The 57671-nt window shown below is 62.0% G+C and carries 55 protein-coding genes and 1 pseudogene (1 of these 56 running past the window's edge); 26 read left to right on the top strand and 30 right to left on the bottom strand.

What is annotated here, in order from left to right:
* The 3 genes in view from GY725_14615 to dusB are tightly spaced (at most 27 nt apart) and all read left to right on the top strand, a layout consistent with a single transcriptional unit that may run on beyond the window.
* A protein-coding gene (locus GY725_14615) for an ATP-dependent DNA helicase (protein MCP4005422.1) crosses the window boundary here: on the top strand, positions 1-1531 show its 3' portion. 914 nt of this gene lie to the left of the window's left edge; the window shows 1531 of its 2445 coding nt (coding positions 915-2445); the start codon falls outside the window, past its left edge; its stop codon occupies positions 1529-1531.
* A 27-nt stretch (positions 1532-1558) separates the two neighbouring features.
* Entirely contained in the window at positions 1559-2311 is a 753-nt protein-coding gene (locus GY725_14610) for a PIG-L family deacetylase (GenBank protein ID MCP4005421.1), read from the top strand.
* Positions 2215-3489, top strand: a complete 1275-nt coding sequence (gene dusB / locus GY725_14605) for a tRNA dihydrouridine synthase DusB (GenBank protein ID MCP4005420.1) — start codon at positions 2215-2217, stop codon at positions 3487-3489. The genes GY725_14610 and dusB overlap by 97 nt, the downstream gene beginning before the upstream one ends.
* Positions 3490-3567: 78 nt before the next feature.
* Here the strand turns inward: dusB and GY725_14600 are convergent, their stop codons facing one another.
* Positions 3568-3789 carry a helix-turn-helix domain-containing protein gene (locus GY725_14600; protein MCP4005419.1) on the bottom strand — a complete coding sequence of 74 codons (222 nt, stop codon included), beginning with the start codon at positions 3787-3789 and terminating at the stop codon, positions 3568-3570.
* A 231-nt stretch (positions 3790-4020) separates the two neighbouring features.
* Here GY725_14600 and GY725_14595 point away from each other — a divergent pair, with 231 nt between their 5' ends.
* The 4 genes from GY725_14595 to GY725_14580 all read left to right on the top strand — a co-directional run bounded on the left by GY725_14595 (position 4021) and on the right by GY725_14580 (position 6707).
* Positions 4021-4581 (top strand): class I SAM-dependent methyltransferase, encoded by a 561-nt coding sequence (locus tag GY725_14595; GenBank protein MCP4005418.1) that lies wholly within the window; start codon positions 4021-4023, stop codon positions 4579-4581.
* Between the two features lie 58 nt (positions 4582-4639).
* Complete coding sequence (locus GY725_14590) at positions 4640-5353, top strand: TVP38/TMEM64 family protein (protein MCP4005417.1); 714 nt, start codon at positions 4640-4642, stop codon at positions 5351-5353.
* Positions 5354-5487: 134 nt separating this feature from the next.
* The gene (locus tag GY725_14585; protein ID MCP4005416.1) at positions 5488-5802 is read left to right on the top strand and encodes a hypothetical protein; all 315 of its coding nucleotides are present in this window, start codon (positions 5488-5490) and stop codon (positions 5800-5802) included.
* Between the two features lie 122 nt (positions 5803-5924).
* Positions 5925-6707 carry a hypothetical protein gene (locus tag GY725_14580; protein MCP4005415.1) on the top strand — a complete coding sequence of 261 codons (783 nt, stop codon included), beginning with the start codon at positions 5925-5927 and terminating at the stop codon, positions 6705-6707.
* A 243-nt stretch (positions 6708-6950) separates the two neighbouring features.
* On the opposite strand, the gene GY725_14575 is transcribed toward GY725_14580, so the two are convergent.
* Positions 6951-7895: an alpha/beta hydrolase gene (locus GY725_14575; protein ID MCP4005414.1), complete on the bottom strand. Its 945-nt coding sequence runs from the start codon at positions 7893-7895 to the stop codon at positions 6951-6953.
* 363 nt (positions 7896-8258) lie between these two features.
* On the opposite strand from GY725_14575, the gene GY725_14570 reads away from it, so the two are divergent.
* Positions 8259-8873 carry a YfiR family protein gene (locus GY725_14570; protein MCP4005413.1) on the top strand — a complete coding sequence of 205 codons (615 nt, stop codon included), beginning with the start codon at positions 8259-8261 and terminating at the stop codon, positions 8871-8873.
* On the opposite strand, the gene GY725_14565 is transcribed toward GY725_14570, so the two are convergent.
* Genes GY725_14565 through GY725_14555 form a run of 3 tightly spaced genes read right to left on the bottom strand, consistent with a single transcriptional unit; the run spans position 8838 to position 11031 of the window.
* A complete protein-coding gene (locus tag GY725_14565; GenBank protein MCP4005412.1) occupies positions 8838-9320 on the bottom strand; it encodes a DUF420 domain-containing protein in 483 nt (160 codons plus the stop codon). The genes GY725_14570 and GY725_14565 overlap by 36 nt on opposite strands.
* 11 nt (positions 9321-9331) lie before the next feature.
* Positions 9332-10177, bottom strand: coding sequence for an SDR family NAD(P)-dependent oxidoreductase (locus GY725_14560; protein ID MCP4005411.1), 846 nt, complete (start codon positions 10175-10177; stop codon positions 9332-9334).
* A gap of 11 nt (positions 10178-10188) precedes the next feature.
* Entirely contained in the window at positions 10189-11031 is an 843-nt protein-coding gene (locus GY725_14555; protein MCP4005410.1) for an SMP-30/gluconolactonase/LRE family protein, read from the bottom strand.
* Positions 11032-11273: 242 nt separating this feature from the next.
* On the opposite strand from GY725_14555, the gene GY725_14550 reads away from it, so the two are divergent.
* The 6 genes from GY725_14550 (at position 11274) to GY725_14525 (ending at position 17909) form a co-directional block, all read left to right on the top strand.
* Positions 11274-12146: a DUF3179 domain-containing protein gene (locus tag GY725_14550; GenBank protein ID MCP4005409.1), complete on the top strand. Its 873-nt coding sequence runs from the start codon at positions 11274-11276 to the stop codon at positions 12144-12146.
* A gap of 17 nt (positions 12147-12163) precedes the next feature.
* Positions 12164-12799 (top strand): hypothetical protein, encoded by a 636-nt coding sequence (locus GY725_14545; GenBank protein MCP4005408.1) that lies wholly within the window; start codon positions 12164-12166, stop codon positions 12797-12799.
* A 243-nt stretch (positions 12800-13042) separates the two neighbouring features.
* Complete coding sequence (locus GY725_14540; GenBank protein MCP4005407.1) at positions 13043-14830, top strand: response regulator; 1788 nt, start codon at positions 13043-13045, stop codon at positions 14828-14830.
* A gap of 87 nt (positions 14831-14917) precedes the next feature.
* Entirely contained in the window at positions 14918-16138 is a 1221-nt protein-coding gene (locus tag GY725_14535) for a hypothetical protein (GenBank protein ID MCP4005406.1), read from the top strand.
* A gap of 8 nt (positions 16139-16146) precedes the next feature.
* On the top strand, positions 16147-16698 hold the full coding sequence (locus tag GY725_14530) for a hypothetical protein (protein MCP4005405.1): 552 nt from the start codon (positions 16147-16149) through the stop codon (positions 16696-16698).
* Positions 16699-16766: 68 nt separating this feature from the next.
* Entirely contained in the window at positions 16767-17909 is a 1143-nt protein-coding gene (locus GY725_14525) for a pyridoxal phosphate-dependent aminotransferase (protein MCP4005404.1), read from the top strand.
* On the opposite strand, the gene GY725_14520 is transcribed toward GY725_14525, so the two are convergent.
* From GY725_14520 to GY725_14505, 4 genes are all read right to left on the bottom strand, one after another.
* Positions 17898-18647: a glycosyltransferase gene (locus tag GY725_14520; GenBank protein MCP4005403.1), complete on the bottom strand. Its 750-nt coding sequence runs from the start codon at positions 18645-18647 to the stop codon at positions 17898-17900. The genes GY725_14525 and GY725_14520 overlap by 12 nt on opposite strands.
* A gap of 54 nt (positions 18648-18701) precedes the next feature.
* The gene (locus tag GY725_14515) at positions 18702-19868 is read right to left on the bottom strand and encodes a serine/threonine protein kinase (protein ID MCP4005402.1); all 1167 of its coding nucleotides are present in this window, start codon (positions 19866-19868) and stop codon (positions 18702-18704) included.
* A gap of 26 nt (positions 19869-19894) precedes the next feature.
* A complete protein-coding gene (locus GY725_14510; protein ID MCP4005401.1) occupies positions 19895-20293 on the bottom strand; it encodes an FHA domain-containing protein in 399 nt (132 codons plus the stop codon).
* A 113-nt stretch (positions 20294-20406) separates the two neighbouring features.
* Positions 20407-21681 carry a threonine ammonia-lyase gene (locus GY725_14505; protein ID MCP4005400.1) on the bottom strand — a complete coding sequence of 425 codons (1275 nt, stop codon included), beginning with the start codon at positions 21679-21681 and terminating at the stop codon, positions 20407-20409.
* Here GY725_14505 and GY725_14500 point away from each other — a divergent pair.
* Both GY725_14500 and GY725_14495 read left to right on the top strand, forming a co-directional pair.
* Positions 21680-22522 (top strand): LLM class F420-dependent oxidoreductase, encoded by an 843-nt coding sequence (locus GY725_14500; GenBank protein MCP4005399.1) that lies wholly within the window; start codon positions 21680-21682, stop codon positions 22520-22522. The two genes, GY725_14505 and GY725_14500, sit on opposite strands and share 2 nt — an antisense overlap.
* Positions 22523-22665: 143 nt before the next feature.
* A complete protein-coding gene (locus GY725_14495; protein MCP4005398.1) occupies positions 22666-22881 on the top strand; it encodes a hypothetical protein in 216 nt (71 codons plus the stop codon).
* Between the two features lie 24 nt (positions 22882-22905).
* On the opposite strand, the gene GY725_14490 is transcribed toward GY725_14495, so the two are convergent.
* From GY725_14490 to modA, 11 genes are all read right to left on the bottom strand, one after another.
* Positions 22906-23487 carry a DUF697 domain-containing protein gene (locus GY725_14490; protein MCP4005397.1) on the bottom strand — a complete coding sequence of 194 codons (582 nt, stop codon included), beginning with the start codon at positions 23485-23487 and terminating at the stop codon, positions 22906-22908.
* A gap of 184 nt (positions 23488-23671) precedes the next feature.
* Complete coding sequence (locus GY725_14485; GenBank protein MCP4005396.1) at positions 23672-24565, bottom strand: hypothetical protein; 894 nt, start codon at positions 24563-24565, stop codon at positions 23672-23674.
* 66 nt (positions 24566-24631) lie between these two features.
* Positions 24632-26110, bottom strand: coding sequence for a xylulokinase (gene xylB, locus GY725_14480; GenBank protein ID MCP4005395.1), 1479 nt, complete (start codon positions 26108-26110; stop codon positions 24632-24634).
* A gap of 8 nt (positions 26111-26118) precedes the next feature.
* Positions 26119-28476, bottom strand: coding sequence for a beta-glucosidase (locus tag GY725_14475; protein ID MCP4005394.1), 2358 nt, complete (start codon positions 28474-28476; stop codon positions 26119-26121).
* Positions 28476-28868 carry a RidA family protein gene (locus tag GY725_14470; GenBank protein MCP4005393.1) on the bottom strand — a complete coding sequence of 131 codons (393 nt, stop codon included), beginning with the start codon at positions 28866-28868 and terminating at the stop codon, positions 28476-28478. The genes GY725_14475 and GY725_14470 overlap by 1 nt, the downstream gene beginning before the upstream one ends.
* Before the next feature lie 44 nt (positions 28869-28912).
* Positions 28913-29653 (bottom strand): hypothetical protein, encoded by a 741-nt coding sequence (locus tag GY725_14465; protein ID MCP4005392.1) that lies wholly within the window; start codon positions 29651-29653, stop codon positions 28913-28915.
* The gene (locus tag GY725_14460) at positions 29650-31032 is read right to left on the bottom strand and encodes an iron-sulfur cluster-binding protein (GenBank protein ID MCP4005391.1); all 1383 of its coding nucleotides are present in this window, start codon (positions 31030-31032) and stop codon (positions 29650-29652) included. Before GY725_14460 ends, GY725_14465 begins: the two co-directional genes overlap by 4 nt.
* A 41-nt stretch (positions 31033-31073) precedes the next feature.
* The gene (locus tag GY725_14455; GenBank protein MCP4005390.1) at positions 31074-31823 is read right to left on the bottom strand and encodes a (Fe-S)-binding protein; all 750 of its coding nucleotides are present in this window, start codon (positions 31821-31823) and stop codon (positions 31074-31076) included.
* Positions 31824-31896: 73 nt separating this feature from the next.
* A complete protein-coding gene (locus GY725_14450) occupies positions 31897-32772 on the bottom strand; it encodes an ATP-binding cassette domain-containing protein (protein MCP4005389.1) in 876 nt (291 codons plus the stop codon).
* Positions 32769-33434 carry a molybdate ABC transporter permease subunit gene (gene modB, locus GY725_14445; GenBank protein MCP4005388.1) on the bottom strand — a complete coding sequence of 222 codons (666 nt, stop codon included), beginning with the start codon at positions 33432-33434 and terminating at the stop codon, positions 32769-32771. The genes GY725_14450 and modB overlap by 4 nt, the downstream gene beginning before the upstream one ends.
* A gap of 2 nt (positions 33435-33436) precedes the next feature.
* A complete protein-coding gene (gene modA / locus GY725_14440) occupies positions 33437-34102 on the bottom strand; it encodes a molybdate ABC transporter substrate-binding protein (GenBank protein MCP4005387.1) in 666 nt (221 codons plus the stop codon).
* A 161-nt stretch (positions 34103-34263) separates the two neighbouring features.
* Between modA and GY725_14435 the strand changes: the two genes are divergently transcribed.
* The 3 genes from GY725_14435 to GY725_14425 all read left to right on the top strand — a co-directional run bounded on the left by GY725_14435 (position 34264) and on the right by GY725_14425 (position 38466).
* Entirely contained in the window at positions 34264-35703 is a 1440-nt protein-coding gene (locus GY725_14435; protein ID MCP4005386.1) for a hypothetical protein, read from the top strand.
* Between the two features lie 63 nt (positions 35704-35766).
* Positions 35767-37194, top strand: coding sequence for an amidase (locus tag GY725_14430; GenBank protein ID MCP4005385.1), 1428 nt, complete (start codon positions 35767-35769; stop codon positions 37192-37194).
* A gap of 30 nt (positions 37195-37224) precedes the next feature.
* The gene (locus GY725_14425) at positions 37225-38466 is read left to right on the top strand and encodes an alpha-L-fucosidase (GenBank protein ID MCP4005384.1); all 1242 of its coding nucleotides are present in this window, start codon (positions 37225-37227) and stop codon (positions 38464-38466) included.
* Positions 38467-38475: 9 nt separating this feature from the next.
* Here the strand turns inward: GY725_14425 and GY725_14420 are convergent, their stop codons facing one another.
* Positions 38476-39882 carry an amidase gene (locus tag GY725_14420; GenBank protein ID MCP4005383.1) on the bottom strand — a complete coding sequence of 469 codons (1407 nt, stop codon included), beginning with the start codon at positions 39880-39882 and terminating at the stop codon, positions 38476-38478.
* A gap of 42 nt (positions 39883-39924) precedes the next feature.
* The gene (locus GY725_14415; GenBank protein ID MCP4005382.1) at positions 39925-41658 is read right to left on the bottom strand and encodes a hypothetical protein; all 1734 of its coding nucleotides are present in this window, start codon (positions 41656-41658) and stop codon (positions 39925-39927) included.
* A gap of 133 nt (positions 41659-41791) precedes the next feature.
* Between GY725_14415 and GY725_14410 the strand changes: the two genes are divergently transcribed.
* Entirely contained in the window at positions 41792-43369 is a 1578-nt protein-coding gene (locus tag GY725_14410; protein MCP4005381.1) for a hypothetical protein, read from the top strand.
* On the opposite strand, the gene GY725_14405 is transcribed toward GY725_14410, so the two are convergent.
* Positions 43366-44397: an alpha/beta hydrolase gene (locus GY725_14405; GenBank protein MCP4005380.1), complete on the bottom strand. Its 1032-nt coding sequence runs from the start codon at positions 44395-44397 to the stop codon at positions 43366-43368. The two genes, GY725_14410 and GY725_14405, sit on opposite strands and share 4 nt — an antisense overlap.
* A 62-nt stretch (positions 44398-44459) precedes the next feature.
* Positions 44460-45737 (bottom strand): phosphodiesterase, encoded by a 1278-nt coding sequence (locus GY725_14400; protein ID MCP4005379.1) that lies wholly within the window; start codon positions 45735-45737, stop codon positions 44460-44462.
* 63 nt (positions 45738-45800) lie between these two features.
* On the opposite strand from GY725_14400, the gene GY725_14395 reads away from it, so the two are divergent.
* Both GY725_14395 and GY725_14390 read left to right on the top strand, forming a co-directional pair.
* The gene (locus GY725_14395) at positions 45801-46415 is read left to right on the top strand and encodes a TetR/AcrR family transcriptional regulator (protein MCP4005378.1); all 615 of its coding nucleotides are present in this window, start codon (positions 45801-45803) and stop codon (positions 46413-46415) included.
* Positions 46412-47242: a hypothetical protein gene (locus tag GY725_14390; GenBank protein ID MCP4005377.1), complete on the top strand. Its 831-nt coding sequence runs from the start codon at positions 46412-46414 to the stop codon at positions 47240-47242. Before GY725_14395 ends, GY725_14390 begins: the two co-directional genes overlap by 4 nt.
* Before the next feature lie 611 nt (positions 47243-47853).
* On the opposite strand, the pseudogene GY725_14385 reads toward GY725_14390, so the two are convergent.
* Both GY725_14385 and GY725_14380 read right to left on the bottom strand, forming a co-directional pair.
* A pseudogene (locus GY725_14385) lies at positions 47854-48195 on the bottom strand (hypothetical protein).
* A 113-nt stretch (positions 48196-48308) separates the two neighbouring features.
* Complete coding sequence (locus tag GY725_14380; protein ID MCP4005376.1) at positions 48309-49997, bottom strand: hypothetical protein; 1689 nt, start codon at positions 49995-49997, stop codon at positions 48309-48311.
* A gap of 342 nt (positions 49998-50339) precedes the next feature.
* On the opposite strand from GY725_14380, the gene GY725_14375 reads away from it, so the two are divergent.
* The gene (locus GY725_14375; GenBank protein MCP4005375.1) at positions 50340-51209 is read left to right on the top strand and encodes a 3'-5' exonuclease; all 870 of its coding nucleotides are present in this window, start codon (positions 50340-50342) and stop codon (positions 51207-51209) included.
* Positions 51206-52672 carry a M48 family metalloprotease gene (locus GY725_14370; GenBank protein MCP4005374.1) on the top strand — a complete coding sequence of 489 codons (1467 nt, stop codon included), beginning with the start codon at positions 51206-51208 and terminating at the stop codon, positions 52670-52672. The genes GY725_14375 and GY725_14370 overlap by 4 nt, the downstream gene beginning before the upstream one ends.
* A gap of 417 nt (positions 52673-53089) precedes the next feature.
* Here GY725_14370 and GY725_14365 read toward each other — a convergent pair whose 3' ends face one another.
* From GY725_14365 to GY725_14350, 4 genes are all read right to left on the bottom strand, one after another.
* Complete coding sequence (locus tag GY725_14365) at positions 53090-53542, bottom strand: hypothetical protein (GenBank protein MCP4005373.1); 453 nt, start codon at positions 53540-53542, stop codon at positions 53090-53092.
* A gap of 369 nt (positions 53543-53911) precedes the next feature.
* A complete protein-coding gene (locus GY725_14360) occupies positions 53912-54265 on the bottom strand; it encodes a helix-turn-helix transcriptional regulator (GenBank protein ID MCP4005372.1) in 354 nt (117 codons plus the stop codon).
* A gap of 108 nt (positions 54266-54373) precedes the next feature.
* Positions 54374-54493 carry a hypothetical protein gene (locus GY725_14355; protein MCP4005371.1) on the bottom strand — a complete coding sequence of 40 codons (120 nt, stop codon included), beginning with the start codon at positions 54491-54493 and terminating at the stop codon, positions 54374-54376.
* Between the two features lie 12 nt (positions 54494-54505).
* Positions 54506-54922 (bottom strand): VOC family protein, encoded by a 417-nt coding sequence (locus tag GY725_14350; protein ID MCP4005370.1) that lies wholly within the window; start codon positions 54920-54922, stop codon positions 54506-54508.
* A 569-nt stretch (positions 54923-55491) separates the two neighbouring features.
* Here GY725_14350 and GY725_14345 point away from each other — a divergent pair.
* Complete coding sequence (locus GY725_14345; GenBank protein MCP4005369.1) at positions 55492-56550, top strand: methyltransferase domain-containing protein; 1059 nt, start codon at positions 55492-55494, stop codon at positions 56548-56550.
* A 22-nt stretch (positions 56551-56572) separates the two neighbouring features.
* Positions 56573-57514 carry a hypothetical protein gene (locus tag GY725_14340; protein ID MCP4005368.1) on the top strand — a complete coding sequence of 314 codons (942 nt, stop codon included), beginning with the start codon at positions 56573-56575 and terminating at the stop codon, positions 57512-57514.
* Positions 57515-57671: the final 157 nt, after the last annotated feature.

The raw sequence follows: 57671 nt of genomic DNA, 5'->3' as shown, positions 1-57671 counted from the left end.
CTTGCACGACCTGGCGGAACTGGGCGTCGCGGATGCGGACGCGATCTCACATCACTCGAACCTGGCCGATCTCTGCCCCTTCGAAGTCGGGCTGGAACTCACCCTCGATGCGAGCGTGGTCATCGGTGACTTCAACTACGTCTTCGATCCCAATGTGTACCTGCGTCGTTTCTTCGACGAGAGCTACGCGCAGCACCTGCTCGTCGTTGACGAAGCCCACAATCTCCCCGCGCGCGCGCAGGACTACTACTCTCCGCAACTCGACCTCGGCACTCTTTCTGCACTTGCACAACGCTGCGAGACTCTGCGCGCACACGCGTACCGAGGTATCGCCCAACTCTTACGCGATGTCGTAGCCCACTGCACAATATTCGCGGAGACTCTTGCGGCGGTTCGCGGTGATGCCGCACCCTGGGTCGAAGCTCCTGAACGGGAATTCTGGGAATCCCTGAGCACTCGCGTCGCCGGCGCAGCACTCGACTACCACGCGCAGATCGCGACCGACGGCCGACCCGAGTCACTCGCGCCGGGCTTCGCTGCGCAGAATCGCTTCGCTCGCTCGAATACGCTTCCGGGCGCTACTGGGGAGCCTCGCCCGCGCGATCCGATCCGCACAGCTCTCGGTGCAATTCGCGATTTTTGCCGATTCTCTCAGGGAGACCCGGAGCGCACGGCTGCACTCTGGACAGCGACCAGCGCACGACTGCTGTGTCTGGATCCAGCGCCGCGCATCGCCGAGCGCCTGCAGGGATTTCACGCGGCGGTCTGCATGAGCGCCACGCTTCATCCAGCGGACTTCTACACGCGCGCACTGGGCATCCAGGGGCCCGAAACGGTGCAACTCGACCTCCCTTCGCCATTCCCCGCCTCGAATCGCCTGCTACTGAGCGTTCCTGACATCGACACGACCTATCGAAGGCGCTCCGAAGATGCTCCGCGGGTCGCCGAAATACTGGAGCGCTGCATGTCGAAGCGGCGGGGTAATTACCTGGCGTTCTTCAGCAGCTTCGCCTATCGCGACGAAGTCATGCAGCACCTGACTCGCAGCGTGGCGCGAGTGCTCGTACAGATTCCGGGCATGCCCACCGCCCCTTTCCTGAACCAACTCGAAAAGAACGAGGACGAGACCCTTTTGCTGTGTGCGGTACATGGGGGTGTGTTCTCGGAAGGGGTCGATTACCCCGCGCACATGGCCATCGGCGTTTTCGTAATCGGCCCCGGACTTCCGGCCGTGAGTCTCGAGCGCGAACTGATTCGCGAATACTACGAGCACGAGCGCGGCTCGGGCTTCGAACACGCCTATGTCGCTCCGGGTATGAATCGCGTGGTACAGGCCGGGGGTCGTGCGGTGCGCACGCCGACCGACCGCGCAGTCATCGTCCTGATGGGGAGGCGTTTTGGCGAACCGGCCTATCGCGAGCGCATGCCGGCCTGGTGGCAGCAGGAGATCATCGTTGCCGACGACCCTGCGGCCGAGATCGAGGCGTTCTGGCAGCGAGGTCGGAAGACTGAAGACCGTGCTGGCGGCTGAGCCAACCGCCTCGTACCCTCCCCGCCCATGCTGATTCCGATTCCAGATCTGAGCCGGGCCCGTCGCCTGCTTTGTATCCAACCGCACTACGATGACAATGACATCGGCGCCGGAGGCACGATCGCGCGACTCGCTTCCGAAGGCGCGGAGGTTTTCTACGTTACCGCCACTGACGACCTCGTCGGCGTACTGGACCAGAGCCTCTCGGAGGCTGCAGCCACCGAGCAGTTACGCGCGGAACAACACGAGGCCGGCGAAGCGATCGGCGTGTGTGAACAAACCTGGTTGGAATATCCCGATGCGGGTGTCTACGATTACTTCGAAATCCGCGCGCGACTGATCGGACAGATTCGCCGGGTGAAACCCGACTTTGTTTTCAGCGTGGATCCCTGGGTGCCCTACGAGGCCCACGGAGATCACACGCGGGTCGGACGCGCAACGGCGGAAGCCTGTCTGCTTCACGCGCACAAACGTCTGCCGTCGTCGGATCCGGAAGTAGATCGAGCTTACGAACCCTACTCTCTTGCAGGCGTCGCTTTCTACTTCACTGCGCGACCAAATCTCGTCTTCGACATCAGTAATACCCGGGAGTCCAAACACCGGGCGATCGATGCGTACCGCGCTCAGTTCACGGCGGAATCACTGGCAGTCGTTCACGCCGGACTCGATGTGAAGGAGCGCCAATGGGCGGCGCAAGAATCGTTTTCCCACGGCGAAGCGCTCAAGGTACTGCATCCGGCTCATCTGCACGTGAACCCCGACGCGGACGAGATGTTTTGACCAGCTACGCGACCAGTGATCTGAACCGAAACATCGCGGTCGCTGCACCCGGGGAGTTTTCACCGGTCGCAATCGGAGGACTGTCGGTATGGCCTCCGGTCGTACTTGCGCCCATGGCCGGCGTGACCAACGCGCCCTTTCGCCTGCTGTGTGGCCGTTTCGGTGCAGGCCTGTACGTAAGCGAAATGATCACCGCACGCGCGCTGGTCGAAGGACACTCTCGGACTCTGAAACTGGCGGGCTTCAGCCCCGAAGAAAAGCCGCGCAGCCTACAACTCTACGGCGTCGATCCGCACTACACAGGCAAGGCGGTCGCCAGGCTGGTCGGTGAAGGCCTGGTCGACCACATCGACATGAATTTCGGCTGTCCGGTGCGCAAGGTCACCCGACGCGGCGGTGGCGCGGCCCTGCCCGTGAAGCGGGGACTGTTGCGCAGCATCGTACGCGCGGCGGTACAGGCGGCGGGGACGGTGCCGGTCACGATCAAGTTCCGCCTCGGCATCGACGACGAACACCCGACCTTCCTCGAGGCCGGGCGCATCGCCGAAGGCGAAGGCTGCGCAGCCGTTGCCCTGCACGCGCGCACGGCTGCCCAACTCTACGATGGCGAAGCTCGCTGGGCCGCGATCGCCGAACTCAAGCAACACGTGACGCGGATTCCGGTCCTGGGCAATGGCGATGTATGGGAGGCACGAGATGCCCTGCGCATGATGCGCCAGACCGGTTGCGATGGCGTGGTGGTCGGCCGGGGCTGCCTGGGCCGACCCTGGCTATTCCGCGATCTGGCCGATGTGTTCGAAGGTCGTGAGCCGCAAACACCTCCGACGCAGGGGCAGGTCGCGGATATCATGCTCGAGCACGCGCGCTTGCTCGCGAAATGGTTCGACGAAGACTACGCGATGCGCGGTTTCCGCAAACACGCCGCCTGGTACACGAAGGGCTTTCCCCAGTCGAAACCGTTGCGTCGGGACCTGATGCGGATCAGCTCACTCGAGAATCTGGTGAGCGTCCTGGGCGACATCGAGCGCGAGACACCATTCCCGCCCAGCGCGGTGCGCGTTCCTCGTGGAAAATCGGCGGGTACCCAGCGTGTGGTCCTGCCCGAGGGTTGGCTCGACGACCCGAACGATATGACACCGCTACCCGAAGACGCCGGAGATGCGGTCTCGGGTGGGTGACCTGCGAAGACCCGCAAATCCGCAGGGAACGGGGCGCCGGTCCCCGCCGGGACCGGTCCCCATACCCCTGAGTGAGCCTCAGACGTTGATCGTCGGGCTGGGCTGGGCTGGTGTGGAAGCGGCCGAGGTCGTCCCCAACTCGCCCAGAGCCACGCCGGGAAGGTCGCTAGACGGGATGCGCCACTGCTTGCCGATGCGAACGGCGCCGATCTGGCCCGACTCGATCAGCCGGTAGACGGTACGTGCCGAAATTCGCAGGAAATCCGCTGCTTCACGAACGGTGATCAGATTGTCCGACATTTGAAACCCCCTCCTATTACCGACTCTGTGGCCGGAAGCCGTCAACTGGTGCCGTAACCCCGCTCTGGGTATCAGAGCCGGTCAGCACCGCCCGGCATGCAATCTCTTCGACAGCTTCGCCACTTGCTTGAGCCCTATTTCGATTCATTTGCGACTGGTTGATTTGAATCATGCCTTTGGTATGCCTCTCTGCACTACGATCAGGACCGCCGAACAGTGGCGGGGGAGCAGATGGATCGGGAGTACTTCCAGAATTACTGCGGACATGGCGCCTACGCGGAGAACTACCTGTTCCACAGCGGAATCGAGCACTGCATCTCGATTTTCAGGCGATTGGATATCCGCGTGAAATCAGTCGTCGTTCTGGGCGCTGCGACTGGCGAGATCCTGAGCCACTTCGAGGACAGCTGGGGTGTGAAGCCATACGGTTGCGAGATCAGCCGCTGGGCCCACGAGCGCATTGCGACGCGCTTCCGGGCGCGGGTGAAGTGCTCGGACATGCGCGATTTCGTGCCCTCACTGCTGGACTCCCGAAAGAGCTTCGACCTGATCTTCTCGAACTCTCTGGTGTACCTGGAAGCCGCTGAGATTCCGGGCTTCCTCGAGGATTGCAGCCGCATCGCGGGTCATTTCCACTTCTTCAGCAGCACGCGCGAGGATTACGAACCCGGGGACCGCTACCGAGTCACACTCAAATCCTCGGCCTGGTGGAAGGCGGCTTTTCGGAAGGCGGGGTTCTCGCCAACACGCAGTCCCTACGTGTTTCGTTCTGAGCGCCGCGGCTGCTGGTAATCCGGAAACCCTTGGAGCCCCCGGAACGTATCAAGGGTGAACTGAGACAAAGGCAAGCATGACGCAGAGTGATACCCCAGAGACTCCAGCCAAGAATTCTGCCCTCCACTGGGTCCTGGTAGGAATCGCCAGCATCGCGGCGATCCTCGTGATGCGCAGATTTGCCGGTGCCTATCTAGAGGACTTCAAGATCTGGGTACAGACCCTCGAAGCCTGGGGGCCCATCGTCTTCATCATTGGCTATGCCCTTGCCACGGTCGCCTTCGTTCCCGGCGTCGTACTCACATTGGCCGCCGGGGCGATCTTCGGCGTGATTTCGGGAACCGCCTGGGTACTGATCGGCGCGACTCTCGGTGCCTGCGGTGCCTTTCTCGTTGCCCGCTATTTTGCGCGCAAACCGATCGAAGCAAGGATTGCCGGAAACCCGAAGTTCGCAGCCATCGATCACGCGATTGCAAAGGAAGGGCTCAAGATCACGTTCCTGTTGAGGCTCTCTCCGGTATTCCCCTTCAACCTGCTGAACTACTCACTGGGACTCACGCGCGTGAGCTTCATGGACTACGCAATCGCCTCGATCGGCATGCTTCCCGGCACTCTGCTGTACGTATACCTGGGTTCATTGGCCGGACTCGCCGCGAGCGGCGGGGAAGAAAAGAGCCCACTCGAATGGGCGTTTCTTGCCTTCGGTCTGCTCATGACTGTAGCGGTCACGGTCCTGGTCACGCGTACGGCCAGACGAGCACTGGACGAGGCAACGGTGGAAACAGACTGACCACCACTCCCTTTGGCTTCCGCTTGTTGCGCGTCTTTGACCCGCAACAAGCCTCGGCAAGCGCTTTACCGGCCGTTTCAGGCATGGCGCGCACCTTGCACATCTCCTCTGCCGTACCCGAGCGAGGAGAGCGAATGATTTCACCGACCCCCAGACAGCAAGCAGGTTATCTGCGACGCCTCGTGCGCCGCGGTGAGCTCCAGATCGTGGACCCGAAGACGGGCCATCCCGTGCAGGCACTGATCGAAATCGACGGAGACACAGTCCGCTTGACGCCGGTCATACCGCGTCAGATCTCAGATCTCGACGAGATGCGATCTAGTTCGGGTTGGAATGCGTTGATGGAACGCTTGCGCGCAACTACGAGTTTTGAAGAGGCAGAAGAGATCATTTGCGCGGTGGAGTTCGAACACCGCAAGACGGCTCTGGTCGAAGGAATCCGCGGGTGATGTGCAACTCCCGCCACCAGATCGCACGACCCGCCACTCATATTCCGTAGAGGTTTCGCCGTACTTGCTTTTCCGCAGGTGCGTGCATTTCTGAATTGCTGCACTTGTAGGGAGATGGTCCAATGTTGCAGAAGAGATTTGTCTTTCAGCTGATGCTAGGTGCATTCTTGGCTCTTTGCGCGCAGCCAGCGATGGCTGTGACGACGGGGGCTCCGACGCTTCCCGCGGGTTACGGTTCCGATGACGGAACTCACCTATGGAGCCCCACGGGCACGAGCGTGATATCGCTTGAACTCTTCGACGAGGCGAGCTTCGCTCCTGGATCAGAATTCGGCTTCTTTTTCGGATCCTCTCCGAGCACGCTGATTCCCGTCTTCAGCTCTGCGACGCCGAGCGAGCAGGCGGAAATCGTTCTCTACCGAGGCATGGTGCAGAATGCAGCGGCTACGGTGCCGAGTTCATTCTTCGACCCGACGCCGTATCACCTCGGTGATCCGATCGGCTTCTACCTGAGAATCGACACGAGCAGCGGACCGCTCGTCCTGCACTCGGTACCGGGGCTCAATGCCGGCCTGGTGGATGCAGTGGCCACACACGCTTCAGGCGACGGCGAGAGCTACGTTCTGGTCTTCGAACACGAAGGAACGACCGTGGCCATGAACCTGGTGACTGGCGTGGTATCGCACACCGTGGGTGAAGTCGGCGGAGGCGAGAGCGGAGGCGGCGGACCCCGTCCTCAGGACGATTACGATTGCAATGAACTCGGCATATGCGGCGGCGGCGGCTCGAGCAACCCGGTTCCCGAGCCCGAAGCCTTGTTGGCCTTCCTGATCGGCCTGGCCATCGTAGTGACCGGCATCGACAGCACGCGGGTTCGCGCTCTGCTGGTCACGAAGCAGGACTAAACACTCTGGAGTCTCCCTGTCGCGGAGTCCATCGCATGGACTCCGCGACGGAGATTCTCATGGGGCCCCTGCCCCAGCCTTGACGTTACCCGCCCTCCCCGCTTCGCTCAGAGCCTCGCGCGCCAGCGCGACCCCGGATCCCATCTCGCGGCTTGCTGCTCGAGACTTCTCCTGGCCCAGACCACATCGCTACACGCCAAACCCGGCGACCGGCTGCTCGAATTCAAGGCCTGGCGCCGACACTCAGGCGTCCGGGAACGTGCGCTTCAACCAATCGATGATCAGGGCGTTGATCTCGTCGGGCTTCTCTTGCTGGGACCAGTGGCCACATCCCGGAATCAGGTGCTTCTCCAGATTGGGTACGTAAGCCTCCATGCCGTCTGCAAGTGAAGGCGGCAGCGCCAGGTCGTCTGCTGCCGATAGCATCAAACCGGGTGCTGTGACGAGTTGTTCGACTCCGGCCGTCAACTCCCAGTTGCGATCGAGGTTGCGATACCAGTTGATCCCTCCGGTAAACCCGCTGGCTTCGAACGCGCGTATGTACACATCCATATCTTCGCTCGAGAGCAAGGCTGTTCCTCGCATGGGTTCAGCCCGCACGATCTCGACCATGTTCCGGACCGGCGCCCCCGTGTCGAGCTCGGCCGGGTCGAGCTTGCGCATCAGAGCTTCAAACACCCGCGGCACATCCGACGCAAGCTCGACATCGGCCTCACCCGGCTTCTGGAAGTGCACAATGTAGAAGTTCCCGCCCAGGGTCTGGCGCATCAGCTCGATCGGGGCCGCTGGTCCGCGCGGCAGAAACGGAGTGTTCACACCGATCAAACCGGCGACGCGATCGGGATGCAAAAGAGGCAGTTGCCAGGTGACGATGCCTCCCCAGTCGTGCCCGCAGAACACCGCCTTTTCGATCTCGAGCGCATCGAGTAGACCGATCAGATCTCCGGTCAGGTGCACCAGATCGTAGTCCTCGATTCGCGGAGGCCGATCGGTAGCACCATAGCCGCGCTGATCAGGCGCGATCGCTCGGTAGCCGGCCCCCGCCAGCGCATCGACCTGGTGCCGCCAGGAGTAGGCCAGCTCCGGAAATCCGTGAGAAAACACCACGGGCAGGCCCTCGCCGCGCTCGTAGACTGCCATGCGGATTCCATTGCTCTGGATCATGCGGGCATCGGGAAAGGCGCTCATCGAATCTCCTTCCGTTTCGTCTGCATCGCCTTTTTCCAGTGGACTTCAAACCCGCTTCAGGGGTCAAGTCGATCGAAAAGTGCGCGCGTTGTTATGGAAACGGAGCGCCTATCCGGCCGCACGCCTGCCAGACTCGACGAAGATGCCAGACGCGTCAGGTTTTCGAACCCACCGGCCGCCGACCGGCGGCGAAATGTCCCGATGCCTCTCGTGTGTCCCTGACTGACCCGCAAGTCAGAGCCGTTTCACTAGCAGTTCACGATTAGAAACCGCGTGCCGATTGATCTTTTCAGGAGGAAAGCCTTGCTCGGCTGCACAAGACGAGTGCGTCCCGGCACCTGTTCGCAGGACAGCGGTGCACAGGTGCGTCCACGGTACGCCGGTAGCCGACATTTCCTGCACCTGGCCCTTGCGGTCCTGTCGCTCCTTTTCGCCGTCCTTCCCACTCGAAGTCTCGCGGAACCCGACAACACGCGCGAATACCGGCTGAAAGCAGCCTTCGTCTACAACTTCACGAAATTCATTCGCTGGCCGGAAACGGCCTCGGCAGGCTCAGATGAAAACGTGGTCCTCTGTGTCCTGGCCGAAGAGTCCATCGATCAGATCGTGCGCAGCACCGTCGAAGGAAAACCCGTTCGCGGCAACCCCGTCACAGTGCGAACCCTTGCCGCCGGCAGTACTGCGGAGACGTGCCACCTGGTATTCGTGAGCCAATCGCGTCGCAAGCATATCAAGACACTCGACCGACGGGCCAAGGAGAGTGGACTCCTGATCGTGAGCGAAGCGAAGGCGTTCGGACAGGGCCAGGCGATGATCAATCTGGTGGTCGAGGAGAACAAGGTCCGCTTCGAGATCAATATGGGCGCGACCGACGGTGCGGGACTGCGAATCAGCTCCAAGTTGTTGAAACTCGCCCTGATTGTGGGAGAGGCAGATGATGCCTCAGAGGCGCGCGTACATCCCGTAGAGCACGACTAGCGCAGCGGTCAACCCCAGGACCCCCGATCCGATCGAAGTCCAGCCAGCGTATCTGTGCCAGCGAACTCGTCGAGCGAAGTGCGGGGAATCGTCATCTGGCTGCTTCTCGGGATCCATGGCGGGAGCCGCGAGTTCCAGACGCGTGGCCAGATAGTACGCAACTCCCCCCGCAAGGAGCATTGCGGCCACACAGGTCTCGTGGAAACGCAGTGTGTAGATATGGATAGACGTCCAGAGTTCGAGTTGCTCGCGCCCGAGCAGGAGCGCCTTGAACAGGTATGAGACCAGAAATGCAATTACGAGGCTGCCGCCAGTGAGCATCCGACGGCGATGCAGGGCGACGTGTCGGCGACGGATGTCACGAACGCCAATCAATCCGAACCCGATGATCAGCGTCATGTTCAGGAAGGCCGCGGTCCAATAGATCGCTTTCGAGTACGCATCCACGATTTACAGATTCAGCCTTGCTCTAACTCGTGCATGGCGCGTTCATTTCCCTTTTGTCCCATCCATTGAACCAGCCAGGGCGCAGCGCGCTTCACGTAGTACATTACCCAGGACTCCGGGGAGACGGGTGCCACGGTTCGATTGCGCTGAACCGCCTTGAGGATGTTGCGCGCAACGCGCTCCGGGCCGTAACCGCGTTTGCGATAGGTATCGACCATACGCTCGCGCATCTCGGTCGAGTCCACCGCGCCGCGCAACCTCGAACTCCGTGTGATCGGTGTATCGATGATTCCGGGGCAGATCGCGGTCACGCCGATCCCCTCTCTTTTCAACTCCTGCTGAAGCGCTTCGCTCAAACCCAGAACCGCGTACTTCGTCGTCGAATACGCACACAGCATCTCACCCGATACATAACCGGCCATTGAAGAAACGTTGACGACGTGGCCACCCTGGGATCGTTCGATCATCTTCGGCGTGAAGAAGTGACAACCGTGGACCACGCCCATGAGGTTGATACTGACGATCCAGTTCCAGTCTTCGAGACGGGTATCGCGAAAGCTGGCGCCGAGACCCACTCCTGCGTTGTTCACGAGGATGTCGACCGCTTCGACCTGGGCATGCACGCCTTCGGCGAAGGCCCGCATCTCTTCGGATATCGAGACGTCGACCCTCTGCACGAAACAGTCGCGACCGATTGCTGCGATGGTCTCCTGTGTCTCTTTCAGGCCTGATTCGTCGAGATCGCAGATGAACAGATCCGCGCCCCTTCGCGCGAGTGCATAGGCGGTCTCACGGCCGATCCCACTGCCCGCGCCTGTGACCATGGCGGTCTTTCCATGCAGGTTTCTCACGTCCATCCGTTGCTCCTTCAGGGACGGCCGGCGTGGCCAACGGCTACCTGGGCGATCTCGATGCGCGCACTGCGCGCTTCCAGACATTCCTCGCGCTTCGTCGACTCCGAAGTCAGCATGAACAGAGTCCGACCGTCGGGCCCGCCCAGCATACAGGCGATCGCCATCTGCTGAACTTCGATCGAATCCGTGACCTCTCCCCCTTCGAGTACGCGCAGAAAACTCCGGCTCGTTGGAGAGGCGACCCAGATCGCGCCTTCCGCATCCAGGCAGATCCCGTCGGGAACTGCACCCTGTAACTGGGCCCATACGCGCCGATTGCTCAGCGATCCGTCGGATTCAATATCAAATGCACTGAGCCGGGCGGCAAAAGTCTCGGCGACGACCAGCGTGAGGCCGTCAGGTGTGATGACGACACCGTTGGGGAATACGAGATCATCCGCGACGACTCGTGCTCGACCATCGGTCTCCACGAGCACGAGTTCTGCGGGATCGGGCGAGCCGGTCTCGTGATCCGATCCGAAGTTTCCGATGTACGCGCGCCCCTGAGCATCGACTACCATGTCGTTGCAGTGGTAACTCGCGAGAGTGCTGATGTCCGCGACCTCAGAAAGTCCGCCGGAATCCAGTCGCATCAGGCGCCGATCCGTCATCGATACGACCAACAACCGACCATCGGGCAGCCAGCCGAGACCGGAAGGTTGCGCTGGAACCTCGACGATCGTTTCGGTGTTGCCATCGAGGTCGACAGATATCACCGCATCGGCGTGCATATCCGAGAAGAAAAGCTTCCCTTCGTGCCAGCGCGGACCTTCGGGAAAACACAGACCATCCAACAAGACTGACGTGATCATCCCCATATCCACCATGCTGAACAAGCACGCGGAACTCTGTCAAGCGAGGAGAGTGGCCACCAGCCGACCAACCGGTCCGTATCAGAGACAACTCTCTGAGCACACCTCATCTGTAACTGGGGGCGAACGGGCTTCGTATTGCCGATATGCCTGGTAGAGCAATACTACGGCCCTTCGTAATCGCTTCGTTCGCGTTCCTCTGGGCGGCAGGCGCCTGCTCGACCGTTTCGGGCGGCGAAAGCCCCAGCCTGAACGGCTTCACGCTGAAAAACTCATCCGTGCCTGTAGAACAGATCTTGAGCGGCGGGCCACCGCGCGATGGCATCCCTGCACTGAGCAATCCCCAGGTCCTGAGCGCTGCGACCGCACCCTGGAACGACGAAGAGATCGTGATCGGCGTGCTCCGAGGCAGCCAGGCCCGCGCGTATCCGCTCGCGATCCTGAACTGGCATGAACTCGTCAACGATACGTTGGGCGGAGAACCGATTCTGGTGAGCTATTGCCCGCTCTGTGGCACCGGAATGGTCTTCGATAGGCGCGTCCAGAAGCAGGTACGAACGTTCGGTGTATCGGGATTGCTCTACCAGTCGGATATGCTCCTCTACGACCGCGAGACGGAAAGCCTCTGGTCGCAGATCGAATCTCGCGCACTCACAGGACCCGCCCTCGGTCGACGCCTGAAACTTCTGCGCTCAGTACAGACATCCTGGGGAGCCTGGAAGAAGAGATATCCGAAGACGAGCGTTCTTTCGCTTCAGACAGGGCATGCGCGCGACTACGATCGTTCCCCCTACGGAAGCTACGCCACTTCGACGTCGCTCATCTTCCCGGCACCACTGGACCCACGCTACCACCCGAAGATGCCCACGCTGGGTGTCCGGCTGGTCGATGGTCTCGCACGAGCTTATCCAGCGAGCGAAGTTTCAAAAGGCGGGGGTGAGATCTCGGGGAATCTGAGCGGTCGCGAAATCGTGATCCGCTACGACCCCGATACTCAGACTTTCGACGTCGAAGCTCCGGACGATGTCGAGGTCATCGAAGCTTATTGGTTCGCGTGGAGCGCATTCCACCCGAACACATCCGTATTCACGGCCACCGAAGCAACGAACTCCAAACCGTGACTCCTTGGAATCACGGTTTGGCCGTTTCGTTTGCTGCGCGACAGACTCCAGCGAACCGCCTGGCTCTGGAGTTGGCCGTGCTCCTGGCCATCATGGCACTGGCGTGCTCGGCGGCTTCTCCGCCGTCTCCCGAATGCTATCGGCTGCGTGAATCGACAGTCGCGGTGACAATCGAGGAAATTCCGGCCGACCTGCGAGAGCGCTATCCGGAGTTTTTCGCCGTCGTTATGGACCCTTCGAATTTCAGCGATCCGGACCTCCTCACGCTGCGTGACGACCTGGAGCGGGAACCGATTTCCCGGACAAACTACGACTCCCTCAATTCGATAGCTCTGGCCTATTTCGCCGTGAATCTACGCGCCGAGACAGAGCGAGGCGGAGAGAACTACCTGAGGAATTCTTTCCGGGCCGCCAAGCTGATCGCCGTCCCCTGGCGAGCCTACGGAACGACACCGAATCCATCCCTGCGCAGTGCCATCCTGGACTTTTTCGAGGACATTGCCTCCGGCGCCAAGAGGCAGAGCAGGCGCACTGCGGCGCGCGTGGGACGTATCGTCTCCTCTCTCGAAAAAGAGGAAGAGGATCCGGAGCGGCGCGCGCGTATCGCGGACCTGGCCCGGCGGCTTTCCGCGCAACGACCCGGAACTCCCTGACTCCCGCCTCTAGATTGCGCGGCAGGCGGTAGTGGCTCTCGAACACGCAACTCGGTGCGTTTGAAATCACAGAACCCCCCTCTTTGGGCCGATAGATGAGATCAAGGGAGGATCTTCGCCATCGAAGAGCCGTTTGAAGAAATTGAGGACCCGCCCGAGCGGCGCTCGATCCTCAGTATCCTGAAGCCGGTCGCGGATCAGGATCTGGCCACTCTTCCCGAGGTCGTCCTCCGGGGAGCGCGGATGGCGTGCGCGTGGGCGCTGGTCCTGCTTCCCCTGGTTGCCGTTCTCCGCGTGTTGCAAGGTGGAGACGACCTGCTTCACACGACGATCTACAGCAGCATCACGATCGCATCCATCGGAGCGCTGTTCGCGTTCTCACATCTTCGGATCATCGGTCAAAATCCCCAGGGATTGCTCTGGGCTATCTCGACCATCATCTCTTTGTACCTGTTCATGGCCGGCTGGCAGTCCTATTCGGGCCGCAGCCCGCTACCGACCTTCGGGCTGGCGGTTCCGCTGATCGTCGCCGCACTCGCACCGTGGCGTCCGCAGATGTCGGTGCTTCTGGGAATCTGGGTCGGGGCGCTGTACGCCTATTCGGTGCAATTCACGACCGGCATCGAAGAGATCGGCGCGGCGGGCGGGATGGGCATCTGCATGGTCTTTGGGGGCATCGGCGCGCTGGCCTGCCAGTCACAACGCCACGCCTGGGCGGAGTTGTACAACGCGCAGTTCGCTGCGGAATCAGCGCGCAGCAGAGCCGAAGATGCGCGAGACGCGACCGAATACGCCCTTACCGCATCGGAGGCCGCGCGCCGCAGTGCCGAGGACGCGGCAGTCTCGAAATCCGAGTTCCTCGCGATCATGAGTCACGAGATTCGCACACCCCTGACCGCCATTTTGGGATTCACCGACGAGCTCCTGGAGGAACAGGCCGCCGCCGGTGCAGAATATCCGGATCCGGCGCTGGTCACGATCAAGCGCAATGGCGAGCACCTTCTGACGATCATCAACGACATTCTGGATCTGTCGAAGATCGAAGCTGGGAAGCTTCCGCTCGAACGCATCCCCTGCTCACCGGCTGCTCTCGTGCAGGACGTGATTCAGTTGCTGCGCCCGCGCGCCATCGAGAAACAGCTTCGCCTGGAAGGCAAATTCCGCGGAGCCGTTCCGGTGACGATTCACACCGATCCAACACGGCTTAGGCAGGTACTGCTCAATCTTGCCGGTAACGCGATCAAGTTCACGGAATTCGGCTGGGTCACCATCCGGGTCGGACTGGTCGACCCAGCGGGCTTTCGCAACCCGGTGATCGCTTTCGAGGTGCTGGACACGGGCATCGGCCTCAACGATGAACAGCAGGACAAGATCTTCGACGCGTTCACGCAGGCCGACAACTCCATGACACGCCGGTTCGGCGGCACGGGACTGGGCCTGGCGATTTCGAAGAAGCTCGCGCAGATGCTTGGCGGCGACATCACCGTGGAAAGTGCACCCAAAAGCGGAAGCGTGTTTCGCGTGACGGTCTCGACCGGTTCGCTCGAAGGGATCGAGATCATCGAGGCCGACGACGAGACGGAGATCATCGCAGCCCCCAAGGAAGAGCTGAAGGTCCAGGTCCCCGTGCAGAACATCGAAGGCAGAGTTCTGCTTGCTGAAGACGGACCGGACAATCAGAAACTCATCTCACTGGTCCTGAAGAAGGCCGGACTCTCTGTGACCGTAGCCGAGAACGGCCTGGTCGCCTACGAGAAAGCGGCGGCAGCTCTGGATGCGGGAGATCCCTTCGACGTGATCCTGATGGACATGCAGATGCCCGAGATGGACGGCTATGACGCCACGAGAGCCCTGCGACGCGACGGCTACCAGGGACCGATCATTGCCCTGACCGCGCAGACCATGACCGGCGATCGCGAGAAGTGCCTCGGAATCGGTTGCGACGAGTACACGACGAAGCCGATCATCAGGGATGAACTACTGCGACTGGTTGCGGAATTCATCGCGAAGGGCCAGTCGGAAGGTTCCTAGCCGGCCTGCAGTCGCCACTGGATTTCCGGTCTGCATCCAGAAGTGTTCCGCTTGTGCGCGGACCCGTTCTCCGTCTACTCTTTGGGAATGAAGCTTCAAATCACCCATCCGGAGCTTTTCGGCGTCACGGCCGATAGCATCACCCTGTATTTCGACGTGGAAGACGAATCGGGTCTCGTGGACGCAACGGCCCGGATTCTACTCAACGGCGAAACCCGCGCGACCTGCGAGGGCCACGCAGGTACGCGTCACGTTCGCATCGAAGGACTTACCCCTGACACCGAGTACAGTATCGGTATCGAAGTTCAGGGTGCCGAGATGCCGGAGCCGGACAACTACTTCTCGCCGCTGGCTCGCACCCTGCCCGGCACCAGTGCAAAGCGCGTCGCCACTTTTGCAACGATCAACGACCTGCACTTCGGCGAGCCGAAATTTGGTGGCACCCTGCTGGATGACGGAAACTACGGTGATGATGCACCGGGTTTCCCCTCAGTTCAGGCGGATGGTGCGGCAATTCCCTACTGGCAGCTGATGAATGAAGACGTCGTATCCGAAATCAATCGCGCGGATGTCGACATGATCTTCATCAAGGGCGATATCGCCGATCGCGGACGGACGGAGCAGTTCGAGAACGCCGCGAGGACCTTCGCGGGCTTCGAAAAGCCGCATCACGCCTTCCTGGGAAACCACGACCATTACGCGCTAGAAGTCGACCAGGAGGTCGACGGCTACGCACTCCTGAATCAACCGCGCGCGCCGAGAGCCGTCGACCTCGCGGGCTGGCGCATGATCTTGCTCGATACGGTCGAACCGGGGGAACACCACGGAGTTTTTCCGGAGGAACGGATCAAGTGGCTGGAGCGACAGCTCGAGGAATCCCGAGATCTCCACACCCCGACGCTATTGCTCATGCACCATCAGCCGGTCCCACCGGAGCACGTCGATAGTTATCCCAATTCGATCGGAATCACTCCCGAACACTCTCTGCGCTTTTTCGATCTGCTCTCGCGCAACCCACAGGTACATGGTGTGCTGATCGGGCATACCCATCGAAATCGCGTTCGTGTGGATTCCCGTTCGGGACCCGTACCCCTCATCGAAGTGCATTGCGTCAAGGACTACCCGGGCGGCTTCGCTCACTACTCCCTGTACGACGACGGGCATTTCCGGCAGGAAGCCCGCAGAACATCCACCCGGCGTGCGCTCGCACACTCGCGTCACTGTAGGGGATTCTTCAACGGTGGATATCGGATGTTTTCGCTGGGTTCGCTGAGAGACCGCAGCTTTGCCGTCTACCCGAGTGCCTGAGGCTCCGGATGGAAGAGCCACCGGAGGGCGCCTCTCGTAGCGGTTTTCACAAGCGGATGCTGCGCGCCGCCATGCTCGAGGTCGAAGTCTACGAAGAGGTCGAAGCCGATTCGAGCGCGACGCTGCAAGCGACTGGCGCGGTCGTGCTCTCATCGACGGCCGCAGGAATCGGAGCCCTTCCCAGCGGTGGAACGGAGGCCCTGATCGGAATGACGGTCGTATCGCTGATTGGCTGGTACTTCTGGGTGCTGCTGACGTATCTGATAGGTACGAAACTACTGCCCGAGCCTCAAACCCGGAGCAGCGTCGGTGAAGTCCTGCGCACGATCGGTTTTTCGAGCGCTCCCGGAATCATCCGCGCTGGAGCCATCCTGCCGATCCCGGGTTTGCAGACAGCGTTACTCGCTGTGGCTCACATCTGGATGCTGGCTGCAATGGTGGTCGCCGTGCGCCAGGCACTCGACTACACGGGCCGGTTTCGGGCGATCGGAGTATGCCTGATCGGCGGCGTACTCAGCCTGGCTCTGGCCGCACTGGCAATGACGCTAGTTTTCACGTAGACCTGAACAGACAACACGACGAGTTGACACTCGCCCGACCGGAGCCCGAACCTGTAGCCATGTCTCTGATGTTTTCAAGTCGTGCCCGCCAGGTCGAACCCTTCCTCGCAATGGAAGTGATGGAACGCGCCCTGGTGCTCGAACGCAGCGGTGTGAACATCATCCATCTGGAGGTAGGCGAGCCCGAGTTTCCACCACCGCAGGCGGCAGTCGACGCGTGTCGGGCGGACATGAACGAGAACCAACCCCGCTACACAGATAGTCGCGGCCTGCTCGAGTTGAGAGAGGCGATTGCCGCGGATCAGGAACGCCGCCACGGTAGCGTCGTCGACCCCGATTGCGTGATCGTCACCAACGGAACCTCGCCCGCCATGGTACTGGTCTTCTCGCTGTTGGTAGAACACGGCGATGAGGTCGTCCTGGGAACTCCGCATTACGCTTGCTACCCGGATTTGATCCGACTCGCTGGTGGCAAGCCGATTCTGGTCCGGACCTCTCCGGGTGACGGATATCGCCTGGATCCAGACGCCGTTCGACAGGCCATCACGCCCCGCACACGCGCGATCCTGATCAACTCACCTGCAAACCCGACAGGTGCCGTACAGGATCGCGAAACACTCGAGGCGATTGCCGCGCTGGGTGTCCCGATCGTCAGCGACGAGATCTATGACGGACTGGTGTACGACGGAACCGAGGTCTGTTCGGGGCTTTCACTCGACGCGGATGTATTCGTGCTCGACGGCTTCTCCAAACGCTACGCGATGACCGGTTTTCGGCTCGGCTACTTGATCGCTCCGATCGAAGCCATGCGACCCCTCCAGAGCCTGGCGCAGAACCTGTTCATCTCCGCAACGAGCTTCGTCCAGAGGGCTGGAATCGCCGCCCTGAAACACGGCGCCGCCACGACACGAGATATCCGTACGGCCTACGAGACCCGACGCAGACTCCTGCTCGACGGTGTGCGCGCGCTGGGCTTTGAAGTTTCCTGCGCTCCGCGGGGCGCGTTCTACGTGTTCGCGAATGCAACGCGCTTCGATGCGGATTCCCGCCACTTTGCCTTCGAGATCCTCGAGAAAGCCCATGTCGCCTTGACGCCCGGGATCGACTTCGGGAAGGCCGGAGAGGGGTATATCCGGTTCTCCGTCACGCGCAGCGAAGAGGAGATCAGGGAAGCGCTCCGACGCCTCGGGAAAATGCTCTCAGGTCGCTAGGTAGCGGCGATAGATGAGTGCGATTTCGGCAAGTGCGCGAAAAAAGTCGACGCTTCTCACCTTCGAACCGGCGACATCCCGCCAGCATTTCAACGGGTGCTCGCAGATTATCTGGGCTGGTTGCGGCTTATCCGTATTGCGTCGACTACGAATGAGCCGCGCGAGAATCTCCACGTCGAAGACCCAGTTCGTGGAGAAGGGCTCTTCAAAGAGTGCCTTCATATCATCGGAGGCTCTGAACAACTTGGCTCCGCATTGCGTATCGTAGATGCGGAGGTCCAGCACATTGGAAACCACGGTCGCAAAAACTCGCCCCAGGTAGTGACGAATGGCGCGGCGGTGAATCTGACGTCCGAGCAGAGCCACGCGTGCACCGAAGATGACTTCACGCCCAGCCTCCTCGTCCAGCAGGTGCACGAAGTCCGGAAACTCCTCGAGTGGCGTTGCGAGATCCGCATCCCAGTAACCCACGTACTGAGGAGAGTCCGCAAACGCGGCGAGCATGCCCCGACGCACGGCTTCGGCTTTTCCGCGGTTGGGTTGCAGATCCAAGACGCCCAGGTGCGCCGGATCGGAAGCTTCGAGCTTGTGCAGGACCTCCAGCGTGGTGTCCGTGCTTCCGTCGTTGACGAACAGGATGCGGGTCGCCGGGTCTTCGACGACATAGCGCTGAAACGCCTCGGGTTGGAGGCGGCTCGCTTCGTTGTAGCACGGAACGACGAGAATCGACTTGGGCATCTCGGATCTCGATTCTAGGAGAGAAAGCAGAGCCAATCCAGCAGAACGAGGGACTCAGAACGATTTGCGAGAAGCCTCGGAGACCTCCTGGGTCTCCAATTTCGGGGCCAGGTCGACGGGAACTTCAGGCTCCAGCGAGGACAGCGAGTTGTTGGACATTTCATCTATCGCGGGCTCGGCGGGTTCGATGCTGGCTCCTGTGTGCTGCTCCCCTATCCAGAGCACGGATCCGAGAACGAACGCAACCGCTCCCAGCGCAGCCGCGCGCGAGAGCACTCCGGGCGGCCGCTGTTGGTACGGCCGGATCTCGGTTTGATCTGGAGACCTCTCGATCAGTCCCGCTTCGGATAACCACTCCGCGATCTCCGACGCAACGTCGGCGGGTGAACGACAGCCGAGATTCCGTTCGAGCAGACGACGCAAGACTCTGGCCGTCTCGAAGCGCTGGCAGGCGCGTGCGTGCAGACAGGTACCCACTATGCGAGACAAGTAGCGCGGAGTGCGGCGGGCGATTTTTCGCAGGGGTTCGTAGTGCTCGCGTTCGACTCGGCTCAGCAAGGCTTCGGTATCGGCGTCACTCGACCCGGCATACGGAAGGTTGCCGGACAACATCTCGTAGAGAACCACAGCCAGCGAGAACAGATCTCCCCGCTCGTCCACACGCTCACCGCGCATCTGCTCTGGGGACATATAGGCAGGTGTGCCGATTGCGATACCGGGTTTCGTGAGCGCCGACCCGGATCGCTCCAGCGCGATTCCGAAGTCTGCGATCTTCACTTCACCGTTACGGCCAAGGAGGATGTTCGCAGGCTTTAGATCCCGGTGCACCGTACCGTGAAAGTGAATTGCTTCGAGGCCTCGAGCGACCTCGAGTGTGATCAGCGCGGCGATGCGGGCGGGGATGTGAGGCACCCGTTCCAGCGCAGTCCGCAGATCGAGCCCTTCCACGTATTCCTGGGCGATATAGGTGTGACCGCGCCAGGAAAAGCGGTCGTAGACGGCCACTACGTTGGGATGGTGCAGAGCCGCTGCCGTTCGAGCCTCGCGTTCGAAACGCTCGTTGATCTCAGCGGAGTCCGCGAGATCCCGATGCAGCTTCTTCAACACCGCCGGCCGACCGAGACTCACCTGTCGGCCGAGCAAGACAATCCCCATTCCGCCCTGCCCCAGCTCCGACTCGACCTCGAAGCCACCTATCTTTTTTGGACCGCTTTCTTTCATGAGATCACCCGCTAAGGAGCGGCAACCTACTCTTCGAAGTAGCGGATGGTGCGCGTCTGTGGCTCTCGTTCGTCGATCAGAATCAGGAATGTGTAGCCACCGGCCTCGATCCGATCGCCGTGCTTCAGATCGGCCAGCTTTACCTCGGCTCCGTTGACGTGCACGCCGTTGGTGCTGTCGAGGTCGCGAACCCGTACGAGGTCGGCAGCAACTTCCAGAGCCATATGGATCTGCGAAAGCGTATCGTCTTCGAATCTCAGATCAGCATCGATCCCGCGACCCAGCGTTACGCGCTCGTTCTCGATCTCGAACTCCGATCCTTCCGCTCCGCCCTGCACGACCACTAGAGTGACGCGATACAGCGAAAGGAAACCATCGGTTCCCCGTTGCGAACTGAGTATCTCTCGGGTCTTTCCGTCTTTCATATTCCCATCCGTCATTGAAGAGCCATCAGCTGACAGATGGGTCATCGGCGACCGATGGGACACACTTGAGTCAGTTGCGACACTCGGGAATGCGCAACCGAGATGCTCAACCCTCAGACGTGCGTCGGGAAACCGGCTTCTTGCAGGGTTTCGATGATCTTGGCCAGATGGTCGTCTCCGCGCGTCTCCAGCACGAACAACACCTCTGCACGACTCAGCGGCGCTGTAGTAAATGCGCGCTGGTGATGCACCTCGACCACATTGCCGTCGGCCTCTCCGATGATACGCGAGATCTCGGCCAACACTCCGGGAACGTCGCGTAACTCGACCTTGATGCGCGCCAGGCGCGAGGAACGCACCAGACCGCGCTGAATGATCGAAGAGAGAACGAGCGGATCGATGTTGCCACCGGAGAGAATCAAGCCGACCCGTCTTCCGGCAAACTGGTCTGGATGCCTCAACAGCGCCGCAAGCCCGGCCGCTCCGGCACCTTCGACCACGGTCTTCTCGATCTCGAGCAACAGGCGGACGGATTCTTCGATCTGTTCGTCGTTTACCAGGAGTATGTCGCGAACGTGCTCGCGCACGATCGGTACGGTCAACTTCCCCGGCTGCGCCACAGCGATGCCCTCGGCGATCGTCGCACCGCCGCAATCGACCGGCTCGTTTCGCATCACTTGCCGCATCGAGGCATAGGAGTCGACCTGCGCCCCGACCACGTCGATATCGCTGCGAATTCCGTGTGCGGCTATCGCGTTGCCCGAAATCAGCCCACCGCCCCCGATCGGAATCAGCAGTGTGTCGATCTCGGGTTGATCTTCGAGCATCTCGAGTGCGATCGTTCCCTGGCCGGCGATCACCCGTTCATCGTCGTAGGGATGGATCAGCACCAATCCACGAGTCCGCGCGAGTTCGTGCGCGTGAGCGCGCGCTTGCTCCAGATCATCCCCGACCAGCAGCACTTCGGCGCCGAGCACGCGAGTGTGCTCCACCTTCACGTTGGGAGTGAATCTCGGCATGACGATCGTCGCGTGAATTCCGAGCCGCTTCGCGTGATAGGCCACACCCTGTGCGTGATTGCCTGCGGACAGCGCAATCACACCTGATTCGCGCTCCGATGGGAGCAATGAATCCAGCTTGACCAGCGCGCCACGCTCCTTGAATGCGCCGGTGAACTGCAGGTTCTCGAATTTGAGAAACACCTGGGCACCGGAAATCCGAGACAGAGTGCGCGAGAGCTTGGTCGGCGTGCGCTCGACGTGATCGCGAACCACGTCGGCGGCGTTGCTCACGTCTTTGAAGGTCACCGCCACACTCGAGCCCCCGCTTGAATCTCTGCTGAAGCGTAATCCATAATCTCCGCAATCGCTGATCGAAGGAGCCCCCATGAAATACGGTGTCACGATATTTCCGACCGACTACTCGATCTCCCCCGCCGATCTGGCGGTTTCCGCCGAGGAACGAGGCTTTGAATCCCTCTGGTTCGCCGAGCACTCCCATATCCCGGCGTCTCGCAAGTCTCCCTGGCCCGGAGGCAGCGAACTACCCAAGATGTACTACGACACCCTCGATCCGTTCGTTGCACTGGCATCTGCGGCCTCAGTGACCAGCCGGATCAAACTGGCGACCGGCATCTGCCTGGTGGTCCAGCGGGACCCGATCCACACCGCAAAGGAAGTCGCTTCGCTGGATCACGTGTCGAAGGGGCGGGTGCTATTTGGCGTGGGCGCCGGCTGGAATGCCGAAGAAATGGAAGACCACGGCACGGATTTCAAACGCCGCTTCAAGCTGATTCGCGAACGTATCGAAGCCATGCAGGCCATCTGGTCACAAGACCAGGCCGAGTACCACGGTGAGTTCGTGAATTTCGACGCCATGTTCGCCTGGCCCAAGCCGGTTCAACAACCCCATCCACCGATCCACGTCGGCGGAGGCTTTCCGGGCGCCGCCAAACGAGCGATCCGCTTCGGCAACGGCTGGATGCCGATCTACGGGCGCGACGACATTAAGGAATACCTGCCGGAGTTCCGCAAGATGGCCGAAGAAGCCGGACGAGATCCCGAGAAACTCGAGGTCTCGGTATTCGCCTGTCCGGCCACACCCGAGGTGCTGGAGAAATTCCGCGATGCGGGCATCACGCGCTGCGTATTTGGACTGCCACCGGTGGATCGAGAAAAGGTCGTGGCAATCCTCGATCAGTACGCGGAGGTCAAGAACCGGATCGGTTGAGCCTGCGCGGATCTGACCTTCCGTTTGGAAAGTGAATCTTCGAACGGGCTAGTCTTTCGCGAGCTGGTCGAGCATCCAGTTGTGGAGCTGCCAGAGCTGGGCTTCCGAGTGTGACCTACGTCCGGCCGGGGCCGAGCGCGCCTGTGCACCGGCCAGATCGCGAAGCTCTCGAGAGGGTCGTCGTATCGCGTCCGATGGACTCGGCTCGTACGATCCTGGCAATCAGCCGCGCATTCGGTCTCGAACGACTTACCCACCCGAGAACCAAGCCCGAGGATCTACGGCGCAGGCTGGCTCCGTTGTTCAGTGGTCTGTTCGGAGGCGAGGACAATCGCATGGCAGAGGGAGAAGATCGCTAATCCCTGTGGTATCGCACTTCCCTGCTAGACGTGAGACAGCGCGACAGCCTTGAGGCGTTCGAACTCCAGATCCGTGATCGAACCGCTGTCGCGCATACGCTCGAGTCGAGCCAGGGCACGGGCAATCCCGCGCAGACGAGGACGGCGTTCGGTGTCTTCGCGCTCGCGCTCGCGGACCTGTTCCGTCACGCGACTCCCTTCGGCGACGAATTCGTCGTACATGCCGCGCACCTCCTCGACGCGAACACTCGAGATCTCGCGACCGGACTCGAAGATCGTGCGAAATGAGTGGCCCACGGCGTAGGTGGTCGCGCCGGAGAGCGCCACCTGGGTGAGCGTACCCGCCAGCCAGCCCGCACCGGGCAGGAGCTTGACCAGACTAGCCCCCAGCCGTGGCAGCGAGGCGCCCACCAGGGAAGTGATCAAGGTCCGACCGGCGGTGATGTCGTGCTCGACATCGTAGATCTGAGACAGGTCCCGCACGAGATTGAGTTGAATGGCGCTGACCGCTGCGATATCGAGCAATGGCAATGGGATCGCCGCTCCGCCAATCGCGTACAGGACGTGATCGCTGATGGTGGCTTCGGCTTGCAGAGTTCGATCCATGGCTACCTCCTGGAGATCCGCTTCATGGAGCAACTCCCATGCCAGCGATTCGGGGGCGCGGGGGAGGTTTTGAGACCCGGGTGCAGGACTCAGGCGACAGCCTGTGTCGTCCGGTTGCTGCGCTCGGGGGAACTGGCCGTGGGACTGGAGCCCGGAGCGAGCCATGGCTGGAAGCCGAGTTCGTTCAGCGCAGCTCGGGAGCGACGGCGACCTCGGCATCTGTCCGGAGTTCGTCGAGGTACTCCCGGAGAGCTCGGTCTCCTGTGCGACGCCGCCACTCCGACTGAACCGGGACTTCGATTTCGCTCAGCTCGGGCGTGTAATCGGGCTCCGACGCCAGGCGCCAGAGAACGTGATACCCCATCCCCGAGCGCACGGGATCGCTGAACTCACCATCGGCCAGCGCGAGAGCCGTGCGCAACGCGGTCGGGCCGACGTACTCGCGCAACTTGGTCGCCGGCAGGAGCGCATCCGGCAGAATCGAGACCTCTGCACTGCCCAGCTCCGTGCGCACGCTCGAGAAATCATCGCCAGCTCGCAATCGTTTCGCGGCTTGACTTGCGCGCGCCGCCACTTCGTCTTGCGCTGCGGGATCCGGGACGCGGAAGAACACCTGGCGAACGCGAATGCGTCCGGGTTGGGTGAAGAAATCCATATTTTCCCGGTAGAACTCCGTCAGTTCGCGTTTGCTGGGTTCGCGATCTTCGGCGTCGCCGGTAACGGCCGCGATCACCGCGGAGACGAGATTGGCGCGCACTTTCCGATCGGCCTGGAGAAAGCCCAGTCCCACGCCGCGTTGGACCAGCAGTTCTTCTTCGATCATGCGATCCAGTACGCGTCGACGGGTCTGCTCGTCCGCCCGGCGTCGGGTGTCGCTTTCGAGTCCCGCGACCAGACGCTCGAAATCCGCGCGACGGATGGGTACGGAATTCACGTGGGCCACGTCCTGTTCTGGCAGGACGATCGCATCGCCCCGGTTTTCAATCAGACTGGCCGAAGCGACCACCAGACCGAGCACCGCGCCCAGGCCCAGGAGCCAGATGGAAACTCGATCTCCGCTCGGTGGATTGTCACTCATATGAGGTCGGGAACTCCGTGCGCATTCGCGAAGGGCGAATGATCTTGCCGGGCTTCGGTCTCGAGATCAAATGCGCGAACCGCTTCGCACAAACGCCTGGCGTAGATCGGAGTAGAGTTCCCGATAACGCAGGTAGCCTTCGGCGTAGAGCGCCTGTTGTCCGGGTTCGGGATCCACGCTGCGTTCGAGCGGCGGCGAGCCGCAGACCTGCAGCGGATCCTCTCTCGTGACGGCGAGCCGGGCCAGGCGCGCGGCTCCAAACGCAGGGCCTACCTCGGCATCGCGCGGGTAATCGAGTGTGCGCCCCAAAACGCTGGCCAACATCTGGCCCCAGTAGGCACTACGCGCCCCGCCCCCGATCACGGCCACGGAGTCGATTCTGGCCCCCGCCTCCAGTAGAACGCGTTGGCCGTCTGCAAGCGCAAAGGCCACGCCCTCGAGCACGGCCCGCCCGAGCCTTGCACGCGTGGTCGACGCATCCAGGCCGAAAAACACGCCGCGGGCGTGCGGATCATTATGCGGGGTGCGTTCACCGGTCAGATAGGGCAGAAAGATCTCCGTTCCCGCTCCGCCGGGTTCGGCTTCGATCTCGGCCAGCATGGCCGCTTCGTCGGCGGCGCCGGTGAGTTCGCACACCCAGCTCAGACAACTCGCGGCGCTGAGAATCACCGACATCTGATGCCAGGTCTGCGGAACGCAGTGGCAGAATGTGTGCACTGCGCCATCGGGATTCGGAGCGTAGCGTTCGTTCGAAACGAAGTACACGCCCGAGGTTCCCAGGGAGAGCAGAGCAGATCCGGGGCGCACGACACCGACCCCGGCCGCACCACCGGCCTGGTCTCCGGCACCGGCTGCGATCGGCACGTCGTGCGGGATGCCCCATTCATCCGCCAGGCCGTCGGACAGCACGCCGGTTGGCTGGCTGCCTTCGAAGAGTTCGGGCATCGCCGTGCAAGAAAGCCCGGTCGCGCTGATCATCTCGTCTGACCAGGAACGACGGCCGACGTCGAGCCAGAGCGTACCCGCAGCGTCGGATAAGTCGGTCGCGCGATCACCGGACAAGCGAAGGCGCAGATAGTCCTTCGGCAGTAGCACGCACGCGACGCTCGCGAACACCTCCGGTTCGTGACGTGCAAGCCACAGGAGTTTCGGTGCCGTAAATCCCGGCATCGCCAGATTTCCGGTGAGCTTGCGGCTATCGGGCACGCGGCGTTCGAGTTCCACGCATTGCTCGGCCGAGCGTCCGTCGTTCCAGAGGATTGCAGGTCGCAGCACACGATCGGCCGCATCCAGTAGAGTCGCGCCGTGCATCTGTCCCGCCAGACCGATGCCCCGCAGTCCCGTCAGTTCGGTGCTCCGCGTCTGCGCGATTCGTCCGATCGCGGTCGCTGTTGCCTCCCACCAGGAATCGGGATCCTGTTCCGACCAAAGAGGGTGCGGGCGTTGCACTTCGAGCGAAGCGCTCTCCTGCGCCAGGATGCTCTGCCGCTCGTCGACGAGTACGACCTTGACCGCAGAAGTTCCGAGATCGATGCCCAGGTACATAAACTCGACTATTGCACTTCGACGCGCGTCGGTTGCAGATCGGCCGATCGGACCGCCTGGACCTTTCCCTCGATCTCGAGGTCCCCTTCGAGACGGATGTCCTGTGAGGATGCGCCCAGCATGAAGTGAAACTGCCCGGGTTCGATGATTCTCTGCATCTGCGCGTCGAGAAAGGCGAGCTGGTTCAGATCGAGTTCAAAACGAACCCGGCGCACCTGCCCTGCGTCGAGTGCGATGCGCGCGAAGCCGACCAGTTGCTTGACCGGACGGGTGATGCTCGCGACCACGTCATTTACGTAGAGCTGAACGACCTCCTCTCCGTCATGCGGTCCGATGTTTCGCACGTCGGCCGAGATCGAAACGCATCCGGGGGCCGTCGTTCGCGTCGGGCTGATCTCGAGATTCGCGTATTCGAAAGTGCTGTAGCTGAGTCCAAATCCGAACGGGAAAAGGGGCTCGTTCGACAAATCGTTGTAATGACCGCGAATCTGGCTGCGCCCGCCGGAAGGTTTGTGGTTGTAGAACACGGGCACCTGCCCTACGGAACGAGGCAACGAAACGGGCAGACGACCGGCTGGATTCACGTCGCCGAACAGGATATCGGCCACCGCCGCGCCGCCCTCCTCTCCGGGGAGCCAGGCTTCGAGGATTGCGGCCGCATCTTGCGCAATCTGCGCGAGGGCGAGAGGTCGACCGTTGATCAGAACCACGACGGTCGGCGTTCCCGTCGCAATCACGGCTGCGACCAACTGCTCCTGCACCCCCGGCAGACCGAGATCGGCGCGATCGTTGAATTCGCCGCTGGTCGAGTTTTCGGTAAGTCCGGACCGGCCGCCTACGACGACGACCGCCACACGTGCGCTGCGCGCCGCTTCGACCGCAGCGGCAAAGCCCTCAGTATCGTCGCCGGTCGTCGCACAACCGGCAGCCACGCGAACATCGGTCGAGTCACCGACCACCGACAAGATGCCCTGAAGCACCGAGACGATCTCCACGAAGTACGGCCCCGCCTTCAACGAACTGCTCTCGCTGACCGGTGCGAGTGCGTCCGGTGCTTGCTCACCCTCGTACAGGATTTCGAGATGCGCGGGATAGCTGTAGTCTCCCAGTAGCAGGCGCCCACTATCAGAACTCGGCCCGATCACCGCGATCGATGTGATGTCGCGATCGAGCGGAAGCACCTGCGCTTCGTTCTTCAACAACACGATGGATTTCTGCGCGATGCGCCGCGCAAGCCCTCGTTGCGCGGGTGTGTCGAAAACCGCGGCCGCCCGCTCGGCATCGACGAAGGGCTGCTCGAACAAGCCGACGGAGAACTTCATGCGCAGAAGCCGAGCCACCGCACGATCGACCCATTCGACCGGAACAACGCCGCTTTCGACCATCTGCCCCAAGGGTTCCCCGTAACACTCGAGTTTGGGCAACTCCACGTCGATGCCCGCTTCGAGCGCGATGCGCGCCGCCTCTCCCGGGGTCGCGGCTATCTTGTGGTAGGTCAGGAGAGTGAGCACCGTGAAGTAGTCCGCGACGACGACGCCCTCGAATCCCAGTTCTTTGCGCAGTAGATCGTCGAGAACACGAGGGGACGCACCACAGGGCACGCCGTCGATCTCGCCGTAGGAGTTCATCATCGAAGCCAGGCCCGCCTCGCGAATCGCCGCCTCGAACGGCACTGCGTAGATCTCACGCAACTCACGCTCTCCGATGTGTGCGGGAGCCCAGTTCATTCCGCCTTCCCCGGCGCCGTAGCCGAGGAAGTGCTTGCCCGTCGCCACGACACCCTGAGTCAGGTCGTCGGTCTGCAGTCCGCGCACGTAGGCGACACCCATTCGGCCCACCAGATAGGGATCTTCTCCGAAGGTCTCTTCCGTTCGCCCCCAGCGCGGGTCACGTGCTACATCGAGCACGGGCGCGAGCGTGTGCAGCGCACCGACGGCCCGCATCTGTTCGCGGATCACGCCGCACATCGCCTCGACCAGTTCGGGTTCCCAGGTGCTGGCGAGCCCGATGGCCTGTGGAAACTGAGTCGCATCACGAGAGAGGAATCCCGCACACGATTCTTCGTGAACGACGGCGGGAATCCCCAGTCGGGATTCCTCGACCAGAAACTTCTGGATCCGGTTCATCAACTCCGCGGCCTGCTCTGGTTGCAGACCGGTATTGCCCGAAAGCCGTGTAACGTGACCGATCCCGTGCGCGAGATGCTCGCGCGCCTGCTCCTCGGAGAAGCCCTGATCGTCGACCAGATTGGTCGACCACACACAACCGATCTGCGCGAGCTTCTCCGACAGAGTCATGCGGGCGAGCAGATCCTCGACGCGTTCTTCGATCGGCAGATCGGCTCGCCTATAGGGCTCCGGATCCATCAATCGCGGGTCCGGGCCGTGGCCTTGATCTCCACGACGGCACCAAATGCCAGCTCACTCACCCCGACCGCGGTCCAGGCGGGATAGGGCTCCTTGATGAAGGCGTCCTTCACCTTCATGAAGCTGGCGATGTGCTCGTTGAAACCGACGTGATAGGTGACGAGTTCCACGATATCACTCAGACTCGCACCTGCTGCAGACAGTACGGTTTCCACGTTCTTGAACGCATTGGCGAACTGTTCTTCGGGATTCTCTGGCAGTTTTCCGTCGGCTCCGCTTCCCGTCTGCCCGGAACAGTGGAGCGTGTCACCCATGCGCACCGCCGGTGCAAAGTGGAGTTGCGTGTACGTGGCCTCGCTGCCTTTGGGCAGAATGATCTCTCGGTCACTCATCGAACGTCACCTCCCTATTGGCCCGGAATTCGAGCCTGCGAATTCTACCCGATCCGTGATTTCAGGGACGGCGAGGCCGGATCCCCGGAATCGTCGAACAAGATCACGTGCAATTCCCTGGGGCCGTGCACTCCTTTGATGATGACCATCTCGACGTCGGCAGTGCGGCTCGGGCCCGTAATGAACGTGACTGCACTGGGCAGTTCCCCCGGCGCTAGACGCCCGAGCACCGCTCCGATGTCCGGCAGAATTCGCGACGTGGGTAGAATCGCGAGATGCGTCGAAGGCAGCAACGATACCGCACGGCCCTGCCCCGGCCGATGCAGAATCGCCAGCGTTCCCGTCTCGGAGATGGCCCAGTCGACCTCGGTCAGCCCCACGGGCGAACGCTCTGTCGCGGCTCGGAGTGAGTCTCGTGACTCGAGAGCTCTAGCGTCCGCGGCGATCACGGAGACTCCGACGTCTTGGAGAGGACGATCCAACTCGAGACGGCGAATCAGGGGAGTGTCGGCTCGCACGAGCGTGGCGTGTTCGTGCGCGGCGAGAAAGCTCACGATCTGCTCTCGCAGTTCGGAAAGGGATCCCGCTCGTGCAAGTGTCGCATCCGCTGCACTTGCCTCTTCACTGAACTCGGTCACGATCTCTTCCCGGGATCGTGCATCCACGGCAATTGCAGGCGCCGGTTCGAGTGGGTCAGCGGCCGCGCCCGGAAGCGCAGCAAGTGCTTTGGTCACGCGGGTGAGGAAAGTCTGACGGTCCACGCCGCGGGTTAGCGGATCCCTCATTTCTCTTCCCAACGCTCGCGAAAGCTCTTCTTTGGAGGCTCCGGAAAATCGCGCGTCGACATCCACGCTCCCAGCCCGGGTGCTCGACGGATGCGTCCTCCGCTGGCAAAGCGCGCCCCGATCCCCCGGGCCAGACGGCCGGCCCGGCCGTAGAGCCGCTCGGACCTCATCACACGAGCGTAAGCTCGCACCAGGCTGCGCTCGACCCAACCCTTGAAACCGCTTCGGCCGGGAATTCGAGCCGTCGAACTGGCGCGAACCACGGCATCGCGCTGATGCAGCAGGAGGTGCGGAAGATTGATGCGCACAGGACAGACGTCGCGACACGCGCCGCATAACGAAGATGCGAATGGGAGAGGTGCTGCCCGCTCGGGCCCGAGCAGGGTCGGGTTGATCACGGAGCCGATCGGTCCGGGGTAGACCCAGCCGTAGGCGTGCCCACCAGCGTGTCGGTAGACGGGACAGATATTCAGGCAGGCGCCGCAACGAATGCAGTACAGCGATTCGCGGAGTGCCCGATCCGCCAAGAGTTTCGAACGCCCGTTGTCGACGATGACCAGATGCAGCTCGTCTGGCCCGTCCTCCTCCCCAGAGCGCCGGGGGCCGGTGATCACAGAGACGTAACTCGACATCTTCTGGCCCGTCGCACTGCGCGCCAGAATGCGCAGGAAGACCGAAACCGCCTCCAGGTCAGGAACGACCTTTTCCATACCCATCACGGCGATGTGGCAACGCGGCAAACTCGTACTGAGCCGAGCGTTGCCCTCGTTCTCGACGATCACCAGGCTTCCCGTCTCGGCGACGGCGAAGTTCACGCCGCTGATCCCCAGATCAGCTTCCAGGAAGCTGCTGCGAAGCCGATCGCGCGCCTCCTGTGTAATTGCTTGATGTTCCTCGCAGCGCGCCGTCCCATGCTTTTCCTCGAGCAGGTCGGCCACGTCGTCGAAGGTCTTGTGAATCGCCGGAACGATGATGTGCGAGGGAGTCTCTCCGGCGATCTGGATGATGTACTCACCCAGGTCCGTCTCGAGCGGAGTAATCCCCGCGTCGCTGAGGGCATCGGCCAGTCCGAGTTCTTCGGTGGTCATCGACTTGCTCTTCACCGCAAGCTTCGCCTTGCGTTCGGTCGCGAGGCCCAGAATCACTTCCTTAGCGCGCGCGGCGTCTTCGGCCCAGTGCACGACTCCACCGACGGCCTCGAAACGCTCAGCGAGCAGGCTGAGTTGCGTGTCGAGCGTATCGATCGTGTGGCGTTTGATCTGCCTCGCCCTATCTCGCAACCGCTCGCCTTCGGGAAACTCTGCGAAGGCTTGTGCGCGGCGATCGCGCAGGCGATCGGTTGCATCCGAGAGCGCCGCCTGCAGTCGTTCATCTGCCATCGCCGAACTCGCGGCCCGATCGAACTGCTCGGATTCGATCTTCACAACGCGACTCTTCCCGCCAGCAGTTCGGCAATGTGCACGGCACGCACTCCGGAGCCCCTGCGACTCAGTGCACCGCCCAGTTGCATCAGACAGCCGGTATCCGCAGCGGTAATGAACTGCGCATCACAATTTTCGAGCGCCTTCAGCTTCTCTTCGAGGATCGCGCTGGAAAGTTCCGGGAGCTTGACGCTGAACGCACCTCCAAATCCGCAACATCGATCCCCATCGTCGAGTCCAATCAGTTCGAGCCCGCGCACCTGTCGAAGCAGACGTCGCGGGGCCTCATCGACCCCGAGTTCGCGTTTCAGATGACAGGAAGGGTGGTAGACGACCCTGGCCTCCAGGTTCGCACCCGAGGAAAACGATGTGCGATCCAGGAATTCAGTCAACTCGAAAGTCCTGGCCGCCAGTGCTTCGGCACGCCGTGCCCATTCGGGTTCGTCGCGCAACAGGTCCGTGTAGAAAACGCGAACCATGCTGGCACAGGAACCGGAAGGAGTGACAACCCGTTCGAAGTCTTCGAAGATCTCGATGAAACGCCTGGCCAGCGGCGCGGCCTCCGCGCGGTAGCCCGTATTGAACAGAGGTTGTCCGCAACAAGTCTGCGCCGAGGGAAAAGCGACCGTACATCCGGACTGTTCCAGAAGATCGACCGTCGCCTCGCCCACCTGGGGAAAGAGCTGGTCGACCAGGCAGGTTACGAATAGTGCGGTATCGGCCAAGGAGAGTCGCCTCCTGCACGCCATATCATCGCGGCGCCGGACTCTTGTATGCCAGAATCGCGTTCGCGCTTCCATCGCATTCCTGCAACGCGCGGTATCACTCCTCCTCCGGTCCGTCGCTCGTGGAGTGCGCTTGATCGCGAAGGTTCAATTCGATCTCCTGCTCGTCGGCATCCAGCAACGCAGCGGAAACTTCGAGCGTCACCGAATCCAGTTCGACGCGCACGCGACCGTCGCTCAACACCTGGGGCGCCGCGCGTCGCCGGCCGGAGAGTCGAATGGGCTGGCCGTGGGGGAGCATTTCCGCGGGCGAGCCCGTTGCTACGGTGCGCCCGCGCTCGAAACGCACCACGTGATCGCCCAGGCTGGCGCCTTCCCGCGCATCGTGGGTGACGATCACGGCCGGGGTTGCATGTTCTCTGAGTGTTTCGCGCAAGATCCCGTACAGCTGTTCCCGACCCGATTGATCGATGGAGGCAAAGGGCTCGTCGAGCAGGAGAAGACGGGGTTCGACCGCGAGAGCTCGGGCGAGTGCGACGCGTTTCCGCTCTCCCCCGGAGAGGGACTTAGGGCGCGCGCGAGCCAGCTTCGCGAGTCCGAACTCCTGAAGCAACCCTTCGAGCTTCGGATTGTCCCGACGTCGCTCGGACCGAGGAAGACCGAAAGCGATGTTCATGGCCACGTCACAGAAAGGCAGGAGCGAATCCTGTTGCGGCACGTAGCCGATTCTTCGCCGATACGCAGGCAGATTCACGCCAGCCCGGGAATCGAAGAGCGTCTCCTCCCCGACCCGGATGAAGCCGCTTTCGGCGGGAATCAAACCGGCCAATCCCTGAAGCGTCAACGACTTTCCCGCGCCCGAGGGACCGAACATCACGAGTACACCGTGATCCAGCGAGAGCTCCGACTCGACTGCGAATTCGGAGCGTTCGTCTGCCACACGAATCAACAGACTGGCATCCAGGGCCTTCATCCGCGCTCACCCGGATTCAGGCGCGCCGCTGCGACCACAACCACCAGCGAGATCAGGGTCAGCACACCCACGTAGAGAGCTGCACGTCCCGTAGCTCCCGTTTCGTAGGCCGCGAAGATCTCGAGCGGCATCGTATTGGTGCGACCGGGAATGTTTCCGGCAAACATGAGCGTGGCACCGAACTCCCCGTTGGCTCGTGCAAACGCGAGTACGACGGACGCGAGCACACCGCGCCAGGCGCTGGGCAAGGTGACGCGCATGAAAAGTTCAATCGGCCCGAGTCCCAGCGAGCGGCCGACCTTCTCGAGTTCCGCGGGAACGGCTTCGAGGGCGGGCTGCGCCGTCTTGACCAGCATGGGCAATGCAACGATCGCCGATGCGATAACTGCCGCCGCGGGTGTGAACACGAGCTGCACGTCGAAGAATCGGTCGAGCCACTGGCCAAGAACACCGTTTCGACCCAGAAGGAGCACGAGGAAGAAGCCGATTACGGACGGAGGCAGAACCAGGGGGAGCAGCACGAATGCATCGACGATGCGCCGCCCGGCGTAGTGGCGGGATTGCAGACGTGCCAGTGCGAGTCCAAACGGGACCACCACGAGCAATGCAATCGTGGCGACGCGCAGCGAGAGCAGAATCGGAAATGCGTCGCCGGAACCCACTTCTAACTTCCTGACCCGTCGTCGAGGGTCACCTCGAAACCACCGCGCTTCAGGATCCCGGAGGCGCCTGCAGACCCGAGGAAGCGCACGAAGGCATCCGCTCGTTGGGGGTGCCTCGCACGACTGCTCACCGCCGCGACGATTTCCGTCGCTATGCGCGCTCTTTCCGGAAGGGTGTCGAGGAGTTCGACGTCATCGGCTGTCTGCGCGTCGGTGCGGTAGACGATTCCAGCAGCGGCTTCGCCTCTGCGCACATAGGCCAGCACGGCGGCAACGTGTCCGGCGTAGACGATGCGATCCTGGAGATCCTCCCAGAGTTCGAGTTCTTTCAGGGCCTGGCGCGCGTAGGATCCGACGGGAGCGGAGTCGGGCAGACCGATCACGAGCTTCTGGTCGGATCCGAGCTGAGCCAGACTCTCGAAGCGCAGCCCCCGGGACTCGATGGGCCCGACCAGTACGAGAGAGTTCTGCGCGACCTCCCGGCGCGAGGCGGCCCGCAAGGCGCCGGAACCGATCAGCAGATCGACCGGCTCGGAACCGGCGAAAACGATGGCATCGATCGGAGCCCCCGCCTCCACCTGGGCTCGCAGGGTTCCTGAGCCCCCGTAGGTGGCAACCCACTCTCCGGTCCCGTGCGAGACCCGGAAGCGCTCGATGAGCTCGGGCATGACGTTCCGAAGACTGGACGCGACCGCGAGCACGGCGGGCGCGTCGCCCTGCTTGCCACACGCTCCGATCGCGATTAGCAGCAGGAGAGCGATTGCGGGCAGGGGGGGAGCTGTTGAGCAGATCATGCGCGCACGAAAGGTACCAAAGGAATAGGGGCTGGGTGTATTCTGGATCCGTGATCGATGTCGCGACCTTCCTCGACGAATTCAGACCGTTTCGCCGCGGCGAACTCGCACTCGCGCGCAAGAGCGTCGAAGAGCCCTTTTTCATGAACCCGCGGGATCTGGACCGACTGCGCTACGCGCTGCGACTCGCGCAGCTCACGACGATCGGAGGGGGACGAGATTCGCTCGTCTTCCACATCGGTACGTTTCGCCTGCGCTTGTTGCAGCTGCTCGCACCGGTGCTTCCGACGAATCAAGAAGAAATCGACGGCCGCGAGCTTCACGGTCTGCTGCCCACGGTCGAGGCTCTGGTCGGCGAAGCACGGACGCAGATCATCGAGAACCAGCTCGCCAGCGAAGAACGCCTGGACGCGGAAATTGCGAACAAGCGCCTTGCACTGGTGCTCGGCGGCGCCGCGGGCTCGGGCTACATTTTTTTGGGCGCACTCCAGCGCCTGCAGGACCTCGAGATCGAGCCCGCTTACATGGTAGGATGCAGTCTGGGCGCGATCCTTGCGGTCATCCGCGGCCGGACCCGCGACTACGACGTCGAAGAGATCTACCGGGAGATCGGCCGCATTCGCTTGAACGGGGTCTTCCGCGCTCCCGATCCAAACACCCGTTTCGGACTTCCCGCAGCTCTGCGACTCGACCTGAAGGCCGCGCTGGGCGAACTGTTCGCGACTCCCGATGGAGATCAGCTCACGCTCGGGGAACTCGCGATTCCAGTAGACACCCTCGCCACGGGGCTCGGCCCGGGAGCCCTCGGGAGGCCCAGGGCCGAATTCGCAGAAGTGCTCGGCAAGGATTTGCGCGATGCGAGCGAACTCTCGCGAATTCGGGGCCGGGTTCTGGCGCGGGTCGTGAGTGCGCTCGTGTCGATGGCCATGAGTCGCCAGGTGCTCGTTCCCATCTTCTTCGGTTCCACACCAGAGACCCGGCAGCTTCCGGCCCTCGACGCTGCTGCTTTTAGCGCCGCGATCCCGGCGGTATTGCAGCACGACATCGATCCGGCGGACCGCAGCAGTACCGCGATCCTGGAAGCGCTTTTCGAACGTCACGAACTGGTCGGGGTGGTCGACGGCGCGCTCAGTAGCATGGTTCCCGCACGTTACGCCTGGCAGGCAATTGAAGCGGGTCGCATCGATACGACGAATACCTGCATCCTGGCGCTCGATGCGCTTTCGGAACCGAGCAGAAGCAATGCCCTGCTCGCTCCCTTGTTGCGCACGATCTCCTCGACGTCGCACCGCGACAAACCGTTCTGGGATCTGCACGTCGCCTTTCGCAAGGCCCCACCACTGCTGGAGGTCTTTCCGATCGAAAGGCGGTTGCGACTCGTATCCGAAAGGGGCGAACGAGAATTCGAACCCACAGCGCGATTGCTTCGCAGCTTGCTGGCACCCCTGCCCGGTTGGAAGGAACTCCGCGACTGACGGACTGTCGGGCTTTTCTGTGGCTTCGGCGCACGTGATATGCTGCGGGCGAAGGAGAACTCCATGGGACGTCTGGACGACTACGAAAGCTACGATGCCCTGGGCCTGGCCGAACTGGTCGCGAAAAAGCAGGTTAGCCCCAGCGATCTTCTCGACACCGCGGTCAGTCGCGTGGAGAAGCTCAATCCCGAACTGAACGCCGTCGTCATCCCAATGTACACCGAAGCGCGCAAGTCCATCGAAGCGGGCCTGCCCAAGGGTCCGTTTTCGGGAGTCCCCTTCCTGCTCAAAGACCTGCACGCCTTCTACACGGGCACGCGCACCACCTTTGGATCTCGCATCTTCGAAGATTTCGTCCCGGATCACGACAGCGAACTGGTCACGCGCTATCGCAAGGCGGGCCTGGTCATCTTCGGCAAGAGCGCTTCGCCGGAATTCGGACTCACCACGTCGACCGAGTCACGCATCTTCGGCCAGACGCGCAATCCGTGGAAGATCACGCACACTTCCGGAGGTTCATCGGGCGGCGCCTCATCGGCCGTCGCAGCAGGCATGCTTCCCGCTGCGAATGCCAGCGACGGCGGTGGCTCGATCCGCATCCCCGCCTCCTGCTGCGGACTGTTCGGGCTCAAGCCGAGCCGGGGTCGCAACCCGTTCGGACCCGATGCAGGTGAAGGCTGGAGCGGAATGAGTTCGGTACACGCAGTCACTCGTTCGGTACGCGACAGCGCGGCCCTGCTCGATGTGATCAGCGCACCGGAACTGGGAGCTCCCTACTGCGCACCGCCGCAGAAACGACCTTATCTCAAAGAAGCCGCGACCGAACCCCGACGGCTGCGAATCGCGTTGATCACCGAGTCCTTCAACGGAGCCGAGACCCATGCCGACTGCAAGTCCGCAGCAGAGAACGCCGCGCGACTCTGCGAGGAACTCGGCCACGACGTGGAAGCCGCGAGCCTCCAGATCGATTCCGAAACGCTGGGCACCGCCACGCGAGCCATCATTGCTTCTAACCTGCGCGCATCCCTGGACGCGCGCGCCGAAGAGTTGGGGCGCGAACTCCGTGAGGATGACGTCGAGACACTGACCTACGCCATGGCCCAGAGCGTCGACCAGACGACCGGAGCCGACTACGCGCGAAGCGTGCGCGTGATCCACGCCGTAGGTCGACAGGTTTCGAATTTCCTGGTCGACTACGACCTGATCTTGACGCCCACCATGGCCACGCCGCCGCTGGAACTCGGGCGCCTGTCCCTGTCGCATCCGCAGATCTTCGAGATGATTGCCGATCTGAACAAGACCGTCGGCTACACTTCTCTATTCAACGCTTCGGGACACCCGGCAATGTCGGTTCCGCTGGCCTGGAATGCGGAGAACTTGCCGATCGGCGTCCAGTTCGCCGGACGCTTCGGCGACGAAGCCACACTCTTCCAGCTGGCGGCACAACTCGAAACGGTACAACCCTGGTTCGAGCGAACTCCTCGCGCATAACAAGTTACTCTCACACTCAGAGGTCGGGCTATGCCGAGTTGGTTCGATGATGCGCGCTTCGGAATGTTCATTCACTGGGGACATATCAGCCAGCGCGGCTGGGAGTTGTCGTGGCCACTCGTCGGCGGCTCAGCCGCGCTCCCACTCTGCCAGGATGTTCCGGCCGAGACCTACCACGAGAGCGCTCGGTCTTTTTCTCCGCGACCACAGAGTCCGCGCACCTGGCTCGAACGCGCCCGTCGAGCCGGCATGCGCTACGCAGTTCTCACGGCAAAACATCACGACGGTTTCGCGTTATGGCATACACGCGAATCAGACTTCTCGGTGGAACACAGTGCGTACCGCGGAGATATCGTACGCGAGTTCGTGGAAGCCGCTCGCGAACTAGATATCAAACTGGGGTTGAGTTTCTCGCTGAGTGACTGGCATCACGCCGACTACCCGGCTTTCGTCGACGAGCATCGCCCCTATTCGTCCGGACAGAAACAGCGGCCCTCACAAGCCCAGTGGAACCGCTATCTGGAGTTCATGTTCGCACAGGTGAGAGAACTGCTGACTCTGTACGGCCAGCTCGATCTCCTCTGGTTTGACGGTCAATGGGAGCGCAGCTCCGAAGAGTGGGAAGCTCGGGAACTGCACGATTTGATTCGCTCATTTCAGCCCGGCGTGCTGATCAACGAGCGTCTTCCCGGCTATGGAGATTTTTCCAGCGTCGAGCCGTTCTCTCCGCGCGAAGCGCCCGAAGGTCGCTGGGAAACCCGTCTGCCGATGAACGAAAGCTGGGGGTACAACCGGTCCGACACGCACTACAAGTCTTCCCGCACCCTGGTCCACGCCCTCTGCGAGACCGTGAGTCGCGGTGGAAATCTGCTGCTGAACGTGTCGCCGATGGGAAGTGGCGAGCTACCCGAAGAGCAGATCGAGCGGATCGACGAGATTATACCGTGGATGGATGCCTACGCAGACGCCATCTACGGCAGCGAACCCGGGCTCGAAGCCTGGCAGTTCTACGGGCCCACGACCCGCCGGGGCAAGATCGTCTACCTGCATCTATTGTCTCGACCTTACGAATCGGTATGCGTGCGCGGGATACACGTCAACCGCGTGTTGCGCGTGCGCGAACTGCGCAGCGGTTGGCAGCTCAAGCATTTCTCTCGAACCTCGACCCGGGATCGCCTGTCCAATGACGATCCAGTCGGCGATCTCGTCATCGAAGTTCCCGAACGGGTGCTCGATCCGCTGGCCACCATCATCGCCGTCGAATTCGAGTAGCGTCCGCGCTCAGACCGGCCAGATGTCGTTCCACGGCCGCTCGCGTTCGAAGACTTTCGAAATCGCCAGAACCAGATCGTCGCGGTGATGCGAAGCGACGATCTGCATGCCGATGGGCAGGTCCGCACGCGACAGACCCGCGCGCAGGGTTGCGGCGGGATGCCAGGCCAGATTGAAGGGCTGAGTGAATCCACCCGCGGCCATCGGATCCTGGGGCTGGCCATTGGTTACGGTTGGAAATGGACCGCGAGCCGGTGGCGGATCGTAGGGCAATGTCGGGGTGATCAGAAGATCGAAGTTCTCGAATACGCTCGTCGCCCAGTCCCGAACCTGCGCGCGCGTTTCGTTGATGCGCGCCGAAACTTCGGGCGTGAGGGCCCTCCCCTGCTCGATCAGATGCGATAGATAGCGCTGGATCTCGTTTTCGCGTTCGGGAAGGAAATCGCGCAGGCGTCCCGCGAGCCCCCAGCCCGCGAGTTGGTTCCACTCCTCGGCCAGTGGCGGCGGCCCGCCTTCGATCTGCTCCACGGAATGGCCGAGCTTCTCAAAGACCTTCACACCTTCTTCGACCGCACTCGCGACATCGTTCTGCACCAGGATGCGCCCGAAGTCGGGCGAGTACGCGATGCGCAATCCCCTGGGCTCCTCTTCGCGCAATCTGTCGAGATACGAGTAGCCCGGATGCGGCAGCGCGACCGGATCGTGTGGTGTGGCACCAACGACCTGATCGAGATACAGAGCCGCATCGTCGACACTGCGGGTCAGCGGACCATAGACACCCATCATCGACGCGTCCCACGCAGGGCTAGGACCGATCGGCACACGACCGTGCGAAGGCTTGAGACCGAACGCACCGGTCCACGAAGCGGGAATTCGAACCGATCCGCCGCCGTCGCTCGCAGTGACCAGCGGCAGAACGCCACCCGCAAGCGCCGCGGCCGAGCCGCCGCTCGAACCGCCGGGTGTCCGGTCGAGGTTCCAGGGATTGCGCGTCACACCGTGCAAGAGATTCTTCGTGATGGCCGTTGGGCCGAACTCCGGCGCATTGGTCTTCGCCATGGGGATCGCGCCCGCTGCACGCAATCGCTCCACGTGAACGTCGTCGCGTTGGGCCACATTGTCCTTGAACAGGCGGGACCCCATGCTCGTGACCATTCCGGCCACGTTTTCCAGATCCTTGACGCCCAGAGGAATGCCCTCGAGCGGTCGAGCCTCGCCGCGCACAATGCGCGCCTCTGCCTCACGCGCTTCGCTCATGAGTTCGTCGCGATCGCGAACGGCCACTACGGCGTTGTAGGTTTCGCGCGTCTCCTCGATGCGCTTCAGCGCCGCTTCCATGAGTTCGACTGGAGAAGAACGGCGATCGCGCAGTCGAGCCCTGAGCTCGAGCAGTGTCAGACCCAGAAGCTCGTGCATACCCTGCCCTCCGGCGCGTCAAGCGCTCGCCGACCGAGTATATCAGGCTCCCGGAGGGGCTCCGGGACCGGCTCCAAGACGCTGTAATTCGAGTTCGAGGATCCGGCGGGTGATCGCAATCGCGCACGCGTAGGTCGAATCCATACCGAAGTACGCCAGACTCTTCGAGAGCAGGCTCTGCCGGCGACTGTAGGGAGTGTCCGAGGCGTAGTGAAGCGTGCCCAGATCAAAACCGGTGCGCTCGCCGAGGTTGATGATCTCGTCATTCGGATGGCGACGCGGGTCGACCAGTTCGTAGATTGCCGACATATAGGGACCCGCCTCCATCTCGAGAACCGTATAGCCCTCGCGATAGAACACGCCCATGTAGTTTGGGTTCTGCAGGAATGCGCCTCTCACCGTCACGGCTTTCTGATTGTCGAGAACGCTTCCGTACTCGAGATTGCAGGCCACGTCGTCGACCGTAAAGGCATTCTGGGTCAGATAGGTATTGTCGGAGTGCTCGTCGTGAATCACGCGCGAGATCATCACATCGCCGACCTGGCCGTTCAGGGTCGCGGCCTTGCCCATCACGTAGAGCCCCAGGAGGGGGCCCACACCCTGGCCGACCCGCGACAGGAGGTGATAGGACGCCATCCCCAACGGATAGTCGATGTTGATGATGCGCGCGTCGCTGTCCGCGATTCGCTCGAGCCCCGGCATCTGGAGACGCGGGTCGAATCGCTCGGGTTTCAATCGGCCAATCTCGAATACCTGCGCGTCCACATCGACGTGCGCGCGATTCTCTACCGAGATCACACCGGATTCTTCGTCCCAGACCTGGACTTCGGCCAGCGCCTCGGGATGGCTCGACAGGTGATGGCGCAACGCGAAATACAAGAGGTTCTCGCTCGGCTCCCCACCCGCGCGCTCGGTTTCATCGAGTAGTTGCTGAAGTTCGGCGGGGCCCTGATTGCGCACCGCTTCGAGCAACGTGTCTCGGTGCGATCTGGCGTAGCCTCCCAGGAGATTGACCAGCGAATGCGTATTGGAAGAAACGAAGTAGACGGGAGGACGCTGGCCCTGGCCCGATCGGAGGTAGGTACGCTCGAGACCCTTCCACCAGACCTGGGCTGCGCGCTGGTATTCACTGAAGGAGCCCGTAAGCAATCGAACCCGCATATCGAAGCGACGCGTGGCGAGTGCTCGAAGTGCGGTGACGTGCTCGACGCCGAGCGCCTCGCGCAGACGGTCGAGGTCGGCGCGGGTGATCAGCAAGGTCGACGCGAGACGTTCGTCCAGATCTTCTTCCTTGCTCGACTCGGACTCCAGCAGAGTGCCGATCGGACTCGCGCGAAGCAGATCGTGCATCTTGTTCCATTCGATCTGATACGCGGTCATGATCGGCAATAGATCGTCGATATCCGAAGCACTGGCGATGTAGGCGGCGAGCGTGCCTCGTCCGTCGTAGCGAATCAGACGACGGCGGCCCCGCGTGGTCAGGCTCTCCCAGCGGCCCACGTCGTAGCCGAACGCCTCGAAGGTCTCGTTCGACTGCCCCAGTACCGTGCGCTCGACGTCCGGCATGCACTCGGGGAGCCGGCCGGCAGCGTAGCCAAAGGCGGCGATGTCGGGTTCGGGCTCTCGCGCCCCCGCGTGCAGGCTCGAGTTGCTAAAGCAATGCGCCTCTTCGAAAGAGCGCAACCGGACCTCACCGCTACTGCGCAAGAGCGAATAGTAGGTACGGATATAGAGGTCGATCTCGTTGGTTCGGGAGTCGGGCTTTTGGCGCTCCATACTGTTTCCCTCGGCTCGGATGCGGATCGGTTGAGTGGAGAAGGTAGCCGCCTCTGTGGCTTGTTGCCTCCGAGGCGCGAACCTACACTCGTGGCGCGCCAGGACAGGAACCCGGCGAGTGGGGCAACGCCAATTGGCTACAGAGCGAGCGCGAGTCGCCATCGTGGGCTGCGGACCGGTCGGACTGGTTCTCGCCAATCTGCTGGGAACGCACGGCGTCCCGACTCTGGTGCTCGAGCGCGACCCGGGTACGGCCGAGGAGCCCCGCGCGATCGGAATCGCCGCGGAATCCCTGCGCGAGTTGCGGGCGCTGGGACTGTACGACGAGATTGCCCTTGACCTCGAACTGGGAATTTCCGTCGAGTACGTGAACGGCCGGGGTCGGCGTCTGTACGAACTGGCCAGCGGCGAATCAGATGTCGGAGGTCCTCGGCTCAGCTCTTTCGACCGACCCGTGTTCGAGCGACAACTCCTCGCGGGCCTGGACCGCTTCGAATACGTCGAGGTGCGTTTCGAACACACGGTCGAATCCGTCTCGCAGAATTCCGACGCCGTGCACATCAAAGGCATCGACGCGAATGGAACGGTCTTCGAGGTCGAGGCGGAGTACCTGGTAGGCTGTGACGGCAGCGACTCTACGGTTCGCGAGGCGATCGGTATTCCATCGACATCGAAAGCGGCGCCTCAGCGCTGTTTGGTGATCGACGTACTCGACGTCGCGTTGATGGACGACCTGCCGGGTCGCTTCTTCTGCAACCCGGCTCGGCCCGGAATGACCTTGCACGAGAAAGGACCCCGGCGGCGCTGGGAATTCCTGTTGCTGCCCGGCGAGACCGAAGAGCAGTTGCTCGAAGATCGCACCATCAGGCGCCTGCTTGCACCCCACACCCGGGCCGATCACGTCGAGATCGAACGTAAGTGCATCGAAACACTCGAGCCGATCGTCGCCCAGAGCTTTCGCGAAGGCCGTGTACTGATCGCAGGCGATGCCGCCCACACGATGCCGGTCTTCTGCGGACGGGGACTCGACAGCGGATTGAGCGATGCCTGGAATCTCTTCTGGAAACTCGGTCTCGTGCTCGACGGACAGGCGAGCGAGACGCTCCTCGACAGCTATCAGGTCGAGCGACGACCGCACGTGATCCGCGAGATCGAATGGGGGATGCGCCTCGCAGAGCTGATCCATCCCGTGCCGCGCATACGTGCGTTCATCAGAGACATCTGCTTCTTCGCGATCAATGCGACGAGATCGGGCCGGCGCGCGTTCGCAGACTCGATGCTCCGGCGCATGAACGAGCCCGCGCACGAGCAGGGAGTATTCGTCGCCCCGGGGCAGTCACTCGTGGGAAAAAAACTGATCCAACCGCAGGTGCGTGATCAGGAGATGAAACTGGTACCGCTCGACGAGAAGCTGGGCCCCGGCTTCGCCCTGCTCTGTTACGGAATCGATCCAAAGCTCGCGCTCGAAGACGACGGCGCCCGCACGTTCTGGGCCCAACTCGGTGCGAAAACGCTCCACATCGTGCCGAGAGGAATCGCGCCGACCGGCGAGAGCGTCGAAGACGTGAGCGGTGCACTCGGCGAGGCGATCGAGCGAAGATTCCCGATCCTCGCGATCCGCCCGGACCGGTTGGTGGCCGCGGTTTTCGAACCGGGCAATGCGTTGGAAGTGGCGCAGGCCTTCCGCAATCTGCTGAAATACCCGCGTTAGAGATTGGCCTGCAGGTATTCGCCAATCTCGCGCAGGCAGACCTCGCCCTGCGGGATCGCCCGCGTCAACGAAACGAATGCGTGGATCTGGCCCTCGAATTCGCGGTGTCGAACTTCGACACCGGCCGCGCGCAGCTTCTCGGAATAGGAGGCCCCCTCGTCACGCAGTGGGTCGAAACCGCAAGTAACGATATAGGCCGGTGGCTGACCGCGGAGATCGAGTGCGAGCAGAGGCGATGCCCGAACGTGGCGACTCTGCGAGGGATCCTTCAGATACATCTCGGTGTACCAGACGATACGCTCCCGTGGAATCACGTACGCGTCCCGAAGTTCATCGTGGGACTGTGTGTTGAGGCGGAAGTCCAGGGCCGGATAGATCAGAACCTGGCAGCGCGGGCCCCGTCCGCCCTGCTCCGCAATAGCCTGACACAGTGCTGCCGATAGGTTTCCACCGGCGCTATCACCGGCCACGCCAACCCGCTCCGGATTGCCTCCGAACTGATTCGCGTTCTGCACCAGCCACTTGTACGCTGCGATCGCATCATCGACGGCGGCGGGAAACTTGTGTTCGGGCGCAAGTCGGTAATCGACCGAGACGACCAGGCACTGGCCCCAGGCGGCCAGCTTTCCACACACACCGTCATGTGTATCGAGATCGCCCTGCACCCACCCACCCCCGTGGAAATAGCAGAGCACGGGAAGGCGCGGTGCCGCGTCTCGTGGCTTGTAGACCCGCACGGCGATATCCCCTTCGGGCCCGGGAATACTGCGGTTCTCCTTGTGAGCGAGTTTCGGGTGCGGGCGGTCCAGTCGCGCGGTCATCGCGCGCATCTGCTCGCGGGAGTCGTGCACGGATGGAAGTTCACCCGGCACACGAACGGCATTGATGGCCTGTCCCACGAGCTGGGCCTTGGCGTCCATCACGCGCCAGCCGAGTGTCTTGCGGCGACCCAGCAAGACGATCTGGGCCAGGTTCTCGGGCAGGCGCAGAGCCGCCAGGGCAAGTGCGGATCGAAGCGCTCCTGGCATGGGATCTCCTGATTCCTGTCCGTCTTCCCGGCTCGAAACTTCCTGGCCCGAAGAAGCCTGGACTAGTCGGTTACCAGTTCCAGCAACGACGCCTCTCCGGGAACGCCGATGCGCAGCGGGAACCCGTAGAAGCCCGTACCCCTGTGAACATAGAGCCGGTTGCTGCCGTGGCCAAACAATCCGTGATCCGGCCAGCGCGAACGCGATAAAACCGTCCAGTTCAGACCCAGACTGACCAGGCCCACCTGGCCTCCGTGAGTATGACCCGAGAGCGTCAGGTCGACATCGCCTTTGGGAACGTGCTGGAAGCCCAGAGGATCGTGGAGCAGCAGGATGCGCACGTGATCTTCGCGACGCGCATGGCGTCGCAATAATCCCTGGATGTGCTCTTTGCGACCCCGACCCACGTAATCCGCGCCCACGATCTGAACCGAACCGACGGGCGTTTGAGCCACGACCTCTTCATCGATCAGGAGGCGCACACCGGCCCCGGCCAGTGCCTTCCGGACTTCGTCGGGAGACTCGTGATCGTGATTCCCGAAGATCGCAAAACATCGGCCCGGAAGACGCCGCAGTGGATCCAGAGCCTGTTCCAGAGCACCGGGCGTCTCCTGCCCTTCCATCGTCAAGAAATCGCCCGTCAGCAGCACCAGGTCTGGATCCCGATCGATCAGCTCGTCGATGCGACGCCGCAGCTTGCGGATCGGCTGCCACGGGCCGAGATGGGGATCGGCAATTTGTGCGATGCGCAACGGCCTGTTCTCGAGCCTCTCCGGTTGACGCCGGCGATAGCGTTCGAGCGGCACGCGATGGACACGATCGGGACCATCCGTACCGAGCCGAACGCGGACCAGCTCGTCGACCGGACGCGTGGAGGTCACCAGCGATGCGCTCGCCAGCACAAAGGGGAACCAATCCGCCCAGCGCAGCGCTTCCACGCTTGCATCGAATCCGAGCCCGCCCAGCAGCGCCCGAAGCGGCAGCAGCAGAAGCAGCCAGGCCCCCGAAACGAAGCCGGCCGCCAGGAAGGCCTGCCCCGGGATGCTGATTGCCCATCGGAACGCATGAGGCCTCAGGCGGGCCGTCACCAGGGAGGCCAGGTGGATCGCCGCTGCCAGCAGGCCGTAGACGAGCACCGAGGTCAGAATCCAGCCCGGAACGGGCCCCAGCAGACCGCGCAGTCGATAGTCCATGAGCAGCAACCCGGGTAGGGATGTCGCCAGGATCACGAGCCCGAAGATGCCGAACGCACGGCTGCGAACCCGGGCAGCATAGGCGGGAACCGCCACCAGCGTCACGAGTGCCGCTGCGCGGAGGCTCCAGGTCAGAAACTCTTCCATCGGATCGCGAGTATAGCGAGCCCGGCACTTGCAACTGTACCGTCCGGACGGTACAGAGAGAACATGAAAACCGGATCCCAAGAGTCCCGCAAGCCCGGCAAGCCCGAGCAGACGACGGGAACTCGCGCTCGCATCCTCGACGCAGCTGAAATCCGACTGCTGGCCATGGGACCGGCGGGCCTCGTGCTGGAAGCCGTGGCCAGCGATGCCGGGATCAGCAAGGGCGGGTTGCTCTATCACTTTCCTTCCAAGGACGCGCTGGTCACGGGCCTGACCGAGCGCATGCTCGACGTCTTCGACGCCGCTCTCGATCAACTGATCGCCGCCGAGGGAGGCACTCCCGGCGCGGGCACGAGGGCTTATCTGGCGACCACCGTCCGACTGGACGGCGAACCGGCCGATAGCTCCGCCCAGTTGATGGCCGCGATCCTGGCCGCCATCGGCCGCGACTCCCCACAACTCGAAATGGTGCGCGAGCGTTTCGAGGAGTGGCACCAGCGCTTGCAATCCGACGGTCTGGATCCCACGACGGCGGCTCTGGTGCGACTCGCTGCGGATGGACTGTGGCTGTCGGCTCTCCTCGGGCTGCCCCGACTAGATCCGGACCTGCACGTTCAGGTGTACATGGCCCTGCTCGATCTTACGCAGCTGGGAAAGTCGAGCGCCGGAAACGCTTGAAACGTTCCGACGACGAAGCTGAAGAACTCGAGGGCGAGATCGCCCGGCTCGAAGCGCAGTTTCTCGAATCGGCCGAACACCTGCGCAAGATTCGCGAGCGCTTCCGCTTCGAAAGAGCGCGCTCCGAAGTCCGAGCCGAGATCGCCGAGATCCGCGACGAGTGGGACGGGGTGCACTACAAAGCCTGGATCTTCATCGCCGCCGCTGCGGTCGCGTTCCTGCTACTCGCCTACTTCTTCTACACGCAACTCGGTTGGTACGCCGATCAGCGCAGTCTACCGCCGAGTTCCGACTGGCTGCTCGACCGCCTGCCCGCAGTCGACTTGATTCCACTCCTTTCGTGGGGTTGGCTCGGACTTCACGCCTATGCCATCGGAATCGCGGTGCTCTACTACCCGCGCAAGATGCCTTTCCTGCTCTTCGTACTGGGCGTGTACTTCCTCGTCCGCACCGTGTTCGTTTTCCTCTCGCCGATCGGCGCGCCGGAACGCATGCTCGACATGCGCGAACTCGACTACTTGTTCCCAGAAGTGGTCGGCGTTTACACCTTTCAAAACGAGTTCATATTCTCCGGGCACACGGCTATGCCCTTCCTGTTTGCACTGTTCTTTGAGACTCGGATCCAGAAAGGCATCCTGCTCGCGGGATCGCTGGTCATGGCGACCGCCGTGCTGCTCACGAAGAACCACTACAGTGTCGACGTGATCGCAGCCTATTTCATGGGCTATGCGATCTACGCGTTGAGCCGGAATCTCTTCTACCTGCACCTGCGCCCGGTGTTCGCGGGAAAACCGCGCGAAGCCCCTTCGAACATGCTCAGGGCCTAGGGAACCTCTGCGAACCGGGCGCGTCTCGATGCTCTCGAAAGAAAGCCCGGCCCGCATCGCACCCGGGACACCCCAGGTGCGATGCGCAGGAATCAGCTGGAGTTCGATCCGTCGGGATCTTCGTCGCGACTGGTTGCCCAGGGCGGAAGATCAGGCGCGGCCTGTGCACTCGGCGGACTCTCCACAACCGCGACGATCTCGGGCTCTGGTGGCGGCGGAGGCGGGACTGCAACTGTGACATCCTCGGGTGGAACGAGCGCAGCGGGATTGTAGTAGTACCGCTCGCGCTGGATCTTGCCCCGGCGGATTTCGTGCACGGCCACTTCGCGCAGGTTGACCTTCGGGCCGCCGCGGAGCTTTACCTCACCATCCCATTCGATCGTAATCGTGTTCGGGCCGGTCCAGACGTTGAGCGCAGTGAAGACGACTTCTTCCTGAATCTGCGACCAGTTCTCAGCTTTCTCTTCCAGCCCGATGATTCCGACTGCAGGCTCGTTCGAACCCGCTTCATAGGATTCACAATCCGTCGAATACAGATCTTCCAGAGGAACGCTTCCGGGAGTTTGTCCGGCCTGCACGATCTTGCGCGCGAGTGCCTTCATGGGATCCACCGCGGGCGCGGAACTCGCACTGACCTTCTTGCGCGCCGGACTCTTTCGAGCGGGCTTCTTTGCGACGTGCTTCACGACTTTCTTCGGCGCGGCTTTCTTCGGCGCGGCCTTCTTGCCAGCCGTCTTCTTCCGCGCGGCCTTCTTCGGCGCCGCCTTCTTGCGCGTAACCTTCCGCGCCGCCTTCTTGCGGGTAACCTTCTTGCGCGCGGGAGCCTTCTTGCGGGTAACCTTCTTGCGCGCTGTCGTCTTCTTGCGTGCGGGAGCCTTCTTGCGAGCGCTCGTCTTCTTGCGAACTGGAGCCTTCTTCTTGCGTGCCGTCGTCTTCTTGCGCTTGGTGGCCATCGTATCCCCCCTATGACTGACCCACCGGAATCTTAGCAGCGCGATCCGTCTACCGTGGGAAATCTTGTACCCGTGGGTACTTTTCCGGGGCCGAGAGTCTTCGCAAGAGGCTCCTATTCGGCGATCTCTTCGTAGCGCAATCCACCTTCGGTCTCCCGCAGCAGCAGTTCCTGCTCTTCCCGCTCGCTGCGGATCGCCTCACCTTTTTGAAACGAGAGAATCTTGCGAACGCGAACGCGATGCAGACGCGCCTCGATCGTCCGGTACTCGAGCAGCTCGAAGCGAACGTCGATGGAATTGGAGCCGCGGTATATCCGGTGAAAATCCTGTTCGCTCTGAACAAAGCCGAGGGACTGACCGAGTTCGAAGTTTCGATCCCGGACGGACAGAGCCCAGTCCGCGAGGAAGTAGGCGATCTCACGTTGCAACGACGCGTCATCCAGGGGTGGCTCCAATTTCAAAGGAGGAGCGCTGCCGACCTCGGGCAGGAGGGACTCGCCGGAAGGCTTTTCGGCCACAGGAATCGGGGCGGGCTTCGGCTTTGCCGCCACCACAGGAATCGGATCGGGCTTCGGCTTTGCCGCCACCACAGGAATCGGATCGGGCTTCGGCTTTGTCGCCACCACAGGAATCGGATCGGGCTTCGGCTTTGTCGCCACCACAGGAATCGGATCGGGCTTCGGCTTTGCCGCCACCACAGGAATCGGATCGGGCTTCGGCTTTGCCGCCGCGCTCTCCGCTTCGTCGGGAATGGGAGCGGCGGATACACTCCGCTCGCGTGCGGCAGTCGGTTCGCGGTGCTGTCTCCGCGCCTGTTCCTCCTGGATTCGACGAACCTCCGCGATTCGCGCTTGCTCTCCAGGCTGTCCCGTCACCATGGCCAGGATCTGAGCGACGGTCCGGTCTCCTCCGCTCACGGTGTAGGCCGCCGCGGCGATCGCGAGTAGCAAGACGAGGCCCGCCACACTGGGAATCGCGCGGCCCAGGCCGCTGCGGCGCGAGGGCCGAAGCAGGACGCGATCGGACACGGGTGCGGCGATCGCCGGGGGCGAAATCTCTTTCGGCGCGGGCAACGCCAGTATCCGCACGGTCGCGTTCTCGCGCCCGCCGGAGTTGTCGGCAACTCTGGCCGTTAGCTTCTCGACCGCGAGGCCGGGTTCAGCAGAATCGAGCACTGCTGCGATCTCTTCCTCAGGTAGCGCCTCGCTGAGCGCCCGACTACAGAGCAGAATGCGATCACCGGGAAGCACCTCGACGCGACGCACCTCCGGCTCGACCCGCTGCGAGACCCCCAGGGAGCGCAGGAGTTCTCCAGATCTAGGATGGTTCACGGCCTCTTCGGCGGTCAGAATTCCGAGGCGAAGCCACTCGGAAACCACCGAGTGATCCCGTGAGAGCAGATGCAGGCGACCGGATCGATAGCGATATGCGCGACAGTCGCCCACCCAGCCGAGCCAGGCTGGACCGTCGGGTTGGTGGATCAGCGCCGCGGCCGTCGCGACCATCCCGGCACATCCCGGTTCCTCCCGAGCCGTATCCCAGATCGTTCTGTTCGCCCAGAAAAAACCGTCTCGCAGGCGCTCGTCGGGAAAGCCGTCACCATCGCCAAAAGCGCGCCGTATCGCCTCGACACAGATTCCCGCCGCGGTCTCCCTCCCGCCTTGACCGCCGGCGCCATCGCATCCCTCTGCGACGACCAGTAGACGCTCCGCCTTCTCGTTTTCGAAGACTCCGCTGGAGTCCGGCGTCTGAGGGCGACTGCGACCCGGGTCGCTCGCGGGGGCTGTTTCGGGTCGTTTCACCCTTGACCTGCTCAGCAACTGCTCATCCTCTCAATTCCGCTGCGCACCTAGCCGGCTGCAGAAAAACCTGCTCCCGTCACTACGCGGCGTGCTTCGATCCAGGGTTCTTCCGCAACCTGCCAGCTGGGGCGAATCGGCTTTTCCCTTCGCCTGACTCTACCCAGCCAGCCCGGAAAAGGTCAAGAAACATAAATATTCCGGAGACTTGCCGGTCTGATGCGCATTCTTCGAAGGCGCTTTTGAAGCTACACTCGAAAGTGTTCAACGAACAGGAAACCGCTGAAGGAGTTCATGTCGGGCAAGCCGAACCTCTGATAGTATGGCACGGGGGTTGTAGGCACTTTGCTCAAGGCTGTAAAAGATCGCGTGTGGGCTTTCGATCTCGAGTGGATTCCAGACCCGCTCGCGGGTCAAATCCTGTACGACCTTCCCGAAACCAGCAGCGCCCGAGAAACCATGCAACGCATGTGGCAGGAGGGGGGCGCGAGCGAAGAAGACCCGACGCCATTTCTCAAGCTGATCCGCTGTCGCATCGTCTCGATCGCGGCGCTTACCCGGCAGGTCCGCAAGGACGGTGAAGTCGTCCTCAACCTCACATCGTTGCCGCACGATCCCGACGATGCCAAGAGCCGCCGAGAAGCCGAAGTGATCGGTCCGTTCATGGATGCGATCGGCGAACAGCGACCGCAACTGGTCGGCTACAACTCCCTGGGATCCGACCTGAAGATTCTCGTGCAACGGGGCGTGGTGCTGGGCCTGCGCGCACCGGGATTCTGCGAGCGTCCGAACAAGCCGTGGGAAGGCATCGACTACTTCGCCCGGGGCAGCGACTGGAACATCGATCTTCAAGACATGCTAGGCGGCTTCGGCAAATCCGTGCCTTCGTTGCACGAGTTCGCCGTGCAGTCGGGCATCCCCGGAAAAATGGAGGTCGACGGCAATCAAGTCGCGGCGCTCTGGCTCGACGGCGATCACCGCAAGATCGTGCAGTACAACGAATTCGACGCGGTCACGACGTATCTGGTGTGGCTGCGCGTGGCGCACTTCTCGGGACATTTCAGCGACCACCAATACGAAGACGAGCAGAAGCGGGTGCGCGACCTTCTCAACGAAGAATGCAAGCGACCCGAACGAGCGCACCTCATGGCCTACCAGGAAGAGTGGGAACGCTTGCAGAACCTCGTCCTGGCACGACAAGACCCGACTGGATGAAGCGAACCCGTCTACTCGTTCTCGTTGCGCTCATCGCCTGGCTCGGTGGCTGCACGGTCAACCCGGTCACCGGCGAGAGCGAACTGGTATTGATGTCGCCCGAGCGCGAAGCCGCCCTCGGGGCCCAGGCGGCCGAACAGGTCAAGCAGGAGATGGGTCTGGTAGACGACCCGGAACTCTCCGCGTACGTACGGGCAATCGGGGCGAGGCTCGCCGCGAACTCCCCCAGACAGGACACGAATTACGAGTTCCGCGTGGTCGACATGCCCGAAGCCAATGCATTTGCGCTACCGGGCGGATACATCTACGTGTCGCGCGGGCTGCTGACGCTGTGCAACTCCGAAGAAGAACTCGCCAATGTGATGGGGCACGAAGTCGGGCACGTGGCGGCTCGCCACTCCGCTCAACGAGAAACGCGAGCAGCCGGGGCGGGCTTGCTGACGGCACTCGGCACGATCCTGGCCGGCGCCTACGGAGGCGCGGAGGCTGCCCAGACCGTCGGACAGATCGGCCAGGTTGCCGGTGCGGGACTGATCGCGTCCTATGGGAGGGATCAGGAACGCCAGGCGGACTCGGTCGGTCAACGCCTTTCGGCCCGCTCGGGCTGGGATCCCCATCAGATGAGTACCTTCTTGAGAACGCTGGAAGCCGACGGGCGGCTTGCGCACGGCAATCGCGCGCCCAGTTTCTTCGACTCCCATCCGGCGACACCGGAGCGCGTTGGGAATACCGCTGCACTGGCGGGAACTCTGGTCCGGGCTGCCACGCCGCCAATTGCGCGCAATCGCGCCGATTTCCTGCGACGCATTCGCGGGATCATGGTCGGGCCGAACCCGGCCGAGGGCGTGGTCGATGGCACGAGCTTCCTGCACGTGGGAATGGATTTCCGCATGAAGTTTCCCGACGGTTGGAACGTACAGAACGGACGTTCGGCCGTCGCCGCGATCAGCTCGGATCGCGGCGCGCAGATCGCGCTCGAGTCCCAGGGCCGCGGTTCCGACCCGGCCGTCGCTGCGAAGGCCTTCCTGCAGGAGCAACAGATCCAGATTGCAGACCACGGCGCTCGGCGAATCGCCGGCCTACTCGCCTATCACGTAGCCGGTACGGCAAACTCACAAGGAAGTTCAGCCGGCGTCTACCTGACGTGGATCGTGCACGACGGTGCGGTCTTCCGCATCACGGGCCTGACCGCGGTCGCGAAGTTCAAGAGCTATCGTCCGGCTTTCGAAAGAGCCGCGAGGAGCTTTCGACCACTGACGAGTCCCGAACGCAACTCCGTCGACAAACACCTCCTCGAAACGGCGACTGCGCGTGCGGGAGAAACTCTGGCTCGCTTTTCCGCGCGCACCGGAAATACCTGGAGCGCCGAGAAGACTTCCATCGTCAACGCGATCCGACCGGACGCGCGCCTGCGGGCCGGGCAACTACTCAAGATCGCCGTCGCCCGACGTTACAGGCCGTAGCGTAGCAACGATACGGACCCGTAGGGTTGTTCGAGTTCCTTCTCGAAGCGGTGGTGACCTTCCCTTCCTGGGACATCTCCGAAACCGGAGACCGCGTCCCGATGTGCAAATCTCCTCCTGGATTCAGGAGCCGTCTATCGGGCAACAAACCATCATCGCGACGGCGATCGAGGTCCCGAACCGGTCAGCGGTGCATTGAAGCGAACCCGCCCCATAAACGAGCGGAGTTGACTCACGGGTAGCTTGAAGAGCGTTAGTTCAGTTGAATAGCTACCCGGTTCAAGTCAGCCTGCGAAGAACCCCGGAAAGCTCAAAACCTTGAATGCAATGTGAAAGTTCCGGCGAGTACCAAAGAAAAAGCCCCCGCAGGCGCTGGCCTGCGAGGGCTTGAAACTCTGACTCCGGACCGCGGAGCGTCTATTCGCGCGGTCTTCCGATGAAGAACAGCACGACCAGCGACCCGAGTGCAAAAACGGCAATCGACGAGGGCTCCGGAATCGGATCACCGGGCTTCCTCGGCTTCCAGGACTTCTTGTACTTCTTTTTCAGGTTGCCGACCTTCTTGTACTTCTTTTTCGACTTCTTTTTCGACTTCTTCTTCGAACTGGTGGCCTTCTTCGACGTCCTCTTCGATCTGGCGAAGTCGTGGTCCTGCATCGTCGAGGTCGGATTCCCGACCTCGAAATCGATGGAGTGAATGCCGTTCCTGGACAGCGATTCGACCAGATTGTCGTCGCCGCTTTCGCTGTCGCGGTAGGAGCCCTGGCCACCCTCTGGGCCCGGTGTGAATTTCAATCCAAGTGCGTCGGACGGAAACCCCCAACCGATCAAACACACTGCAACCAATAACCGCATTCCCGGCTGAACCATCACCCGCTCCTCCATATTCCCGCTCCCCCTTGCCTGCTCAACAATCGACACTGCGAACTCGTCATTCCCAGGGGGGGGTGGGAACTCCTACGCACAGCGATTATGGGGTGTTTTGACAAGTAATTCCACAGGTTTTCCTGAGATTTCCACATATTTTTCGGAGACATAGAGTCCCGGCTAGAGAATCCGCACCCGGATTGCGTGAGCAAGAAAACATGTTGCCGGTTCGTCGCCGTTTTCGCTACCTCATCGCACGTGGTCGCTCTTGGGTGGGTTGGTGGGCTGCACCCTCGCTACTCGCGCGAACCCCGCCGTGCTTCAATAGGTGGATCTCGGGTAATGACGATGGACACCGCCGGCCACCACTCCCTATGACCCGCCCCATTTGTTGGCCCAATCCACCAGGGCCATCATCAGCGGCTCGGCGTCGCGGGCCAGCTTGGTCATAGCGAGGTCACCATCCGGGTTGTTCTCCACGAGGCCGGCCTTTTTGAGTTCCTTGAGCCTTGTGCTCAAGGTACTCGGCGACAGACCATCACAGAGTGCCCGGAGCTCACGAAACCCACGAGGCCCAGACCGGAGCTCCCAAAAAATCCTCAAGGTCCAGCGCCGGCCAAGGAGATCGAGCAGCTGCATGACTGGGCGGTTGCTCTTGGCCCCGTCCGCGATGCGCGCCGGAGGCGAGGCGCTACTTGCCCCGGCCCTTTTCTTCCTGACCGTCATCGCGATCTCCTTGCGCGACGCGCCCGGGCCCTGCAGTCTGCGATCACAGAGCCATTCACGCGGCACCCGCCTCGGAGAGTATGCGCTCGGCAATCCTCTTCTTGACTATCAGGCACAGCCGAGGGGCTCGCCGCCGCCGGGTGCCAGAACCTTCACGACATCGGCGCCCTGGTCTGCAAGGAGCATCCCGCAGAGCGAACCGACCGTTCTCGTTCCGATCTCGATCACCCGAGCGACTGCTCAGTTGTCCCATCGGAACCACTCCGCGGCGCCGCCGGACAGGCGTGAGGTATCAAACTCCAGAAGCTCGAGCAGCACTCCATCTGGAGCTTCGACCATGATGTAGCAAGTACCGGGCTCGCCTCGAATCGGTGTGCGAAAATGGACTCCGCCCTCCTTCATGAGCGACACCAGCTCGAGCAAGTCGTCCGTCTGGATACCGATGTGGTGGATGCCGTTCTTGCCGTTGCCTCGCGGCAGTTGGTCGTAGAAGTTCAGTCGACCATCTCCGATCCTCACCATGACGTTTCGGGCTCCAGCCACCGTCTCGTCTGCCAGCACTTCCGCTCCAAACCATTGGCGGTAGAAGTCGAGACTCGCGTCCAGGTCGGAGGCGAACAGATGGGTATGGTGGATCCGAGCATTCGGTTGCGACACGATGGCTCCTTCGCTTGGTAGAGGGCTTCGTAGGCCGCTCGATTCCAGTGATACGATTTTTGTACCATAGAAGTCCGGGAATGTCGATACGTTTTTCGTATCGGGATAGACGGGACGGAGTCCCTGTCGCGGTAGCTCACGCAAGCGACCAGGCCTGGCGGTTCAAATAGTTGAAACGCGAGGCAGTGGGATGATTCGATCCTCGCCACCTCCAGCATTTCTCGCTGAGGAGTCGATGCAGCGTTGCTTCTGTCAGACCCGGTTTGGGATTGCCGGTCAAGCCCGGTCGCTTGGCGACGCCTAACATATACCCATCGGAAGCTTCTTCAGCGTCCTCGAGCGAGAGTGAGGAATGCAGCGTCCATACGGAGTGAACGCGGGAGTGCACGCGGGAATGCACGCGGGAATGCACGCGAAGCCTCGAGCCGATGTCGATGCCCGCATCGAACGGTTCCATTTTTCAGGGAAGACCAGGAGATTTGAAGAACGAAAGATGAAGGTAGTAGACTCCTCTCGACGGTCCGTGAGTTCGGAATCTGTCTCAGCCACCGCTTAGCCAGGAGATCTAGATGGGAAATGATTATGCCGAGCGCATGAGGGAATACGCTCAACGGGTCATTGGCTACAAGACGGGGGAAGTCGTCTCACTGATGATCCACATCGGTGATGAACTGGGTCTGTATGAAGCGATGTCAGGCAAAGAAGGCGTGGATGCCGCCAGCCTCTCGAAAGCGACCGGCCTGAATGAACGGTGGGTCCTTGAATGGCTGCGAGGCCAGGGGGCGGCCGGCATCATCGATCACCTTGGAGGAGAACGTTTCCAGCTATCCGACGTCGCGACGGATGCGCTGTTGAATACCGACAGCCCCGCCAATATTGCGGGCTTCTTTTTCAAGTCCCCGTCACACGAAGTAATCGACAAAACGATCGACGCATTTCGAACCGGTCTCGGCCTCAGCTGGGGCGCGCATGGCGACGGCGCTTCGCATTTTCTTTGTCGCACCAACCGGCCTTTCCACCTGCAACTGGCCGATCGCGTCATTCCGCTGATTGATGGCATGGTTGAGCGGCTCTCGTCAGGTGGCGCGGTTCTGGATGTCGGATGTGGCTCCGGGACGGCTTTGACGGAACTCGCAAAAGCGTTTCCGAATTCGCAGTTTCACGGTATCGATCCAGCGACCAATATGATTGCAGAGGCGAAGGAACGCTATCGAGAGTTACCTAACGTCCGTTTCGAAGTCGGCTACGGTGAAGAGATGTCCGATAAGAACAAGTTCGATCTCGTGACGACGTTCGATTGCATGCACGATATGACGGATCCCAAAGGCACGATGAACGCCGTTCACCGCGCCATCAAAAACGATGGGGCGTGGCTGATCAAGGATATTCGCTCTCAAGACACCTATGAGGAGAATCTGGAGAACCCGGTTGCGGCGATGATGTACGGGTTTTCGGTGATGTACTGCATGTCGTCTGCCTTGTCGAAACCCGGGGGCGCCGGCCTGGGCGCGCTGGGTTTTCCTCCAGGCGTTTGCAAGAGCATGGGGGCCGACGCGGGTTTCAGCCAGTTCAAGATTCTGGACTTCGATAGTGATCCGTTCAATTTCTACTACGAACTGCGGCGGTGAGAGCGCTGTGGTCGAGTACAGCATGCCTTTGAAAGGAACTTCCTGGCACAAAGCACTCGTCGCACTCGTCGCGTGGTCACTGACCGCTTTTCTCGCAGCAGGCCGCGCAGAGGCGGACCCCTGGCCGGGGGATTCGGGGGTGGAGATCGGCGACGTCGGAGGAGTCGGAGGCCTGCCGTCGGGCTATGAACCCAGCGGTGCCGTCTGGCACACAGGACTGGGTGTGTTGTTAGTCGTTGGAGACGGCGGCCAGGTAAGCGAGATGGACGCGGACGGAACGAATGTCATCACGTGGTCTCCGGGTGGGGATCTCGAGGGCATCACCATCGCGGATCCTGATAGCGATCTGGTCTACCTCGCTCGCGAACACCCGGACGCCGTGCTCGAGTTCAACCTGAGGACGGGAACACTCACAGGCAATTCCTGGGACCTGACTGCGTGGCTCACCGGCTCCAACAACCAGGGACTCGAGGCGCTGACCTACGCCGACGGGTTGTTCTATGCGGGGCTTCAGGCCGACGGGAACATCTACGTGTTCCAGTTACTGCCTCTCGGTGCCGTCAATCACATCGAAACCCTCCCCGCCCCCTTTTCGCGCACGGACATCTCAGGCCTGCATTTCGATGCCGATACCGAGATTCTCTACGCGACCTACGACTCATCTGACGTGATCGTGGAGATGCAGAGCGACGGAACATTCCTGCGAGAGTATGACCTGGCGGGAAACGATCAGGAGGGCATCGCACTGCTGCCCGGCTGTCCTACAGGGGACGCGACGCTCTTCATCTCCGAGGACTCCGCAGAAGTCTGGCGTTACGAGGACTATCCGATCACGTGCGTCGCCGAGCCCATCCCGGCTCTGAAGTCCTGGGCGCTCGCGTTGCTCGCCGCGGCGCTCGGGTTCGCGGGCGTATCGCGTCCCAGAGCCCCCAGAATGAACAACGCTTTTGGGAACTACAGCTAGGGAAGCTCTGCACATGCGGCTGCTGTGCGCTGGTAGGTGATGGCTCGTAGTATGGGACGGCGCTCGTTGCCCGTTTCGGGCTTCGAGAGACGGATCGTCGTTCTGGGATCGATCACAAGGCGCACCTCTGCTGCGGGGGCATCAGCTGGTGGCGCAC

This window comes from bacterium, from assembly GCA_024226335.1.
Lineage (GTDB): Bacteria > Myxococcota_A > UBA9160 > SZUA-336 > SZUA-336 > JAAELY01.
The sequence above is the reverse complement of the archived record's forward strand: the minus strand, read 5'-3'. Positions and strand labels throughout refer to the sequence as shown.

What these genes read in the sequence shown, in the direction of transcription:
- GY725_14610 (MCP4005421.1), top strand. Translation starts at nt 1,559, where the DNA reads ATGCTGATTCCGATTCCAGATCTGAGCCGGGCCCGTCGCCTGCTTTGT.
- dusB (MCP4005420.1), top strand. Translation starts at nt 2,215, where the DNA reads ATGGGCGGCGCAAGAATCGTTTTCCCACGGCGAAGCGCTCAAGGTACT.
- GY725_14600 (MCP4005419.1), bottom strand. Translation starts at nt 3,789, where the DNA reads ATGTCGGACAATCTGATCACCGTTCGTGAAGCAGCGGATTTCCTGCGA.
- GY725_14595 (MCP4005418.1), top strand. Translation starts at nt 4,021, where the DNA reads ATGGATCGGGAGTACTTCCAGAATTACTGCGGACATGGCGCCTACGCG.
- GY725_14590 (MCP4005417.1), top strand. Translation starts at nt 4,640, where the DNA reads ATGACGCAGAGTGATACCCCAGAGACTCCAGCCAAGAATTCTGCCCTC.
- GY725_14585 (MCP4005416.1), top strand. Translation starts at nt 5,488, where the DNA reads ATGATTTCACCGACCCCCAGACAGCAAGCAGGTTATCTGCGACGCCTC.
- GY725_14580 (MCP4005415.1), top strand. Translation starts at nt 5,925, where the DNA reads ATGTTGCAGAAGAGATTTGTCTTTCAGCTGATGCTAGGTGCATTCTTG.
- GY725_14575 (MCP4005414.1), bottom strand. Translation starts at nt 7,895, where the DNA reads ATGAGCGCCTTTCCCGATGCCCGCATGATCCAGAGCAATGGAATCCGC.
- GY725_14560 (MCP4005411.1), bottom strand. Translation starts at nt 10,177, where the DNA reads ATGGACGTGAGAAACCTGCATGGAAAGACCGCCATGGTCACAGGCGCG.
- GY725_14555 (MCP4005410.1), bottom strand. Translation starts at nt 11,031, where the DNA reads ATGGGGATGATCACGTCAGTCTTGTTGGATGGTCTGTGTTTTCCCGAA.
- GY725_14540 (MCP4005407.1), top strand. Translation starts at nt 13,043, where the DNA reads ATGGCGTGCGCGTGGGCGCTGGTCCTGCTTCCCCTGGTTGCCGTTCTC.
- GY725_14535 (MCP4005406.1), top strand. Translation starts at nt 14,918, where the DNA reads ATGAAGCTTCAAATCACCCATCCGGAGCTTTTCGGCGTCACGGCCGAT.
- GY725_14530 (MCP4005405.1), top strand. Translation starts at nt 16,147, where the DNA reads ATGGAAGAGCCACCGGAGGGCGCCTCTCGTAGCGGTTTTCACAAGCGG.
- GY725_14525 (MCP4005404.1), top strand. Translation starts at nt 16,767, where the DNA reads ATGTTTTCAAGTCGTGCCCGCCAGGTCGAACCCTTCCTCGCAATGGAA.
- GY725_14520 (MCP4005403.1), bottom strand. Translation starts at nt 18,647, where the DNA reads ATGCCCAAGTCGATTCTCGTCGTTCCGTGCTACAACGAAGCGAGCCGC.
- GY725_14515 (MCP4005402.1), bottom strand. Translation starts at nt 19,868, where the DNA reads ATGAAAGAAAGCGGTCCAAAAAAGATAGGTGGCTTCGAGGTCGAGTCG.
- GY725_14510 (MCP4005401.1), bottom strand. Translation starts at nt 20,293, where the DNA reads ATGAAAGACGGAAAGACCCGAGAGATACTCAGTTCGCAACGGGGAACC.
- GY725_14500 (MCP4005399.1), top strand. Translation starts at nt 21,680, where the DNA reads ATGAAATACGGTGTCACGATATTTCCGACCGACTACTCGATCTCCCCC.
- GY725_14505 (MCP4005400.1), bottom strand. Translation starts at nt 21,681, where the DNA reads ATGGGGGCTCCTTCGATCAGCGATTGCGGAGATTATGGATTACGCTTC.
- GY725_14490 (MCP4005397.1), bottom strand. Translation starts at nt 23,487, where the DNA reads ATGGATCGAACTCTGCAAGCCGAAGCCACCATCAGCGATCACGTCCTG.
- GY725_14485 (MCP4005396.1), bottom strand. Translation starts at nt 24,565, where the DNA reads ATGAGTGACAATCCACCGAGCGGAGATCGAGTTTCCATCTGGCTCCTG.
- xylB (MCP4005395.1), bottom strand. Translation starts at nt 26,110, where the DNA reads ATGTACCTGGGCATCGATCTCGGAACTTCTGCGGTCAAGGTCGTACTC.
- GY725_14475 (MCP4005394.1), bottom strand. Translation starts at nt 28,476, where the DNA reads ATGGATCCGGAGCCCTATAGGCGAGCCGATCTGCCGATCGAAGAACGC.
- GY725_14470 (MCP4005393.1), bottom strand. Translation starts at nt 28,868, where the DNA reads ATGAGTGACCGAGAGATCATTCTGCCCAAAGGCAGCGAGGCCACGTAC.
- GY725_14465 (MCP4005392.1), bottom strand. Translation starts at nt 29,653, where the DNA reads ATGAGGGATCCGCTAACCCGCGGCGTGGACCGTCAGACTTTCCTCACC.
- GY725_14460 (MCP4005391.1), bottom strand. Translation starts at nt 31,032, where the DNA reads ATGGCAGATGAACGACTGCAGGCGGCGCTCTCGGATGCAACCGATCGC.
- GY725_14455 (MCP4005390.1), bottom strand. Translation starts at nt 31,823, where the DNA reads ATGGCGTGCAGGAGGCGACTCTCCTTGGCCGATACCGCACTATTCGTA.
- GY725_14450 (MCP4005389.1), bottom strand. Translation starts at nt 32,772, where the DNA reads ATGAAGGCCCTGGATGCCAGTCTGTTGATTCGTGTGGCAGACGAACGC.
- modA (MCP4005387.1), bottom strand. Translation starts at nt 34,102, where the DNA reads ATGCCCGAGCTCATCGAGCGCTTCCGGGTCTCGCACGGGACCGGAGAG.
- GY725_14430 (MCP4005385.1), top strand. Translation starts at nt 35,767, where the DNA reads ATGGGACGTCTGGACGACTACGAAAGCTACGATGCCCTGGGCCTGGCC.
- GY725_14425 (MCP4005384.1), top strand. Translation starts at nt 37,225, where the DNA reads ATGCCGAGTTGGTTCGATGATGCGCGCTTCGGAATGTTCATTCACTGG.
- GY725_14420 (MCP4005383.1), bottom strand. Translation starts at nt 39,882, where the DNA reads ATGCACGAGCTTCTGGGTCTGACACTGCTCGAGCTCAGGGCTCGACTG.
- GY725_14415 (MCP4005382.1), bottom strand. Translation starts at nt 41,658, where the DNA reads ATGGAGCGCCAAAAGCCCGACTCCCGAACCAACGAGATCGACCTCTAT.
- GY725_14405 (MCP4005380.1), bottom strand. Translation starts at nt 44,397, where the DNA reads ATGCCAGGAGCGCTTCGATCCGCACTTGCCCTGGCGGCTCTGCGCCTG.
- GY725_14400 (MCP4005379.1), bottom strand. Translation starts at nt 45,737, where the DNA reads ATGGAAGAGTTTCTGACCTGGAGCCTCCGCGCAGCGGCACTCGTGACG.
- GY725_14395 (MCP4005378.1), top strand. Translation starts at nt 45,801, where the DNA reads ATGAAAACCGGATCCCAAGAGTCCCGCAAGCCCGGCAAGCCCGAGCAG.
- GY725_14370 (MCP4005374.1), top strand. Translation starts at nt 51,206, where the DNA reads ATGAAGCGAACCCGTCTACTCGTTCTCGTTGCGCTCATCGCCTGGCTC.
- GY725_14365 (MCP4005373.1), bottom strand. Translation starts at nt 53,542, where the DNA reads ATGGTTCAGCCGGGAATGCGGTTATTGGTTGCAGTGTGTTTGATCGGT.
- GY725_14360 (MCP4005372.1), bottom strand. Translation starts at nt 54,265, where the DNA reads ATGACGGTCAGGAAGAAAAGGGCCGGGGCAAGTAGCGCCTCGCCTCCG.
- GY725_14345 (MCP4005369.1), top strand. Translation starts at nt 55,492, where the DNA reads ATGGGAAATGATTATGCCGAGCGCATGAGGGAATACGCTCAACGGGTC.
- GY725_14340 (MCP4005368.1), top strand. Translation starts at nt 56,573, where the DNA reads ATGCCTTTGAAAGGAACTTCCTGGCACAAAGCACTCGTCGCACTCGTC.